At 43.3% G+C, this 57671-nt stretch carries 52 protein-coding genes (1 of these 52 running past the window's edge); 10 read left to right on the forward strand and 42 right to left on the reverse strand.

The window, feature by feature from the left end; translation table 11 throughout:
* Positions 1 to 605 precede the first annotated feature (605 nt).
* Positions 606 to 1397, forward strand: a complete 792-nt coding sequence (locus EKM76_RS02575) for a tyrosine-protein phosphatase (RefSeq protein WP_125549113.1) — start codon at positions 606 to 608, stop codon at positions 1395 to 1397.
* An 80-nt stretch (positions 1398 to 1477) separates the two neighbouring features.
* On the opposite strand, the gene lysS is transcribed toward EKM76_RS02575, so the two are convergent.
* From lysS to EKM76_RS02640, 13 genes are all read right to left on the reverse strand, one after another.
* Positions 1478 to 2971, reverse strand: a complete 1494-nt coding sequence (lysS, locus tag EKM76_RS02580) for a lysine--tRNA ligase (protein ID WP_164507566.1) — start codon at positions 2969 to 2971, stop codon at positions 1478 to 1480.
* A 158-nt stretch (positions 2972 to 3129) separates the two neighbouring features.
* Positions 3130 to 4128, reverse strand: coding sequence for a tRNA dihydrouridine synthase DusB (dusB, locus tag EKM76_RS02585; protein WP_125549114.1), 999 nt, complete (start codon positions 4126 to 4128; stop codon positions 3130 to 3132).
* A gap of 224 nt (positions 4129 to 4352) precedes the next feature.
* Positions 4353 to 5234, reverse strand: coding sequence for an Hsp33 family molecular chaperone HslO (gene hslO, locus EKM76_RS02590; RefSeq protein ID WP_125549115.1), 882 nt, complete (start codon positions 5232 to 5234; stop codon positions 4353 to 4355).
* Between the two features lie 132 nt (positions 5235 to 5366).
* Entirely contained in the window at positions 5367 to 7517 is a 2151-nt protein-coding gene (gene ftsH, locus EKM76_RS02595; RefSeq protein WP_125549116.1) for an ATP-dependent zinc metalloprotease FtsH, read from the reverse strand.
* Positions 7518 to 7616: 99 nt separating this feature from the next.
* A complete protein-coding gene (gene hpt / locus EKM76_RS02600; RefSeq protein ID WP_125549117.1) occupies positions 7617 to 8159 on the reverse strand; it encodes a hypoxanthine phosphoribosyltransferase in 543 nt (180 codons plus the stop codon).
* Between the two features lie 78 nt (positions 8160 to 8237).
* Positions 8238 to 9593 (reverse strand): tRNA lysidine(34) synthetase TilS, encoded by a 1356-nt coding sequence (tilS, locus tag EKM76_RS02605; protein WP_125549118.1) that lies wholly within the window; start codon positions 9591 to 9593, stop codon positions 8238 to 8240.
* A gap of 73 nt (positions 9594 to 9666) precedes the next feature.
* On the reverse strand, positions 9667 to 10179 hold the full coding sequence (locus tag EKM76_RS02610) for a S1 domain-containing RNA-binding protein (RefSeq protein WP_125549119.1): 513 nt from the start codon (positions 10177 to 10179) through the stop codon (positions 9667 to 9669).
* A 78-nt stretch (positions 10180 to 10257) separates the two neighbouring features.
* A complete protein-coding gene (locus EKM76_RS02615) occupies positions 10258 to 10677 on the reverse strand; it encodes an FtsB family cell division protein (RefSeq protein WP_125549120.1) in 420 nt (139 codons plus the stop codon).
* A gap of 252 nt (positions 10678 to 10929) precedes the next feature.
* Positions 10930 to 11193 (reverse strand): RNA-binding S4 domain-containing protein, encoded by a 264-nt coding sequence (locus tag EKM76_RS02620; RefSeq protein WP_125549121.1) that lies wholly within the window; start codon positions 11191 to 11193, stop codon positions 10930 to 10932.
* A 26-nt stretch (positions 11194 to 11219) separates the two neighbouring features.
* Positions 11220 to 12791, reverse strand: coding sequence for a putative polysaccharide biosynthesis protein (locus EKM76_RS02625; RefSeq protein WP_125549122.1), 1572 nt, complete (start codon positions 12789 to 12791; stop codon positions 11220 to 11222).
* A 15-nt stretch (positions 12792 to 12806) separates the two neighbouring features.
* Complete coding sequence (gene mfd / locus EKM76_RS02630; RefSeq protein WP_125549123.1) at positions 12807 to 16328, reverse strand: transcription-repair coupling factor; 3522 nt, start codon at positions 16326 to 16328, stop codon at positions 12807 to 12809.
* 2 nt (positions 16329 to 16330) lie between these two features.
* Complete coding sequence (gene pth / locus EKM76_RS02635; RefSeq protein WP_125549124.1) at positions 16331 to 16897, reverse strand: aminoacyl-tRNA hydrolase; 567 nt, start codon at positions 16895 to 16897, stop codon at positions 16331 to 16333.
* A 193-nt stretch (positions 16898 to 17090) separates the two neighbouring features.
* Positions 17091 to 17690, reverse strand: coding sequence for a TetR/AcrR family transcriptional regulator (locus EKM76_RS02640; RefSeq protein ID WP_125549125.1), 600 nt, complete (start codon positions 17688 to 17690; stop codon positions 17091 to 17093).
* Positions 17691 to 17913: 223 nt separating this feature from the next.
* On the opposite strand from EKM76_RS02640, the gene EKM76_RS02645 reads away from it, so the two are divergent.
* The 4 genes from EKM76_RS02645 (at position 17914) to EKM76_RS02660 (ending at position 21963) form a co-directional block, all read left to right on the forward strand.
* Positions 17914 to 18543: an ECF transporter S component gene (locus EKM76_RS02645; protein WP_125549126.1), complete on the forward strand. Its 630-nt coding sequence runs from the start codon at positions 17914 to 17916 to the stop codon at positions 18541 to 18543.
* A gap of 111 nt (positions 18544 to 18654) precedes the next feature.
* The gene (locus EKM76_RS02650) at positions 18655 to 19638 is read left to right on the forward strand and encodes an L-lactate dehydrogenase (RefSeq protein ID WP_125549127.1); all 984 of its coding nucleotides are present in this window, start codon (positions 18655 to 18657) and stop codon (positions 19636 to 19638) included.
* A 265-nt stretch (positions 19639 to 19903) separates the two neighbouring features.
* Entirely contained in the window at positions 19904 to 20302 is a 399-nt protein-coding gene (locus EKM76_RS02655; protein WP_125549128.1) for a PTS sugar transporter subunit IIA domain-containing protein, read from the forward strand.
* 284 nt (positions 20303 to 20586) lie between these two features.
* Complete coding sequence (locus tag EKM76_RS02660; RefSeq protein ID WP_125549129.1) at positions 20587 to 21963, forward strand: L,D-transpeptidase family protein; 1377 nt, start codon at positions 20587 to 20589, stop codon at positions 21961 to 21963.
* A 59-nt stretch (positions 21964 to 22022) separates the two neighbouring features.
* On the opposite strand, the gene EKM76_RS02665 is transcribed toward EKM76_RS02660, so the two are convergent.
* Positions 22023 to 22691: an O-methyltransferase gene (locus EKM76_RS02665; RefSeq protein ID WP_125549130.1), complete on the reverse strand. Its 669-nt coding sequence runs from the start codon at positions 22689 to 22691 to the stop codon at positions 22023 to 22025.
* 123 nt (positions 22692 to 22814) lie between these two features.
* Here EKM76_RS02665 and cbpA point away from each other — a divergent pair, with 123 nt between their 5' ends.
* A complete protein-coding gene (gene cbpA / locus EKM76_RS02670; RefSeq protein ID WP_125549131.1) occupies positions 22815 to 23453 on the forward strand; it encodes a cyclic di-AMP binding protein CbpA in 639 nt (212 codons plus the stop codon).
* A gap of 173 nt (positions 23454 to 23626) precedes the next feature.
* Here cbpA and EKM76_RS02675 read toward each other — a convergent pair whose 3' ends face one another.
* The 5 genes from EKM76_RS02675 to acpS form a co-directional block, all read right to left on the reverse strand.
* On the reverse strand, positions 23627 to 24145 hold the full coding sequence (locus EKM76_RS02675) for a DUF2798 domain-containing protein (RefSeq protein ID WP_125549132.1): 519 nt from the start codon (positions 24143 to 24145) through the stop codon (positions 23627 to 23629).
* Between the two features lie 225 nt (positions 24146 to 24370).
* Positions 24371 to 24727, reverse strand: a complete 357-nt coding sequence (locus EKM76_RS02680) for a type II toxin-antitoxin system PemK/MazF family toxin (protein WP_125549133.1) — start codon at positions 24725 to 24727, stop codon at positions 24371 to 24373.
* Positions 24728 to 24755: 28 nt separating this feature from the next.
* Positions 24756 to 25010 carry a hypothetical protein gene (locus EKM76_RS02685; protein WP_125549134.1) on the reverse strand — a complete coding sequence of 85 codons (255 nt, stop codon included), beginning with the start codon at positions 25008 to 25010 and terminating at the stop codon, positions 24756 to 24758.
* Between the two features lie 88 nt (positions 25011 to 25098).
* Positions 25099 to 26232, reverse strand: coding sequence for an alanine racemase (alr, locus tag EKM76_RS02690; protein ID WP_125549135.1), 1134 nt, complete (start codon positions 26230 to 26232; stop codon positions 25099 to 25101).
* The gene (gene acpS / locus EKM76_RS02695) at positions 26232 to 26591 is read right to left on the reverse strand and encodes a holo-ACP synthase (protein ID WP_125549136.1); all 360 of its coding nucleotides are present in this window, start codon (positions 26589 to 26591) and stop codon (positions 26232 to 26234) included. Before acpS ends, alr begins: the two co-directional genes overlap by 1 nt.
* A gap of 457 nt (positions 26592 to 27048) precedes the next feature.
* Between acpS and EKM76_RS02700 the strand changes: the two genes are divergently transcribed.
* Positions 27049 to 28092, forward strand: coding sequence for a D-alanine--D-alanine ligase family protein (locus EKM76_RS02700; protein ID WP_125549137.1), 1044 nt, complete (start codon positions 27049 to 27051; stop codon positions 28090 to 28092).
* Positions 28093 to 28269: 177 nt separating this feature from the next.
* Here EKM76_RS02700 and EKM76_RS02705 read toward each other — a convergent pair whose 3' ends face one another.
* The 5 genes from EKM76_RS02705 to EKM76_RS02725 form a co-directional block, all read right to left on the reverse strand.
* Entirely contained in the window at positions 28270 to 29853 is a 1584-nt protein-coding gene (locus tag EKM76_RS02705) for a DEAD/DEAH box helicase (RefSeq protein WP_125549138.1), read from the reverse strand.
* Between the two features lie 250 nt (positions 29854 to 30103).
* Positions 30104 to 31486 (reverse strand): UDP-N-acetylmuramoyl-tripeptide--D-alanyl-D-alanine ligase, encoded by a 1383-nt coding sequence (locus tag EKM76_RS02710; RefSeq protein ID WP_125549139.1) that lies wholly within the window; start codon positions 31484 to 31486, stop codon positions 30104 to 30106.
* Between the two features lie 92 nt (positions 31487 to 31578).
* On the reverse strand, positions 31579 to 32640 hold the full coding sequence (locus EKM76_RS02715) for a D-alanine--D-alanine ligase family protein (RefSeq protein ID WP_125549140.1): 1062 nt from the start codon (positions 32638 to 32640) through the stop codon (positions 31579 to 31581).
* A gap of 101 nt (positions 32641 to 32741) precedes the next feature.
* Positions 32742 to 33515 carry a hypothetical protein gene (locus EKM76_RS02720; RefSeq protein WP_125549141.1) on the reverse strand — a complete coding sequence of 258 codons (774 nt, stop codon included), beginning with the start codon at positions 33513 to 33515 and terminating at the stop codon, positions 32742 to 32744.
* Positions 33516 to 33672: 157 nt separating this feature from the next.
* Positions 33673 to 34233 carry a LemA family protein gene (locus EKM76_RS02725; RefSeq protein ID WP_125549142.1) on the reverse strand — a complete coding sequence of 187 codons (561 nt, stop codon included), beginning with the start codon at positions 34231 to 34233 and terminating at the stop codon, positions 33673 to 33675.
* Between the two features lie 330 nt (positions 34234 to 34563).
* Between EKM76_RS02725 and EKM76_RS02730 the strand changes: the two genes are divergently transcribed.
* Positions 34564 to 35793: a multidrug efflux MFS transporter gene (locus tag EKM76_RS02730; RefSeq protein WP_125549143.1), complete on the forward strand. Its 1230-nt coding sequence runs from the start codon at positions 34564 to 34566 to the stop codon at positions 35791 to 35793.
* Positions 35794 to 35804: 11 nt separating this feature from the next.
* On the opposite strand, the gene EKM76_RS02735 is transcribed toward EKM76_RS02730, so the two are convergent.
* The 7 genes from EKM76_RS02735 to EKM76_RS02765 all read right to left on the reverse strand — a co-directional run bounded on the left by EKM76_RS02735 (position 35805) and on the right by EKM76_RS02765 (position 43300).
* The gene (locus tag EKM76_RS02735) at positions 35805 to 36485 is read right to left on the reverse strand and encodes a hypothetical protein (RefSeq protein ID WP_125549144.1); all 681 of its coding nucleotides are present in this window, start codon (positions 36483 to 36485) and stop codon (positions 35805 to 35807) included.
* Between the two features lie 87 nt (positions 36486 to 36572).
* Positions 36573 to 36845, reverse strand: a complete 273-nt coding sequence (locus EKM76_RS02740) for a type B 50S ribosomal protein L31 (protein WP_125549145.1) — start codon at positions 36843 to 36845, stop codon at positions 36573 to 36575.
* 167 nt (positions 36846 to 37012) lie between these two features.
* Positions 37013 to 38305, reverse strand: coding sequence for a transcription termination factor Rho (gene rho / locus EKM76_RS02745; protein WP_125549146.1), 1293 nt, complete (start codon positions 38303 to 38305; stop codon positions 37013 to 37015).
* 220 nt (positions 38306 to 38525) lie between these two features.
* Complete coding sequence (locus EKM76_RS02750; RefSeq protein WP_125549147.1) at positions 38526 to 39815, reverse strand: UDP-N-acetylglucosamine 1-carboxyvinyltransferase; 1290 nt, start codon at positions 39813 to 39815, stop codon at positions 38526 to 38528.
* 362 nt (positions 39816 to 40177) lie between these two features.
* A complete protein-coding gene (locus EKM76_RS02755) occupies positions 40178 to 41779 on the reverse strand; it encodes a CTP synthase (RefSeq protein WP_125549148.1) in 1602 nt (533 codons plus the stop codon).
* 278 nt (positions 41780 to 42057) lie between these two features.
* Complete coding sequence (gene rpoE / locus EKM76_RS02760) at positions 42058 to 42687, reverse strand: DNA-directed RNA polymerase subunit delta (protein WP_318531395.1); 630 nt, start codon at positions 42685 to 42687, stop codon at positions 42058 to 42060.
* A 166-nt stretch (positions 42688 to 42853) separates the two neighbouring features.
* The gene (locus EKM76_RS02765) at positions 42854 to 43300 is read right to left on the reverse strand and encodes a DUF1934 domain-containing protein (RefSeq protein ID WP_125549150.1); all 447 of its coding nucleotides are present in this window, start codon (positions 43298 to 43300) and stop codon (positions 42854 to 42856) included.
* Between the two features lie 249 nt (positions 43301 to 43549).
* Between EKM76_RS02765 and EKM76_RS02770 the strand changes: the two genes are divergently transcribed.
* Positions 43550 to 44896, forward strand: coding sequence for an HD domain-containing protein (locus tag EKM76_RS02770; protein ID WP_125549151.1), 1347 nt, complete (start codon positions 43550 to 43552; stop codon positions 44894 to 44896).
* Here EKM76_RS02770 and EKM76_RS02775 read toward each other — a convergent pair.
* Positions 44893 to 45345: an NUDIX hydrolase gene (locus EKM76_RS02775; RefSeq protein ID WP_125549152.1), complete on the reverse strand. Its 453-nt coding sequence runs from the start codon at positions 45343 to 45345 to the stop codon at positions 44893 to 44895. The two genes, EKM76_RS02770 and EKM76_RS02775, sit on opposite strands and share 4 nt — an antisense overlap.
* Positions 45346 to 46418: 1073 nt before the next feature.
* Positions 46419 to 47432, reverse strand: a complete 1014-nt coding sequence (gene rlmN, locus EKM76_RS02780) for a 23S rRNA (adenine(2503)-C(2))-methyltransferase RlmN (RefSeq protein WP_125549153.1) — start codon at positions 47430 to 47432, stop codon at positions 46419 to 46421.
* A gap of 213 nt (positions 47433 to 47645) precedes the next feature.
* On the opposite strand from rlmN, the gene mscL reads away from it, so the two are divergent.
* Positions 47646 to 48032, forward strand: coding sequence for a large-conductance mechanosensitive channel protein MscL (mscL, locus tag EKM76_RS02785; protein WP_125549154.1), 387 nt, complete (start codon positions 47646 to 47648; stop codon positions 48030 to 48032).
* A 34-nt stretch (positions 48033 to 48066) separates the two neighbouring features.
* On the opposite strand, the gene EKM76_RS02790 is transcribed toward mscL, so the two are convergent.
* The 9 genes from EKM76_RS02790 to rnmV form a co-directional block, all read right to left on the reverse strand.
* A complete protein-coding gene (locus EKM76_RS02790; RefSeq protein WP_125549155.1) occupies positions 48067 to 48996 on the reverse strand; it encodes a YdcF family protein in 930 nt (309 codons plus the stop codon).
* A gap of 124 nt (positions 48997 to 49120) precedes the next feature.
* Positions 49121 to 50101: a ribose-phosphate diphosphokinase gene (locus tag EKM76_RS02795; RefSeq protein ID WP_125549156.1), complete on the reverse strand. Its 981-nt coding sequence runs from the start codon at positions 50099 to 50101 to the stop codon at positions 49121 to 49123.
* Positions 50102 to 50307: 206 nt separating this feature from the next.
* Positions 50308 to 51687 (reverse strand): bifunctional UDP-N-acetylglucosamine diphosphorylase/glucosamine-1-phosphate N-acetyltransferase GlmU, encoded by a 1380-nt coding sequence (gene glmU, locus EKM76_RS02800; RefSeq protein ID WP_125549157.1) that lies wholly within the window; start codon positions 51685 to 51687, stop codon positions 50308 to 50310.
* Between the two features lie 242 nt (positions 51688 to 51929).
* Positions 51930 to 52757, reverse strand: coding sequence for a pur operon repressor (gene purR, locus EKM76_RS02805; protein ID WP_125549158.1), 828 nt, complete (start codon positions 52755 to 52757; stop codon positions 51930 to 51932).
* A 112-nt stretch (positions 52758 to 52869) separates the two neighbouring features.
* Complete coding sequence (gene ispE, locus EKM76_RS02810) at positions 52870 to 53736, reverse strand: 4-(cytidine 5'-diphospho)-2-C-methyl-D-erythritol kinase (protein ID WP_125549159.1); 867 nt, start codon at positions 53734 to 53736, stop codon at positions 52870 to 52872.
* A gap of 343 nt (positions 53737 to 54079) precedes the next feature.
* Positions 54080 to 55618, reverse strand: a complete 1539-nt coding sequence (locus EKM76_RS02815; RefSeq protein WP_125549160.1) for an L-lactate permease — start codon at positions 55616 to 55618, stop codon at positions 54080 to 54082.
* Positions 55619 to 55914: 296 nt separating this feature from the next.
* Positions 55915 to 56172, reverse strand: coding sequence for a Veg family protein (locus tag EKM76_RS02820; RefSeq protein WP_125549161.1), 258 nt, complete (start codon positions 56170 to 56172; stop codon positions 55915 to 55917).
* Between the two features lie 118 nt (positions 56173 to 56290).
* Complete coding sequence (rsmA, locus tag EKM76_RS02825) at positions 56291 to 57181, reverse strand: 16S rRNA (adenine(1518)-N(6)/adenine(1519)-N(6))-dimethyltransferase RsmA (protein WP_125549162.1); 891 nt, start codon at positions 57179 to 57181, stop codon at positions 56291 to 56293.
* Positions 57174 to 57671 carry the 3' portion of a ribonuclease M5 gene (gene rnmV / locus EKM76_RS02830; protein ID WP_125549163.1) on the reverse strand. Its footprint extends 75 nt past the window's final position, so only the last 498 of its 573 coding nucleotides appear in the window; its start codon lies beyond the right edge, outside the window; it ends in the stop codon at positions 57174 to 57176. The genes rsmA and rnmV overlap by 8 nt, the downstream gene beginning before the upstream one ends.

A 57671-nucleotide genomic window follows, 5' to 3' on the forward strand; every position in this document is an offset into this window, starting at 1 on the left:
TTTTGTTGCTAGCGAGTTATAATTCAAATTGAATTGACTTCGCAAATGTTTGCTTTACTTCGACCGGTCCGAAAACCAGTAAAAAATAAAGACCCTACACATTTGATTTGTCGAAACTTTGTTCAGTTTTCAAAGATCTACGGTCGTTGCTCAACACAACTTAATTAGTTTAGCATGACGGATAAAATCTGTCAAGAACTTTTTTGAATAAATATTCAAGCCAGTTAAAAGCAATTTAGCTATGTCCTATTAAATCAGACTTCCCATCTGCATGTTTATGCAGGAAGAGATGAATAACTCAACAAGTGACAACTTTAATAGTTTATCAAGTTCAGCAAGCCGTGTCAATAAAAAGTTTTAAAAACTTTTTATTTGGCTGAATTACTTCAATTGACAACAAAGACTACTATACCAGCCTTTTTTAAGACCGTCAAGCAATTTATCGAAAAAAAGATTAAAGCTAATATTTAGTGGTCAATTACAGCTAATGTTCGGCTTAATGAGTAAATAACCACTTTCATTAGACTTGATTCCAATCTATCTTTGTGTTTTTAGACTTAAGCGTTTAGAATGAAAAGCAACAATCTATAGAAATGAGTGAAAATATGAGTGATACACGTATTTTACCACTAGAACATGGCTATAATTTTCGCGAACTTGGTGGTTATCAAACCGAAGATGGCCACCAAATCAAATGGCACAAGCTGATTCGTGCGGCGCAGCTTAATGATCTTAGCGCTAATGACTTAAATTGGCTGAACAATTATGGTCTACGCACTATTGTTGATTTCCGCTCACCAGAAGAAAAGCTAGCTGCCCCTGATCGTATTCCGCAGAATGGCCACTACCACTTCTTACCAGTTTTTGCAGTGGACGAAACTAAAAACTCGATTGCACCGCAAGCACTATTAGAAGAATTACGCCGTGATCCAGATGGTCACAAACAAATGCTGCAGGCCTACCAGAATTTAATCATTGACACTCACGCCCAGCAAACCTATCACCAGTTTTTTTCTTACTTATTAGCAAATAGTACTGACGAGCACAGTCTTCTCTTCCACTGTACTGCCGGAAAAGACCGCACCGGAATCGGTGCTGCGCTTTTATTAGGCGCACTAGGCATTCCGTTAGCACAGATCAAAACTGACTATCTTCTAACCCAGCAAGCATCAACTAAACAATTTGCATTAAATATGGCACAAGCCAAAGCTTACCCTGGAATCACACCTGAACAAATTACTGGCGTTCACGATTTGATGTCCGTTTATCCTGAATACTTGGCCATGGCCTGGACAACTATGGAAAAAATAGCCGGTTCATTATCCGGTTACTTACATGAGCAACTTCAGCTCAGTGACCGAGATCTACAAGATCTAAAACGAATCTACCTTGATTAAACCGCGTCTATCAGCCAGTAAAATTAAAAAAGATGCAGCCGTTAAGTCAGTAATCTGGCTTTTACGGCTGCATCTTATTTTTATAATTCTTCGTCGGATAATGCTTTTTCTGGACGCATGGTTGGGAACAATTGGACGTCGCGAATCGAATCAACATCGGTCAGTAACATCACTAATCGATCGATACCGATACCTAAACCGCCAGTTGGTGGCATCCCATATTCCAAAGCTTCGACATAATCTTCATCGATACCGTGAGCTTCGTCATTACCTTCTTCACGTTCATTAGCTTGTGCTTCGAACCGTTCCTTCTGATCAATTGGATCGTTCAGCTCGGTAAAGGCGTTAGCATACTCACCACCATGAATGAACAATTCAAACCGTTGCACGAAGCGTGGGTCTTTCGGATCCTTTTTCGCCAGTGGTGAGATTTCAATTGGATGACCATAAACAAAGGTTGGTTGAGTCAAGGTTTCTTCAACAAAATCTTCAAAGAAAGCATTGATGATATGCCCAACTTGCCACCATTCTTCGTATTTTACTTGATGTCCATCTGCTAATTTTTGTGCCTGTTCAACAGTCATTTCTGGCCAGAAGTCAACACCAGTCTTTTCCTTGATCAAATCGACCATATGCGCACGGGCAAATGGTTTGTCCAAATCAATTGGCTGACCTTGGTAAGTGATTTGACCGTTGCCATTGACCTTTTGGGCCGCAAAACGAACGATACCTTCAGTTTCATCCATAACGTCAGCTAGATCCCAATACGCAGCATAAGTTTCTAACATAGTAAACTCAGGGTTATGTTTGGTATCAATACCTTCATTCCGGAAAACTCGGCCAATTTCATAGACACGTTCCATTCCACCAACGATCAAGCGCTTGAGATGTAATTCTAGCGCGATTCGCAAGTACAGATCAATGTTCAACGCATTATGATGGGTTGTAAATGGACGTGCCGAAGCACCACCAGCTTGCGTATGCAAAACCGGCGTCTCAACTTCAATAAATTCATTTTTATCTAAGTATTCACGGACTGCGCTAACGATTTTACTACGTTTCATAAAGCGGTCAAAACTATCACGGTTAGCGATCAAGTCTAAATAGCGCTGGCGATACTTTTGTTCCACGTTTTGCAAACCGTGAAATTTATCTGGTAATGGCCGCAATGCCTTGGTCAAGAAAGTCACATGAGTAGCACGAACCGTTAGCTCACCAGTATCTGTTTTCATAACGTCACCGGTGATCCCCATGATGTCCCCTAAATCAGAGCGCTTGAAAATATGATAATTTTCTTCACCAACTACGTCTTTACGGACATAGACTTGGATTCGACCATCGCGATCAGCAAAATCAGCAAAACCAACTTTGCCTTTGCCCCGCTTAGTCATCATACGTCCAGCAATCGTTACAATATGTGCCTCTGACTCTAATTGTTCCTTTGATTCGTCAGCATAGCGTGCGCGAATCTGTTCACTCGTCGCATCGCGTTCAAAGCGTTGACCAAAAGGATCAATACCTTCTGTGCGCAACTCATCCATCTTTTCGCGGCGAACCCGCAATTGATCATTCATTTCAGTCGGTTTTTGACCGTTCTTAGCCACTATAATTCCTCCATTCAACGTCCTACATATCTATATTTTGCCGATTTACCACTTGAATTGCAAGTCTATTTTCTAGTGTGGATTTAAAAAGCGTTCCGATCATGGACACTTGTGTCCTGTCTCATCACTTATTTTGCTTGTTCTAACTCACGTGCTTCTGCCTGCTCAACGAATGCATCGAAGATCGTATCGACCTCAGCTTCGGTTTCTGCCTGGTTGACCGCAACTTTAGTCTTAGCCGCACGGGGGATTCCTTTAAGATAGTACGCCGAAGAAGTTCGGAATTCATGCACCCCGGTGTGCTCTCCTTTTAGTTCGATCAACCGCTGCAAATGTAGCTTCGCCGTTGCAATTTTTTGCCGTGGTGTGGGTTCAGGTAAAAGTACGCCGTCATCCAAATATTCGGCGGTTTGCTTTAGGATCCAAGGATTTCCTAATGCCGCCCGACCGATCATAACTGCAGTAGCACCGACTTCGTCAAGCATCCGTTTTGCATCTTCTGGCGTGCGAACATCGCCGTTACCCATAAATGGGATTGAAATATGATCGCGTACATCTTTCAAAATATTCCAGTCAGCATGGCCGCTATACATTTGTTTACGCGTCCGACCATGCATCGCTAATGCCGCGGCACCCGCTTTTTCAGCCGCCATTGCATTTTTGACCGCATAAATATGGTCTTCATCCCAACCCGTACGCATTTTCACTGTTACTGGCTTACTAACTGCGGCCGTAACGGCGGCAACCATTTCGTAAACCTTATCTGGATCAAGTAACCAGCGCGCACCAGCATCAGTTTTGACGACTTTGTTGACGGGGCAACCCATATTGATATCAATAATATCAGCGCTGGTATTCTGATCAACAAACTTCGCCGCCTCAACTAAGGTTTCCTTAGTGCCACCAAAAATCTGCACACTAACTGGATGCTCGGTTGGATCAACGAACAACATGCTTAAAGTTTTCGTATTATGATGTAAAATTCCGCGATCACTGATCATTTCGCAAACAACTAAGCCAGCGCCAAATTGTCGACAAATAACCCGAAAAGCGGCATTAGTGATCCCCGCCATCGGAGCAACTACGATTTGATTAGGGATCTTAACATTACCGATCTGCCATTCCATTTTAATTGACCACCTTTTATATAAGCGTGTTTAAAAGTGTTTAGATCATGTGGAATGATCTGCTTTTTTGCACATTTCTACTATTCAGTTGAAAAGCGCCTATGCACTTTTCAGAAACATCTTTTGTATCATAGCACAAATTACCGATGACGAAAACCGACTAGCTCAGTTGTTTCTGCAAAAAAAAGATACGGCCATTAATGCAGCCGCATCCCGATCTAAAGCTATGCTTGATAATTATCCTTTAATTCTTGTAACTCAGTGGCACTAAATTGATACTTCTGACCACAAAAGCGGCAAACTACTTCAGCACCATGATCTTCATCGATCATCGCCTGAATTTCACTTGGTTTTAACGCCGCGATCGATTTACCAAACCGTTCTTTGGAACAATCACACTTAAATGCCACTGGCAATTTTTCAACAATTTCTAGATCAGCACCGAAAATAGCCTGTAAAATTTGTTCCGGTGTTTGTCCTTTGCGCAATGATTCAGAGACCAGCGGAATCGTTTTTAGCTTAGCCTCCAAGTCAGCGGCAACTGCATCATCTGCGCCGGGCATCATTTCAATCAAAAAGCCACCGGCTACTTCAATTGTATTGTCTGGATTAACAAACACGGAAACGCCAACCGCCGATGGAATTTGTTCTGAAGCTGCCATGTAGTAGGTGAAGTCTTCGCCGAGTTCACCAGAAACAATTGGTGTTTGCCCAGTAAAAGGCTGCGCTAACCCGAGATCCTTGGTTACTGCGATCGTACCAGCCGAACCAACTGCCCCACGGACATCAATATGCTGCTTACCGTTTAAAGGTAAGTGGACGTGCGGATTTTGGATGTATCCTTTGACGGTACCCTGAGCATTACCATCGGCAACAATTGCGCCAGCTGGGCCGTTACCTAAGACTTTGACGGTCATTTTTTGATCGTCTTGTAGCCCGGCAGTACTCATCAGTAAGGTTGCTACTAAAGTACGGCCAAGCGCCGCTGATGAAGCACTCCATGTACCATGACGGTGCTGTGCCTCGGCAACGACATCGCTGGCGTCAACTGCATAGGCGCGAACCGTACCGTGATAGGCCATACTTTTAATTAAATAATCACTCATAATGGATTTGGCTCCTTAATTAGTTATCGTATAACGTCACTTCAATATTTAGCTAGTTTTAGTCTGAACTGGTTCCGTTCATCTAAATTTAGCCGAAACGAAAGGCTGGAACAATTGCTCCAGCCCTTGGTTTTATGCTTTATGATCTGATTCTGAATCGGCCGCGTCGGCTTGCGAGGTTGGCGTTACAGAGTCAGCAGAAGCTGCACTTGTGGCAGGTTCTGATGTTGCTGAATCCGTATCAGCTGATTCTGGAGTTGCTGCAACTGTTGAAGCAGGCTCTTGCTTGTCTTCACCTTGTTTAGCTGCATCTTGACGTTCCAATTCTTTCTTGGATTGTTCAAAAGTTGCTGCTTTTTCACTTGGGAATTCGCTAGCGCCAGTTTCATCAGGCATTTCACCAGTATTGAATAAACTGAGAATTTGTTTCTCATTCAAAGTTTCATACTGGAGTAACTTCTCAGCAATCAGTTTATGCTGTTCACGATGTGCTTGGATAATTTCGTAGACCTGTTGATGGGCCTCGTTCATGATCCGGCGAACTTCATCATCGATTGCAGTTGCGGTTGCTTCAGAATAAGGCCGTACACCATATTCTTGTTGTTGCATTGCTGGTCCTTCATACTGGATATTACCTAATTTAGCGCTCATCCCGTATTGAGTGACCATTGCTCGTGCTAACTGAGTAGCTTGCTCGAAATCATTAGAAGCACCAGTAGATTGGGTACCAAAGACAATTTCTTCAGCGGTTCGGCCACCAAGTAAACCAACGATTTGTTCAGTTAATTCTTTCTTAGTCATCAAGAATTGATCTTCTCGTGGCAACATGATCGCATAACCGCCGGCGCGACCACGAGGTACGATCGTGACCTTACGTACGATCCGTGAATCACTTAAGACTAAGCCGGCAATAGTATGACCTGCTTCATGGTAAGCCACCATGTTACGTTCTTTCGGACTAATGACCCGATCACGCTTGGCTGGACCAGCGATCACACGATCTTCAGCTTCGTCAATATCCGTCGCATCGATCTTCTTCTTATCGCGCCGCGCCGCTACTAAAGCAGCTTCGTTCAATAAGTTTTCTAGATCAGCACCGACAAAACCAGGGGTTGTTTGTGCTAATACTTTAAGATCAACATCATCAGCCAATGGCTTGTTCTTGGCGTGAACTTTTAAGATTGCTTCACGACCCTTAACATCTGGGCTACCGACCAAAATCTTACGGTCGAAACGGCCTGGACGCAGTAAGGCTGGATCAAGAACATCAGAACGGTTAGTTGCCGCAATGACAATAACCCCTTCACTACCAGTAAAGCCATCAAGTTCAACCAGTAATTGGTTCAAGGTTTGTTCACGTTCATCATGACCACCACCCATACCGCTGCCACGTTTACGGCCAACGGCATCAATTTCATCAATAAAGATGATAGCAGGTGCGCTCTTTTTAGCTTGTTCAAATAAGTCACGTACACGACTAGCACCGACACCGACGAACATTTCGACGAAGTCAGAACCAGAGATCGAGTAGAATGGTACGCCGGCTTCACCAGCGACCGCCTTGGCCAATAATGTTTTACCAGTACCAGGAGGTCCCTCTAGTAAGACACCGGCAGGAATCCGGGCGCCCAAGGAAACGAACTTCCGCGGATCCTTCAAGAATTCGACAACTTCGACTAATTCTTGCTTTTCTTCCTCGGCCCCAGCGACATCTGAGAAACGAACCTTATTCGCTTTCTTATCAGCTGGTTTGACCTTGGATTTACCGAAGTTCATCACCCGGTTATTACCACCGCCGCCTTGACCCGCCTGGCCCATCATCATATAGAAGAAGAAAATGATCATGACTAACGGTAAAGCGTACAACAGGATCTGGATCCAGAATCCACTAGACTCTTCAGCCTTAGTGTTCATCTTAATATTGTTCTTTTCAGCTAAGCGGGCTACCTGGGCAACTTGTGAATCGCTATCCAACATGATTGTTGTGAAACTCTTAACACTCGTTGTTGATTTTGAAACCAGGCCGAAGCCGCCGCTATTTGAGGAAACTTTTTGCGCTTTGCGATAGTCACCGGTGATTTTATAAACACCATTATTTGGCTGTACACTAAAGTCTTTGATCTTGTTACTCTTTAACTGGCTAACAAATTCACTGGATTGTAGTTCTTTAGACTGTGAATTTGATTGGCCGTTTGAAAAGAAGTAGATAATCCCAATCAAACTGAGAAAGATAACAATATAAAACAGACTATTGCGAAAAAGTCCATTCCGCTTATTATTCATACGTGACCTCCGTTTCCGAATTGTTATCGGGTTCTAAAAATGATACCTTGTCATATCATTTCAGTTATTGATGATAGCATATTTGACTTTCATTGACTATTATTTCGTTTGATAAATTGCAGATTTAAGAATACCAATATACGGCAGATTACGGTACTGTTCAGCATAATCCAGACCATAGCCGACTAAAAAGGCATTAGGAACGGTGAAGCCAACGTAATCAGCTTTCACCGGCACAACCCGGGTTTCTGGCTTGTTTAATAGTGTACAGATCTTCACTGATTTTGCTTGCCGATACTTAAATAAATCAACTAAATAATTTAAAGTCCGTCCTGTATCCACGATATCTTCAACGATCAAAACTTCACGATCTTTCAGTGGCGTATCCAGATCCTTAATGATCTTAACCTCACCGGTGGATTGAATACCACCTTGATAACTGGAAACATCCAAGAAATCCATTTCTAAATGAGTATCGATCTGCCGAACTAGGTCAGCCATAAACAACATGGCCCCCTTTAAAACACAGATCACCAACGGATTTTTCCCAGCGTAATCTGTAGTGATCTGTGCTCCTAACTGCTCTGTGACCTTAGCAATGGCTGCTTGGTCATACAGAATACTTTCGATATCCTGATGCATTAATAGACTCCTCTCCAACTTACATTAATAAACAACAAAATTGCAAGTTTTACGCCGCCGCTATAAAGTTGGTCAGCTTTATTTTTTTATGGTTATTCTGTAATGTATTTTATCAGTTTGTTGCGGGTTAAACAATTGCGATTTTTTAACGCCTAACAGCCATAATACTGTATTTTGCTGCGTTGTAATTAACCATAATCGTTCGCGCTGTTGTTGGGGAATTTTTTTATCACTTAAAATACGCTTGATTTTTTGGTGGCCGTGGCGCAGTGGTAAGCGATCACCGGGCTGGCGATGCCGAATTTGAAGTGGCAATTCGTTAGCCGCCAGCCAAACCTCTAAGCTGTCCACACCCGTGCCACCCGTTACACTTGCGGGCTGCAACGTGATCTGCCATTGTTCCACCTGGCAAGTTGCACCGGGCATTAAATCAACCGTTGCGGCCACGATCGGCGCCGGTGCCGGTGCAATTGTGAAATAGTGATAGCTTTTAGTTAGCTGCCAGCCGGCCGCCAGATCAAGCCCGGCTTGCGCGCGCGGTCCCTGCAATAACTGTCGAATCTCACCCTTTTGCGCTTGGCTCACTTCAATTCCCTGCGTGACCATTAAACGTGTCATTAATTGATCTAACGCTAAATGTTGTAAATCGCTACTTAGTGACTGCCACTTTCCCAATTCACCACGATAACCCGTCGCCATAAATTGACCATTTTCAATTAAAACTTGATCCATTTGTTGCTGGTTAACTCGCAACAAGCGCTGCAACTGAGCGGCATAATTAGCAGCGTGTTCGGCCGCTAACGGCTGGATTTGCTTTAATACCGGTACGATCTGCTGGCGAATCTGGTTACGGGTAAATTGTGTGTCTTGATTAGTCACGTCATCAAAATAGGTGAGTTGGCGCTGGGTCACATACGCCCGTAATTGCTGGCGCGTAAATGGTAGCAACGGACGGACTAGCTTAGCTTGGTGAAAGGAACGTTCAGTTGCAATAGCTGCCAACTGTTGCACATCACCGCCACGGGCCAAACGCATCAATAGTGTTTCCAACTGATCGTCAGCGTGATGGGCCGTCAACAGCAACGGAATCTGCTGCTGGCGTAAAACCTGAGCAAAATAATCATAGCGAAATTGGCGCGCTGCAGCTTCCGTACCATGCGCCGGATGGGCCGTCAACGGCCACTTGGTCTGATATAATGGCCAGCCGTGGGCTGCGCAATAATCGGTCAAAAAAATGGCTTCATTAGTGCTCGCTGCCCGTAACTGATGATTGACGTGGACGACGTTGATTTTAGGCCGTAAATTTGCTGGTAAATGCGCTAAAAGGTCGAGCAATGCCATCGAATCAGCCCCTGTCGAAACAGCCACCAAAACAGCAGTTTCTGCAGTCCACAATTGTAATTTTTTAATTTGTGCCGTGAATTCTGTCCGCAAAAAAAGCGCCTCCTTACATTTTACCAACTAAAAAAACGAGTTCAGGCTAGCCCGAACTCGTTGACTTTGTTTATTAACTACGGCGACCGCCGCGGCCACCACGCTTACCTTCAGTATTTCGTTTTAAGTCAGTTAAACGTGATTCACTGTCTTTAAGAAAATCGGATAAGAGATCGTCAAAGTCTTCTTTCTTGGTTTCTTGAAAATGGCGTCGACCATTGCCGCCGCCAGCTCGTCCTTGTGCATGTGAACTATTGCTGTCATGACTAGGACGACTTTGCCGCGGATTAGAATTATTTGACCGATGTGGTGCGTGTTGATTTGAATGTTCATGCTCTTCAGAAGCTGGTTTATCGACCGCTTTACGAATCGATAAGCCGATCTTGCCATCATCACCAACTGACATAACCTTAACTGTGACTTCATCGCCAACAGAGAGGACATCATGAATATCTTTAACATAACTATCCGAAATTTCACTAATATGAACTAGGCCTGTCTTACGATCACCTAAATCGATAAACGCACCAAAATTCGTGATTCCAGAAACCTTACCAGAAACTTTAGCTCCGACTTCAATTGACATAAAAAAGTTTTTCCTCCTTCGATCTTGTACTCATAAGTATAGCACAGGAAAGGGCGGTTGCAAGCATTGCACACGGGTTTATTTTGTTGAAATCGTTGGTGCTTTATCTTGTGGCAAGCTATAAATAGTCTCGTTGTTTTTAGAATAATAGTATTTCTGGCGAATGACTTGTTGTAAATAATCGTCATTCTGCAATTGTTCTGTTTGTAGCTTCAATTGACGTTGTTCGGCCTTGGTCTTTTTAAGCTCCGTTTGCTTTGTTGTAACTTGTGCGGTCGTCGTGACCAGCGAACGGTGTGCCTGATAAATTTGAAAACCACTGACTAGAAAGACGCCGACCAATAAAGCAACTATCAACATGATGCGGCGCTTGTGTACTCGTTGCACATAATGCACTCGCTTTTGCTTTTGTTGCCGCGCCTGCGCGATTTGGGCGTACGGATCAATTGCTGACTGCTTATTAGTATTAGTTTTAGCTTTCTTCTTAGTAAGCAACATAACCGTATCCCTCTTTCATTAGATCTTGCCAATCAGTAAATTGATTTCAACCAAATGTTTTCGCCTTAAATCAGCGGCTAAAATCTGCACCTAATTCTAACCAAAGTATAGCAAGCTTTCCTAAAAGTGTCTACGCGAAGCCGCCTAATAATTTCATAAAAATAGATTATTATTAGTTATATATGCGAATAAACCCAGTTGCACAGAGATAACACCTGCAGGCCAGTTATTCTGGTCACGAAAATTGGTACGCTAGAACTTTTCAGCGAAGGTTTCTGACACGATCTCATACATTTCTTCAGCAGCATCTTTTTTGGTGGTTTCAAATAACGCGCTGACCTTAACTGTCAGCGTTTTATTACCAAATTTAATGGTCACTGTGTCGCCCACCGCAACGTTTGTTGAAGATTTAGCAACCTTATCATTGATCAAGATACGCCCTTTATCAGCGATTTCTTTAGCAACTGTCCGGCGCTTAATGATCCGGGAAACTTTTAAGAATTTATCTAAACGCATAATATTGACCTACTTTCCATTTTGTTCTATTTAAATCGTTGTAAGAATTTTTTGCCTAGCGGTAACGCCAGCCACTCACGAACCGTCAGTAGCCGCAAACTGCGGGCCAAGAAAAGAAATAAACTGCCACCTAGTATGACACAGATGAAAACAAGCCCGCCGGTGGCCAAGCGACTCGGCTGTAGCCATTGAACTAGTAACGCATACGCTCCGCTCACAACCAAGGTCATGCTGCCAGCGCAGATCATTAATTTAAGCAAGAAATGTTGGCGAAACAATGCGTGCCGCAGGTAACTTTTAGAACGCCACCAAATCAGTAGAAACATCACCACCAACGCTAAAATCGTCACTGCACTAGCGCCATTAATTTGCCAACGGCGCACCGCCCAGCCATTGAAAACCAGCTTAACCGCTAGCCCTACTAACAGCGCTACAGTCGGCAATCGGTACTCGCCTAAGCTTTGAAATACGCTACTGTAACTTGAGATCAGCGCCACAAAAACAATACTTAGCATATATAATGCTAAGGCTAAATTACCTTGTGTGTTACCGAATAGTAGCCGGTTAACGCCAGGCATCAACGCGATCAAACCACCAGCGGCAGCAACAGAGAAGGTAAAACTTAGCCGGATCATCATCACTGCTTGGCGATAAAATGCATTTAATCGTTGTCGTTGTAGTGCCCTGGTCAAACTAGGTAACAATGATGTCGATAAGGCCGTGGCTAAAACTAGACCTAACTGAACTAAGGGCTGGCCACGATCATAAACCCCTTTTAAACTTTTAGCGGCTGCTTGACCAAGTCCAGCCACTACTAAATTATTTTTGACTGAAAATGAATCTAATAGTTGTAGTAAAACGATCAGCGATGCGTAAAGGCATAACGAACCGCCTTCAGCTAAGAAACGACGCAATAGATCATGATAACGTGGCACCCCCAGTGAAGTCGCTACTTTCGCATGACTGACTGAATGTTGCCAATAATAGGCTAATACGATGCTAGCCGCAAGGGCACCAAACACAGCGCCGCTCATCGCCCAAGTGCCCATTTTATAAACTGACCAATTTGCGCGCACCGCCCAGATCGCCGCGATCAAAATCACCGCGACCCGCACAACTTGCTCCGCCACCTGTGATAAAGCCGTTGGCACCATCATAAAACGACCTTGAAAAAAGCCGCGGCTTAGCGCTAGCCAAGGCATGAACAGAAACATCCAAGCCACCGCGTCAATTAACGGCGCTAACTGGTGATCGCCCATGGCCTGCGCAATCGCTGAATCACCTAACTGTAAGCCAACAAAAATCAGTCCGGATAAAGCTGCCAGTAATAAAGCGCTACGCCGTAAAGTTTCTCGCTGCCAGCCAGGATCCGTTTGCTCGGCCACTAATTTAGAAATAAATACTGGCAATCCTGAGAGCGCAAAGGTCATCCCAATGCCATATAGCGGATAAATCTGTTGATAAACGTAGAAGCCCGTATTACCGACTAAATTTTGAAACGGTACTCGGTAAACGGCGCTTAGTATTTTAGCGATCAAGGAAGCTAACGATAAAATAAAGGCACCGTGGACTACGTGTTTCATCTGCTTATTTTGCATAATTTAGTCCTCGCATCAAGCTGGAGTGGCTGCTTGAACAATTTCTGCCAAGCCATTTAAAAATTGGGTCAACTCTTCCAGCCAATCTGCCTGCCGCATTTTTGGCTGAATGACTAAGCTAATGATCATTTTATCGCCGTCCATTTTGACCGTAGCCTTCAGTTTAGTTTTACTTAAAGCCTTAAAGACGTCTTCCGGCGCGATTTGCCGCGTCCCCTTAGCCGATAACTTCACCTGCAGCTGTTGGTCAAGATGGCGCACCCGTTCAACTAATGCTTGATCAGCATAAACTTTTAGCAACCCGATTGCCAATAGGTGAGCCACCGTATCAGGATAATCGCCAAAACGATCAAACAGATCAGCTTGTAACTCTTCTAGATCGGCTGGGCTGGCTAACTCGCGGATCCGCTTATATAACTCAATTTTTTGCCGTGAATCCGTAATGTACTCACTAGGCAAGTAAGCCTCGATCCCCAAATCAATTTCAGCATCGCTTTTAACTTGGGCGACCTTACCCTGCTTTTGTGCCACTGCATCAGCTAACATTTGTGAATACAAGTCATAGCCGACTGAATCAATAAAGCCATGTTGCTGCTTACCTAGCAGATTACCAGCGCCACGAATCGATAGATCACGCATGGCAATTTTGAAGCCGGAACCTAATTCGGTAAAGTCGCGAATTGCTGCCAAGCGTTTTTCACTGATCTCAGTTAGAACTTTGTTTTGCCGATACATAAAGTAAGCATACCCGACACGGCTACTACGACCGACACGACCCCGCAACTGGTAAAGCTGCGCCAGGCCCATATGGTCAGCGTCTTCCACAAATAGCGTATTAACGTTCGGCATGTTGACCCCATTTTCAATGATCGTCGTGGTGACGATCACGTCATAGTGGCCATGGACAAACTCATACAGCGTGTTATCTAGCTGGGCTTCGGTCATTTGACCGTGGGCATAAGTGACGGTAGCTTCTGGCACCAATGCTTCAATATTAGCCACCGTTCGCTCGATATCTTCCACTCGATTGTGCAAATAAAAAACTTGGCCGCCCCGCGCTAATTCACGTTCAATTCCGGCGCGTAATGCACCAACATTTTGTTCCATCACATAAGTTTGGACCGGGTAACGGTTGGCTGGCGGCGTCTCGATCACCGATAGGTCACGGACGCCGACCATCGACATGTTCAACGTCCGCGGAATTGGTGTAGCGGTCATTGTCAGCACATCCACGTTGGCACGCACTGATTTCAGCCGCTCTTTAGATTTAACGCCGAAACGCTGCTCTTCATCGACGACTAACAAACCAAGATCACGGAACACCACATCTTTCGATAAGATACGGTGAGTACCGATCACAACATCGGCTTGACCACTTTTAATGGCCGCCAGTGAGGCGTTGATCTGCTTTGTCGTCCGAAAACGCGACAATAATTCGACTTGAACAGGAAAATCAGCAAAACGCTGCAACATCGTATCAAAATGCTGCTGTGCCAGAATAGTTGTTGGCACCAAAAACGCAGCCTGCTTACCATCTTGAATTGCTTTGAAAACTGCCCGCAAGGCAACTTCTGTTTTACCGAAGCCAACATCGCCGACCAACAGTCGATCCATCGGCTTAGGCCGTTCCATGTCGTGTTTGATCTCGGCCACACTACGCAATTGATCATCAGTTTCCGTATAAGGAAAGGCATCCTCAAACTCGCGCTGATATTCATTATCCGGTGCAAAGGCAAACCCTTTTTCCGCCTCACGTTGAGCATACAACTCGATCAAATCATCGGCGATATCTTCGATTTTAGAGCTAACTTTACGCTTGGTTTTAGCCCACTCACTACCACCTAGTTTATTAACCCGCGGCGATTTACCTTCTGAAGCCACATATTTCTGAACTAAATTTAACTGGGTCACCGGGATGAATAACTTGGCATTATCCTGATACAGAATCGTAATGTAGTCTTGGTGCTTACCGTCAACTTCCAGCGTTTGCATCCCAACGTATTTACCGATCCCATGATTGACGTGGACCACATAGTCACCCGGATTTAGTTCGTTATAACTCTTGATCCGTTCAGCATTAGCTAAGGTCTGCCGGCGAATACGCTTTTTAACTGGCTGATTAAACAGTTCTTTTTCTGTGACCACGACTAAATTAGCGTCTGGGAGTTCAAAACCATTCTGCAACGTGGCCGCAACGATCTGGACTTGGTGTGGTTGTAAGGTGGTTGGCTTAGCCAAGGTTGCTTTAATATTAAAGTCACGCAAGGTTCGCCCAACGCGTTCACGGCGATCATCATCATTTACCATGACTAGCACGGTTTGTTGTTGCGCTTGCCAACGATCAATTTCCGCTTTAAACAGCGGCATCTGACCAAAAAACTGCTGCATATCCCGATTTTGCAGATCAAGGATTTGATCTAAACGTAAATTACCCATTCCTTTTTGGAACAAGCTTAAATAGAAATGAGTATGCTTATTCTTACGTAGCAACGTTTTCAATTCATGACTGACGGTCTGTTTATGCAGCATATGGTGGTTACTTAGTTCTTCAGCTAACCACTGGGTCGCGTCGGCAGCTAATTCCGTTTCACTTTCCTGCATCCGAGGGTAATCATCCAACACGACAATCCCATCAGCCGCTAGATAATCAGTTAGGTTGGCCGCCGGTGCGTAGATCATATCGCGGTAACGAACTAACTCAGGGACGACTTCACCTTTTTCCAGTGCTGCGATGATCGGCGATAAATTATTGGTCAACGCGGTTCGCTCACTGGCTTCCTTTAGCGCTGCTGACTCAGTCTGGTACGCTTTTTTGACTCGCGGTGCCGCCTGTCGTAATAGTTCTGGCGTCACTAAAAAATCAGTGGCTGGTAACAGCGTGAACTCAGTTAAATTCTCAATACTACGCTGGCTACTGGCCTCAAAATAACGTAGCGAATCGACTTCGGTATCAAACAAATCGATTCGCACTGGATTAGCTGCATTTAATGGGTAAATATCAATAATGTCGCCGCGCATCGCAAACTCGCCGGGACGGCCGACTAGTTGCTCGCGAGTGTAGCCCATACCGACTAATTGCTGGCGTAATTGCAGCGGATCTAGTTCACCGCCAAGCTTGATCGTTAGGGCACTCGCCCGCCATAAATCAGGTGCCGGTAACAACTGGCGCATCCCGGCCAACGAAGCTACCACGATCCCCGACTGTTGTTGCGCCAAAAAAGTCAGCGCCTGCACCCGTTCACTGCGGTACTCCGGTGAACTGGCTGCCACTTGTGCCGCCATCACTTCATCGACTGGGAAAAGCTTAACTTGTGTTTCTGGTAATAAATTAGTCAAATCATCTGCTAATTGACTGGCATTAAATAAACTATTTGTCACCACCAACATCGGCTGCTTTTTAGCCCGTAATACCGCACTTAATAGTAATGAGCGCGCTGAATCTTGCAAGCCGGTGATCAACTGACGACTCTGTGGTGTCACTTGGCTTAACCAATCTTTAATTTTAGGTGCTTTTAAAAGCAGTTCTGTTAGATCCATAGTTATCCTTTCCGATTATACTGATTCATCACCTGCATAAAATCAGCGCCCTTTGCCCAATCATCTAACGCATCAATAGCTGTATCGATGCTTTGCTCAACTAACGGTTGGGCGTCTTTACTAAATGGCGTTAGCACCCAATCAACTACACTTTGACGTTCTGGATGCCCAGTACCGATCCGCACCCGATTAAAATCAGACGTTTGCAGAAAGCTGATCAAGCTTTTGATCCCGTTATGGCCGCCAGCAGAACCGTGTTCGCGTAGCCGCAACCGTCCGGGCACTAGATCCATATCATCGTACACGACCATTAATTCATCCATTTGAATCTGATAGTAGGTCATCAACGGTTTAACTGCCCGCCCAGAATCATTCATAAATGTCTGTGGCTTGACTAAAAAAACCTTTTCGCCATTTTCAAAATAAGTGGCGTAGTTAGCCTCAAATTGATTATTACTAAATGTGACTTGATGCGCCGCTGCCATACGATCCATGGTCATAAAGCCGACATTATGTTTGGTCTTTACATATTTTTGTCCAGGGTTACCTAGACCAACGATCATTTTCATTTGTAAATCGCGCCACCTTATCTAATTTTTTCATGTCTTCATTGGGAATACTAAAAATTACTGACACGAAAACGACCGGCAAAATTAAATTGCCGGTTACAACAGAATTATTATTGGCTATTATAACATAACCACTCATGCTTTTCCGTTCTGCGATCGTACACATCACTGCGGCCGATCATAATGATAATAGCTATTTTCGGGGCAACATTGATTGCATCATCTTAACTTGGTTATCGATACGCTTTTCGGTGATAGCGCCGGTGATGGCTAATACACTTAATCCTTCAATGATCAGCATGAACGTTTCGGCAAGTTCAGCCAAGCGTTGATCTAATAAAATGTTTTGCGTAACACCTAATTGCAAAATAGCATAGATCGTCTGTTGACTAGAGCTGATCTGGGCTTGCTGGAAAGCATGGTCTTTTTCGGAACCATGGGTGTAATAATATTCGTAGGTAGCACGTAGCAAACTATTACCGACATGATTTAGCAGGCGATCTTTATGTTCAGCAAAATATTGAGTCAGTAAGTCTTCAAATGGACTATTTGCCTGGATATCAGCACGAATACCATCAAACTTGCGGCTACTTCGTTGGCCAATGACAGCAATAAAAATAGCATCGACCGAATCGAAATATAGATAGATCCCACCACGACTAATGCCGCATTCATCAACGATATCCTGCATCGTGACATTAAGTAACCCTTTGCGGCTAAATACGCTGCGCGCCCCTTCTAAGATAGCTTCACGTTTGATTTGTTTCCGTTCTTCATTAGTTTTGCTTGTCATTAAAAAACCTCTTTAATAAATAGTTAATGACATCGGTGTCATTTTGAAGTATAATCGCTCTAATGACACTAGTGTCATTAAAATATAGAGCGCTTCCTTTACTGTAGTCGATTAGTTTTACTTAAATAAAACTGATTTCAGCTTCATTCATTATACATGAATTCATTTATTTAAGTTATACGTAACCGCATGGGTAGTCGTTGAAAAATTGGAGTGAATCGCTATGACAAACGATCTGCGCACTAAAAAGCTAGTCTACACTGCTATACTATTGGCACTTTTATTTTTATTGTATCTTACCCCATTGGGATTCTTGCAGCTAGGACCATTTGCGATCACCACCTTGCATATTCCAGTTATTGTCGGCTCGATCATACTTGGTTATAAACGCGGCGCTTTTCTAGGCTTAGTTTTCGGCTTACTCAGTTTATATCGTTCCACGGTCATCATGACACCCACTAGCTTTGTTTTTTCGCCATTTGTCCCCGTTCCCGGAACCGGCCACGGTAATGTGTTGGCCATTGTCGTTTCAATTCTGCCCCGCGTATTAGTCGGTATTACCCCAGCATTAGTGTTCGCTTTGTTACGCAAAAAAAATATCAACCGCAGCTTCAGCTATGGTTTAGCTGGCTTGGTCGGATCATTAACTAACACGGTTTTAGTCCTAGGCCTGATGGGGTTAATTTTTGGTCAGCAATTAGGTTACCATTCCTTGAGTGCCATTTTAGTGCTTATCGGGGGTGTCATTGTATCTAATGGCTTCGTTGAAATGATCGTAGCCACATTGGTGACCGTTTCGCTGGCTAGCGCATTCGACATAGTTGAAAAACGCCTATTAAAGCCAACTAAATGAGTTTTAAGCTAAATCTTTTGATTTCTATTAGATTTATTACATTTTCTTAGATAAATCAAGCCAGATATGCTATGATAATACTTCAAAAAATAACAGCTCCAACATGAAGGGATGAAAGCTATCTTGGCAACTGAAAAACATCAAAAAGTACTTTTAGTCGGTGATGGTGCAGTCGGCTCTAGTTATGCCTTTGCACTTGTCTTACAAGGTATTGCCCAAGAAATTACGATCGTTGATATTGCGAAGGACAAAACAGAAGGCGATGCAATGGATCTTTCCCATGCATTAGCTTGGAATTCACCAAAAACGATTCACGCTGGCACTTACGCGGATGCAAAAGACGCTGATGTCGTTGTGATCACAGCTGGTGCGCCCCAAAAACCAGGTGAAACACGGCTCGATCTAGTTAGCAAGAACTTGAAGATCCTCAAATCAATCGTTGATCCAATCGTTGAATCAGGCTTTGATGGTATTTTCTTAGTTGCGGCAAATCCGGTTGATATTCTAACTTACGCAACTTGGAAATTATCTGGCTTCCCTAAAGAGCGCGTGATCGGCTCTGGGACTTCTTTGGATACTGCCCGTTTGCGCCAAGCGGTTGCCGAACTTGTCGGCGTGGCGGCTCGTTCCGTTCACGGCTACATTATGGGTGAACACGGCGATTCTGAATTCTCCGTTTGGTCACATTTAACTTTTGGTGGCGAACGAATGAGCGAATTCATGGCACACCATCCAGAAGTCACACAAGCTGACCTAGATAAAATTTTTATCGGCGTACGCGATGCTGCTTACGATATTATTGAAAAGAAAGGCGCGACTTTCTATGGCATCGCCGCAGCTTTGGCTCGTATTACCAAAGCAATTTTCGATGATGAAAATGCGATCATCACCCTTTCAGCCTATATGGAAGGTCAATACGGTTTAAACGATATTTATATTGGTACGCCAGCAGTGATCAATCGCGCAGGGCTTAAGCACGTGATCGAATTACCCCTAAATGAGTCCGAACAGGCTGCAATGACCAAGTCCGGTAAAGAGCTTAAAGAATTAGCTGATCAAGCTTTTAAAGAAAATGGCATTGAAACTCGCCAATAAAATTCATGAAAATAATTAGTTAAATTTAATATTATCTGTTGGTCGCCTGCGGGGTGCCAATAGGTAATATTTTTTATTTAGCGACGCAAACCTTGTTGCATTAGCTTAAATCGTGGTTACATTTTAATAAAATTTACTTTTGCCGCTATTGTAAGCGTTGACATTTTGCTATGAACGTGTTTTCATAAGAGTATAGGAATCACAAGCCGGTTTTTAAAACTAAAAACTGACTCCTATAGGCTAAAGTAAACTGGAGGAATGCATTATGGCACAATATACAACAATCATCACTGGTCACGGCGGTTTCGCCGATGGCATCAAAAACACCTTGAACCTACTTTCGATCATTCCCGATAACTATAAATTCATTAACTTTGAAAACGGTATGACTGAAGAAGCTTATAAGAAAGAACTCACTGCAGCAGTTAAGCCCGGTGAAGCAACTGTATTATTTACAGATATTTTTGGCGGGACACCATTCAAGGTCTGTGCAGAGATCGCTTATCATAATGACAAAGTGCAAGTTGTTACCGGCTGTAACATCGGTTCATTGATGGAAGCAACTTATAACAGCTATCGTTCATTGCGTGACTACGCTGATGATCTCGTCTTTATTTCTAAAAACTTCACTCAACGTTTAGGTGCTGAAAAGGTAAATAACTGATCATTAGAAATTCTAAATGATTTTTACTAGAGTTTGGGCTGACCGCTCAAACTCTTTTTATTTGGCGGATAAATAGATTTAAAATTAACACCTGCCGCCCTATTTTTCGGACTGCTTATTTTAATAATTAAGTTTTGAAATTAGCCAATATTTATTGTAATATTAGTAACGTTTTCATAGTGAGTATAATAATTTTTAGCTAAATTAAAGGTTTATCCGCTATCATTTTTCACTAGGAAATGCTACACTCAGCTAAAGAATAATTTATAGGAGGACCGTAACCAATGAAAAAACGCAGTCGAATGGTGATTGCCATCAGTGTGATACTCATTGCGGTTTTCGGACTTTATATTTTCCAAAGCCAGCGTTACCGCAACACTTATCTACCCCGTACCGATGTTGCTGGTGTAGATGTTGGCGGTAAAACTGAAGCCCAAGCCAATCAGCTATTACAAACCCATTTTAAGCAACAAAAGTTTACCTTGGTCGAAGGCGATAAGAAATTATTGAGCTTCACCGGTGAAACTGCTGGGGTCAACCCTGACTTTAGCCAGAAACTGACCAGCTTGAAGCAACAGCAGAATCCATGGTCATGGCCGCTTCACTTATTAACAGGCACCAGTACTGCGCAAGCTAGTAAAAGTTTAAAGGTCGATCAAACAACATTTGACCAATTCGTTAAACAAACAGCAACACAGCTTAATAAAGGCCGTAGCGCTAGCAAAAATGCAACTGTAACTAAACAAAATAATAATTTCGTCATTAGTAAAGCTGTTACTGGGAATCATTTAAATACAGAACAGCTGGAAGCAACGATTCGTACTGGTTTAGCTGCTAGTGATGGTCAAATTGCAGTTAAAACTGCTTACGCCAAGCCAACAGTAACTGCTGATAGCGCGCGTTTAAAACAAGCGGTCACCAAGCTTGAAAAAATCCATAACGAAAATATTACTTATACGATCAATGGTAATAAGGTGACCGTTCCTAAAGCGACTATTTATGGTTGGGAAACCTTCACTAATGGTAAAGTTAGTCTGGATGAGGTCAAGGTCAAGGCCTATGTCGCCAGCTTAAGTAAGCAATATTCAACCATTAATAAAGATCGTCAATTTAAAAGCACTAAGAGTGGCACTGTAACCGTTCCGGCTGGTACTTATGGTTGGAGTATCGATACTGCCAGCGAAACCACTACCTTAATGGCTAAAGTTCTAGAAGGTAAAGATTTCACACGTACCCCGGTTATCCAAGGTGTTGGTTATACAACTGATAAATCCGATATTGGCACTACTTATATCGAAGTTGATAAGACTAACCAACATATGTGGTATTACAAGGACGGTGAGTTAGTTCTGGATACCGATGTTGTAACTGGTAAGCCTGGTCAAGATACACCATCTGGCGTTGATTTCATTTGGAATAAACAACAAGATTCAACCTTGAAAGGTACCAACGATGACGGCTCAGCTTATGCGTCACCCGTTGATTACTGGATGCCCGTTGATTACACTGGTGTTGGGATCCATGATGCTTCTTGGCAACCAACATTCGGTGGTGACTGGTATAAGACACACGGTTCACACGGCTGTGTTAATACACCACCAACCACAATGGCTAAGTTATATTCGTTAGTCAGCACTGGGACACCAGTAATTATTTTCTAACTAAAGTTAAGGACCCACGACGATTCGTCGTGAGTCCTTTTTTGTCGCTATAACAATGTTTAAAGCTTTTTAGTGATCATCAAAACGCCATCACCTAGTGGTAAAAGCGTTGCAACCAATTTTGAATCACTAAAAACGCGGTCTAACAGCTGGTTTAATTTACGATAGATTGCTTTATTCCGATGAGGAATCGTATCTGGCGCATCGAAAATCGTACCACCCTGCAAAACATCATCGATCAATAGCACGCCGTTAGCCGTTAATAAACGCAAACAATCATCAAGAAAATCTAAATATTTAGCCTTAGCGCTGTCCATGAAAATAACATCATAGCCATCAGTCAACGTCGGCAATATATCAGCTGCATCCCCAGCCATTAACTTGATCTGTTGATTTAAGCCTAGATGATCAATATTTTCACGTGCGTGTTCCAGCATCAACGGATAGCGGTCGATCGAAGTGACTCGCCCGTCAGGCCCCATACAAGTCGCAAACAAACTAGCAGAGAAACCAATTGCTGTCCCGACTTCCAACACATTTCGCGGTTGCTTCAGATTAAACAGCGTCTGCATAAAAGTGACCGTTTCATGCGGAATCACGGGTACCCCTTTTTCGTGTGCTTGTTGTTCCAACTCACCTAAGGGACCGGATAACTGGGTCGTTTGTTGGCGTAAAAAGTTAAGCACTGCTGGTTTGATCACTGGCCGCCGCATCATTTCGTTCTGCATTTATATTGCCTACTTTCATTAAAATCCTCTAATTTATTAAACTGGGTGGTGGTCTATTACTCGATTATATATTATGATATGGTATAAACAAAATGAGAATTATTTAATCTGGAGGCAAAACGCATGTTATTAAAATCAATGGTGCAAACTAAGGAACAAGTCACCAGCATCAAAGAAACGGCAACCTTGGCCGAGGCCCTAGCTATTTTGGAAGATACTGGCTATCGCTGCGTACCAATCCTTGATGCATCCGGCCAGATTTTTCGTGGTAACATTTATAAAATGCATATCTATCGCCATAAATCCCGTGGTGGCGCAATGGACCTACCTGTTACTTACTTACTTAAAAACGCGACTAAATATATTCCCGTTGATGCACCCTTTTTCAAAGTTTTCTTCACGATCAAAGATTTACCATATGTCGCTGTGTTAGATCAACAAAACTACTTTTATGGTATTTTAACTCATAATCATTTAATGACCATGTTATCACAGTCTTGGAACGTGAACGTTGGCAGCTACGTATTGACCGTCGCTTCAACTGGCGAACGTGGCGACTTAACCGACATGTCGCGGATCATTTCGCGCTATGTGTCGATCGTCAATTGCATCACCCTTGATTCTCAATCAAGCGGAGCAATCCGGCGTACGTTATTCACACTACCTGCTGATACTTCAGAAGCTACCTTGCATAAAATTATCGATCACCTCCAACGCAAAGAATTTACGGTACCTGAAGTTGAAGATCTGCGCGCTGAATAGGTAGTAACTCACTATAGGCCCTAAATCATAGGCTGTTTACTTTCTGTACACTACGGAAAATAAACAGCCTATTTTGTTGTCTAACTACTCTGGGTTAGCTTTTAGATCGGCATCCAGCTTATTTATTGCACAAAAAAACCACTATCAGTGAGATAGTGGCATGACCGTTTAGCTTAGTCGATTTTTTCAGTTGTTGTTTTATGTTCAGCGCTCACTTGGCTTACCTTATCTGCAGATGCTTGCATTTTACCTAAAACAAAGCGAGCGATCGGGCCGACAATAAGCAGTTGTAGCGGTAACGCAACGATTAGGTTAAAAATCCATGTATGACCATAGGTAGCCAAAATATTACCACCTAAGCTATGCGACATGATCATTCCAAACAATGACATACATGAAACCATACCAAGTACCATCATTACTGAAATCGTGATTCCGATCAGAACCACATTCTTTTTCATATAATCGTTAATGATGTACTTAAATGCTAAACCTTTTGCGATTGGACCAACAATTAGTAGATCCAACACAATAGCGACAAGTAAGCCGCCAGGATATTCTTTAAGCGAATTTAATAAAAATCCTTTAGTAAAGCCTTGAACTAACACAACATTATAACAGACCATAACGAACACCATCAGTCCAGCCATAATGGCAGTAAATACAATTTCTTCTTTCCAATTACGTGGCATATTATTTCTCCTGTTCCTATTCCTGTTTTTAAGCAACATTGGTCAGTATACACAAAATTAAAGCTTCGTGTAAGTTACATTTACATTACAATTACATTTCTATTACGTTACGTCGCGAGCATAAAAAAAGCCCACTTAGCAGCCTCCTGCCTTGTGGACGTTCAAACTAAGTAAGTTAATTTCTAAAGGTGTTACGAAATGAATCCAATCACAACGTACTAAGTATTAAAGATTTTTTAGAGCGACACTAACTGACAATGCTTCATCAACATGAGCCATCACATCATCATCCAAATGGGTCACCTTATCGCGTAAGCGCTGTTTGTCGATCGTGCGAATTTGCTCTAATAGAATTACAGAATCTTTTTCGATCCCAGTTTGCCGTGCCTTTATCCCGACATGTGTCGGCATTTTTGGTTTCTGAATTTTGGCGGTGATCGCCGCTACGATCACAGTTGGACTGTAATGATTGCCAATATTATTTTGTATCACTAAAACAGGGCGCATTCCGCCCTGTTCTGAACCTACCACTGGTGAAAGATCCGCAAAAAATATGTCACCGCGCTTAACAACTAGCTCCAATCAGCACCCCCTAACCGATACCGTCACACTAACGGATACGCAGAGCGGCCTCTTCTTCACAACTACAGAATTCCGCACATATTTCTGTGTTCAGAGATGCCATCTCGGCGTAACCCTGCGCGAGGGAATCTAATTTTGCTTGATGCGCTTTAAAAAAAGTGCGCCCATTTTCATTTTTCAAGTCAATTTCGGTCATCCCATAATAATCACAAAATAAATCGACTTGTTGCAACATTGCCTGACTATTAGCCCCCGACAACGGTTGTTTTACTTTTAATTCCATGTTCATGACCTCCAAAAAAGCCCATCAATGTAAGACATTGTCCACATCATAGTACCACGCTTACTCACGAAATAAAAGACAATTTCGCTTACATTGATTTTTCAGGCAAATAAACCCGCGGAACCCGTGGACTTAGATTACAAGTAATTTCGTAATGAATCGTTTTTGCATAAGTCGCTACATCCTGCAACGTAATCGTTCGACTACCATCGACACCCACTAAGGTAACTTTGGTCCCAACCGGCAATTTATTGGGCAAGCGAACCATCAATTGATCCATGCATACATGCCCAATGATTTCACAATATTGGCCATCGACTAAGACGTGGAAGCCTTGTAGTCGCCGTTGCCAGCCATCGGCATAACCAACTGGTACTGTGCCGATCCACTCAGCCTGCTGCGCATGATATGTAGCCCCATAACTGACAGCTGCTCCAGCTTGAATCTGCTTAACAAAAACCAATTCAGTCGTAAAACTTAATGCTGGCTGTAACGGATACGGCGGCTGCAGAACAGCTCCTGAAGGATTAAGCCCGTATAAAGCCACACCAAAACGCACCATATTACCATTGCATGCATCATGCCACAAACTAGTCGCAGAATTAGAAACATGGACATAGCGTGGCTCGCTGGCTAGCGCTTGACGCATTTGCTGAAACGCTGCCACCTGCTGTTCAAAATAAGCCGTATCTTGCTCATCTGCAGTCGCAAAATGCGTGAAAAGTCCTTCTAAATTAAATTCCTGATGTTGCTGCAAATAGGCATCAGCCTGCTGCAATGCTGCCGACTCACGAAAGCCAATTCGGCCCATACCACTATCTACCGCAAAATGAATGGCTAAGCTGGCTGTAACATTATCTGACTGTAATACTGGCAATGCAGCTGCCAACCAATCCTGCGTGCCAACAGAGAGCGAAATATGTGCGTTAGCCGCTAATTTAGCATACTCGGGACTAGTAATACCTAAAACTAAAATTGGTTCCGTAAATCCAGCCTGACGCAACCCCAGCGCCTCATCCAAAATGGCCACACAAAAACCTGTAGCCCCAGCATGCTTAGCTGTGGTTGCAACAGCCACCATACCATGGCCATAACCATCCGCCTTGACCACTGCCCATAGTTCAGTTGTTTGCGGTAATCGTTGTATTTCCTGTTGAATATTCGCCTTGATCGCTTGCCGATCGATCACTAATTTTGTTGGTCGATGTAATCCACTGATCATTAGTCGGTCCCTCTTTCCAAAATAACTTCCGACATCACTAAAGTATCGGTATGTGAAATTGAAACCAGTGCTTGGCCTGCGAATGGATTCTTCGTGACCACTGGCTTACCAAGCGGATCGTCGAGCACTTCAATATCAAGAAAACTAACACTACCGATACCCGTACCCAGCGCTTTACCGAATGCTTCCTTAACCGAGAAACGCCCAGTTAGATATTCTGCTTGCCGCTTAGGTGCCAGTGTATCATAGATTGCCAGTTCAGCAATGGTCAATACGCGCGTTTTAAATTGACTATTCTTAGCCTGAGCGGCTTGAATTCGCGCAATATCAGTTATATCAACACCTATTCCAAAAATCAACACACTCAGCTCCTCTACTTCACTAGGTTGTTTATTGACCCAATCCGTCAATAAACTTTGATGTTTCGGGCGATGTCCATTCTTGTGGCAAAAACCGTGCCGCAAGAAACATGGCTCTACTTCACTAGGTTGTTTATTGACCCAATTCGTCAATAAACTTTGATGTTTCGGGCGATGTCCATTTTGACGGCCGCAACCTCGCTCGTCAAAAACATGGCTCTACTTCACTAGGTTGTTTATTGACTAAAAATAATTTGAAGTACAAACAACACTATGTATATACTTGTACATTTTAGCAAATTTCTTAGACCTTTGCAGAAACTAGCGATTTAAATAACAATTTATTTCAGAAAAAAGTCCTTTTAAAAATTTTAATTAGATTTAAAACGCTGCCAACTACCGTTTAACGCGATTTTATGGTAAACTTTAGGTTCAATATAATACGGAGGCTTAACTTATGAAGATTGTTGTACTTGCGGGTGGACACAGCCCAGAACGTAATGTTTCCCTATCATCTGGCGCCAAAATCACTAACGCATTGCGCCAAAAGGGGCATGCGGCCGTTTTAATTGACCTGTTTTTAGGCGACGATTTAAGCGACGTCAAAACAGTCACTGATGTTTTTCAGCGGAATGACACGACGACAAACTATGCGATCAGCGATGAAATTTTAACTAACGAAGCCATTGACGCCTTACGGACTGATGGCACCAAAGGTTTGTTTGGTAAAAACGTGCTTGAAATTTGTAGCGCGGCTGACATAGTTTTCCTCGCTTTACATGGCGAAGACGGTGAAAACGGTAAGGTACAAGCTACTTTTGACCTGTTCGGTATTCGCTATACTGGTAGCGGCTCGTTGGCATCTGGTGTCACAATGGATAAGAAGATCTCTAAGGAACTATTATTGCATAATCACATTAAGACCGCTGGCTACGTGGCAGTTAAAAAAGGTCAGCCGGCTCCAAAAATCGACTTTGGTTTTCCGGTTGTGGTTAAACCATCAAATGGTGGTTCTAGTATTGGTATGAAAATTGCCAAAGATCAAACTGAATTAACTGCTGCTTTACCGGAAGCTTTCCGCTTCGATGATGAGGTCGTGATCGAAGAATTCATTAAGGGTCGTGAATTCTCAATGGGCGTTGTCAATGGCGTCGCAATGCCAGCAATTGAGATTATCGTCAATGATGGTTGGTATGATTTTGAACATAAATTCCAAGAAAATCAGACCACTTTCCAAACACCACCAGACATTCCTAGTGCTGTGCACGATGAAATGCAGGCTATCGCTGTTCAAACAATGAATGTCTTAGGTCTAACTAACTATGGCCGGATCGACTTTCTCTGGAATGAATCAGGCATTTATGTCATCGAAGGCAACTCATTGCCTGGTATGACGCCACTTTCACTTTTACCACAGGAAGCGGCTGCAGCTGGTATCAGTTACCCTGATTTGTGTGAACAAATCGTAGAAGGTAAATTAGCCCTATATGAAGCAAAATAATTCAAAGCTCATTTTGATGTAAAATAATACTGAATCAGTAAAATAGCACTGCCGACAAAATTAATTGTCAGGCAGTGCTATTTTTATAAATAGAATTTCCTAAAAATTATGTCAAAAAAAGGAGTTACAACATAATTAAATTATGTTGTAACTCCAATCTATATGCTAAATTCATATTTAAGCGTGTGTTTGAACCGTGTAGTTACGCTTGCCGCCATCTTTCTTGTCGAAGCGCTTCTTGCGATCATAACGATTATCACGTGATTTACTGCTGCTATGGCCGCCGGCACTATGTCCGCCACCATTGCTGCCGCTACCACTGTGACTGCCGCCATTGCTGCTACCGCCACGACGATCACGATCATTACGACGACCGCCACGATAGCCACCGCCACTACGACGACCGTTGCTGCCGCCATGACCGCCGCCAGCACTGCGCCGTGGTAATGGGCGTTCTGGAGTGATCTTAACCGGCACTTCGGTTGCGTCATCTTTACTGACGTTTTTCAGTAAAGCAGCAGCCAATTGCAATGGTGTATATTGATCAAGTAATTTTTCACCTTGGGCTTCATAATTACTCAAATCTTTATCATCGATCATTGCATGAACTGATTCGATTGCTGAAGACAACTGGCCTTGGAGCGCTTCCTTAGCTGTTGGTGCCTTCAATGGTTGCATCTTCAGACGAGTTAACTTTTCAATCGTCCGCAAGTAGCCCATTTCGTTAGGCGTTACGAAAGTGATCGAAGTCCCCTTGTGCCCCGCACGTGCAGTACGGCCAACACGATGAACATAACTATCTGGATCTTGCGGTACATCATAGTTGTAAACGTGGGTAACACCGGAAATATCCAAACCACGAGCCGCAACGTCAGTAGCTACCAAGATGTCTAAACGACCAGCTTTGAATGAACGTAAAACGCTCATCCGTTTTTGCTGTGATAAGTCACCATGGATACCTTCAGCATTATAACCGCGAGCACGTAAACCTTTAGATAATTCGTCGACCCGGCGCTTTGTCCGACCAAAGACGATCGTTAATTCAGGCTTTTGAACGTCGAATAAACGCGTCATAACGTCAAACTTTTCAAATTCTTTAGTTTGTACGTAGAATTGTGCCAATAAATCAGCAGTTAATTCTTTCGCCTTAATTTGTACCATTTTGGGATCATGCATGAAACGATCTGCAATTTTACGGATCGCTGCTGGCATCGTTGCTGAGAATAACAACGTTTGCCGTTCTTCAGGCACTTGCTTGATAATTTTTTCAATATCTTCTAAGAAGCCCATGTCGAGCATTTCGTCTGCTTCATCAAGTACTAATGTTTGGACATGATCTAAACGAATCGTCCGGCGATTAATATGATCTTGTAAGCGGCCTGGTGTGCCGACAATGATTTGTGGATGTTCTTTTAATGAACGAATCTGGCGACCGATATCAGCGCCACCGTATACTACTTGGACCTTGGCTTTTTTGTCTTGGCCTAAGCGATAAAGTTCTTCTTGTGTTTGTACGGCTAATTCACGCGTTGGTGAAATGATCAATGCTTGAACATTGGGATTTTCACGATCAATTTTTTGTAAAATAGATAAGCCGAAAGCTGCCGTTTTACCAGTACCAGTTTGGGCCTGGCCGATAACGTCAACACCGCTTAGTACCAATGGAATTGTTTCTGCCTGGATAGGAGTTGCTTCCTCGTAGCCTTGGCGTTGGACTGCTTTTAATAACTCTGGATCTAAACCTAATTCTGTGAATTTCAAATAGTTTCCTCCTCGGGTCTGTTAAACAATTTGCAAAACAGTTCCCGATCCCATTCGCGTCTGCCTTGCAAAAAATATTTAATGCTTTCTGATTTGCATCTTTACTATGTTAGCACGAATAACAAGTAAAAACAAATCTTTCCAACAATTTATTTTCATGAAACCGTTATGATAATCATTACTGCCACTTGCCCGGCCTATACTGGCAACAAATAAAAGCCAAATAATAATTACCGCGATCTCAGATCAATTAATCTCTGTTCTGCAAAGCACGCATTACTTCGTCAAGATGAATACCGTTGCTCGCTTTAAGCAATACGGCATCATCAGCCGTGAGCGTTGCTAAAAGGTCAGCGGTCAATCTTGCTTTTTGATTCAGCGGATAATAATGAACACGACCATTGAAGGCCGAATTTTCAGCTAATTCATCAGCTAATGCCTGTATTTGTGGACCTAATAAATAAACTTGATCGATCGTGGCCGGATCTAAAGCCTGCGCTACTCCGGCGTGTAGTGCTGGTGCTTGTTCGCCCAGCTCCAGCATATCGCCGAGCACTGCAATATGCTGGCCCTTCACTGGCACAGCCACAAATGCGCGTAGTACTGCCATCATTGCTGTTGGATTAGCGTTATAAACATCGCTGAGGATTTGTTCGCCTTGCGCACCGGTTAACCATTGCGTTCGATTTTTGGTCAATTTAAAGTTAGCTAAAGCCGTCTGCATTTGCTGCGGTTGAATCTGGAATAATCCACCCACCGTGATCGCAGCCATCGCATTATTCACATTGTAAGTTCCCAATAAGGGCAAATGGAAATCAGTATCTGGATACTGATTCACAGTAAAATCAAGTTGCTTACTATCAGCTGTAACCGATGTTGGATATAAATCATTAGTTGGTTGCTGACCAAAAGTTTTAGTCCGCTGCGCTAAGGTTGCCGCTCGGTCACGCAATAAAGGCTCATCCCCATCATAAATCAAAATGCCGTCTTCTTTTAGGCCGTGGGTGATCTCCATTTTGGCGTCAGCAATTTTATCACGGGTACCAAAAAATTCAATATGTGCCTCGCCGATCATGGTGATGATGGCAATATCCGGGGCGACTAAGCGACTAAGAAAGTCTAACTGTCCTGGCCGATCCATTCCCATTTCAATGACCAAGGTTTCAGTATTCGTACTCATATTCAAAATCGTCACTGGTACGCCGATTTCATTATTAAAATTGCCTTGTGTTCTAACCAAATTAGTATGTGGTGCCAAAATCGCGGCCGTCATATCTTTGGTCGTTGTTTTGCCATCACTACCGGTGATCGCAATGACACGTGGATCCAACTTATTCAAGTAATACTTGGCTAATTGTTGCAAGGCCTGAAGCGGATCGCGCACCTCTAAAATAGGAAAATCAGTTGGTTTTCCCGGATGACCTAATTGCCAAAAAGCTGCAATTGCACCGTTTTGCTGGGCATTGCCAATGTAATCATGACCATCATTTGCGGCGATCAAAGGTACAAAGAGTGCGCCAGTTGTCAATTGCCGTGAATCGAAAGCAACACTGTTAATTTCTAAATCCTGCCAGCGTGAATAATCATTTTCTGCGGCCACTGCCTGGGCAATTTCTGCAAGTTGCATTTTCATAGATTAAAAACTCCTACTTATAGTTAAAGTGAATTCTCGCTAATAATTTATCTCACTATCAGCATTCTTCCCAAAATATAGCCATCAGCCATTTAAAAGTTCTGTTGCGCTTGTTGCCGTTTAAATCGATGACTAGCCAGCTGAATTAATTCTTCGATCAAGTCACCACTGCTAAGACCCATTTTTTGCCATAATTGCGGGTACATTGCGTCTTGATCGAACATTGGCATCGTATTGATCTCGTTCAATAAAACGTCACCGTTAGCCGTTAAGAAGAAGTCGCAACGCGCCAGACCTGAACCATCCATAATTGCATAAGCCCGTTGTGCGTACTGCTTCATTTTGGCCAAGATCTCCGGATCAATGCTAGCCGGTATCTCCAACTGTTCGCGCAATTGCCGAACACCATCAGACGACTTAACGACTTCGCCTGGAATACTAAATCGCAACTCGGCATCACCCAATAAACCTAACTCGATTTCCCGAGCGACGATACCCTGTTCAACTAGCACCCGCGAGGCAAAATTAAAAGCTTCTTCAATCGCCGCGATCAAGGCGGTCCGATCCGCTACACGACTGACACCTAAGCTTGAACCTAGATTCGCCGGTTTAACATACATTGGATACAGTAAGGAGCCTTCACAACGTGCTAAAATTTTTTCTGTTTCCGTCTGCCATTGGGCTTTCAGCAGTGGTACGTAGGGTGCTTGGGGAATACCAGCTTGCTGAAAAAGCATTTTACTGACAATTTTATCCATCCCGACAGCACTGGCCAACACGCCATCACCGACATAAGGAACTCCCAATGACTGCAATAAGCCTTGAATTGTGCCATCTTCAGCATTTTGACCATGCATCATCGGGAAAACTACTGCATCTTTAACCACTAATTCACCAGGCCGAATATCGATACCAGTGGACTGGCTAACGGTGCCACCAAACTGAGCCGTAGCGCCAGCAACCAACCGTAACTCGCCCACATCAGTCAGCGGTTCGTGTAAGGTTGCACCACGTAGCCATTCGCCGGTTTTGGTAATATAGATCGGACAAACTGAATAGTATTTAAAATAGATTGCGCGAATGACCGCAAAGGCTGAAGCAATCGACGAATCATGCTCTGCATTTTGACCGCCATAAAGTAGATAGATCTGCATACGCGCCCTGCTTTCTAAAATGTAGAAAAACATTACGTCTGGCCTAGTCCATTAAATTTAGGTCATTGATCTACAATTTTTAATTTTAATTTATTAATTTTCTAAAGTAATCCTTGGTTAGCAAAAGCCGCTTCGTTGATCACATTTAAACGCCATTTTTTTATACCATGATCATAGATCAGCTCGGCTACCCGCTCCTGATCTGCGCTATGCCAATCATCGTTGACCAACTTAAATCGACTATTCAAGTACAGAATCGGAATGTGGATCTCCTTTTGCCGGATATCAATATCTTCAAACGAGAATAACGCCCCATCAATGAATAAGGGCTGTAATTGTTGTAAAATCACCGGATCGATGTCCTGCACCTGTGACCGCCGCCGAAATAAGAAGCGTAGGTCGGGATATTTTTCTTGTAAATGGCGGCGTAGACTACGATTGAGTACCGTATAAAATTGTGGCAAATGCCGGTAATACGTTTTAACGGTGCCATCAGGTAAGTCCAGGTATACATAGTCATTTTGTAATTTATAGTAAAATGGCGATTCTAAATGTGTATAGGCGTGCCCCAAATAAAGCAGCTGTGCCACTTCGTTGGGCGTCACCTGCTCCAAATATAACTCGTGCGCAAAATCGATCCACTTATGCGTTAATAAATGTGGATCGGTCAGGTATGAGGCAATTGTTGGCGCACCAGAAATAACGTTGAACCCTGTGTGCGGATCAACCTCATCATCTAGGTCCGCTGGCGTTAGCAACAACAAATGGTGCGGCACCCGTGGCAACGCACCCGCAAAGTCTTGCAAACTGATACCATAAGACAATATTAAGTTAGAAACCGTCTCTAAATGGACGTATACAACATCCACACTCATAATCCCCACTCCACATCACATTTGACCAATACTTATTTCATTGTACTACGAAAAGATTGGAAAGGCATCGTATTCAGCCAATTGAAATATCCTGGTAAAATTTGTAATAAAGACAAAAAAACTGCGACAAAATTTTTGCCACAGTTTGACTGCTTTATTAAAACGAAACTTTAGGCGCCGTTTTTTCGGTTTCCGGCGTTGCTAGATAATCAATTTTTTGGAAATTATGCGCTGGTGCCAGTACATTACCTGGAAAAGTTTGAATTTTATTATTATAATTAACTGCGCTTGAATTATATAATTGCCGCGCATACGCAATTTTGTTTTCTGTATTCGTTAATTCATCCATTAACTGCCCAAATTGTTGATTGGCTTTTAAATCGGGATAACTTTCTGATAACGCAAAAATATCCTTTAAGCCAGCCGAAAGCTGATTGGAGACTGCCATGGTTTGTTCGTGATCATCACTAGGTACCTGTGCTAATTGGTTACGTTTGGCGATCACATTTTCTAAGGTTGCTTGTTCATGCTTCGCATAACCCTTAACTGTTTCAACTAAATTAGGAATTAAATCATTCCGGCGCTTCAGTTGGACGTCGATCTGACTCCAAGCCTCAGCTGTCCAATTACGGCTTCGAACTAGGCCGTTATAAAATCCGATATAACCAATAACGACGACCGCGGCTAACACGATCGCAACTAAAATAATCCACAACATCGCAAACCCTCTTTTCTTTATTTACTTGAAAGTACAAAAATTCATTAGCTAGAACGATCGGCGCTAAAAATACTTAACCAATATCCGCCCCGTTCTATTTGCATTAATTGTCACAGATACGCTGTCACTTGTCAATTAAGGTCATCGTTAAATTATGGTGTCTAAATGACACTGAAATCTCACTGTATTTCTTGAATGGTCTAAGTCGGTTAGATTCGATAACGACGCTTACAAATCGCTTTACCACTAACTGTGGAATAGTAGCACTTTTATTTTCCCTTAATCGTGCTAACATATAATTATCTTGTTTTTCAGAAAGAAGGTGAGCGCTTGAACTCGGTTCAGCGCAAACGCCCGCAATGGCAACAAAACCTTTACGTCCTTTGGTTCGGTTGTTTCATGGCGGGAATGGGATTTAGCTTAGTGCTGCCGTTCATGTCGCTATACATTGATACACTAGGTCACTTCTCCCATATGCAACTTAATTTTTGGAGCGGTTTAACATACGCCGCCACCTACTTAGTCACCGCCGTCGTTTCGCCGTTATGGGGTCGCCTAGCTGACCGCAAAGGCCGCAAACTCATGTTGCTTCGCGCTTCCGCCGGCATGGCGATCGTCATGGGTGCAATGGCCTTTGTTACCAACGTTTATCAGTTAGTCGCCTTACGTGCCTTGCAAGGTGTATTTTCTGGCTTCATTAGTAACGCCAACGCTTTGATCGCCACCTCCGCGCCACGAGAAAAAAGCGGTCAAGCCCTAGGCACGTTATCCACCGGCAGCGTTACTGGTCAAATGATCGGGCCCTTACTCGGTGGCACCATTGCCGGATTTTTTGGCTATCGCGTTACTTTTTTGATCACTGCTTGCTTACTGGCTGCTGGCTTTATTTTATGCCTCTTTTTTGTTCATGAATCTTTTGAGCCTGTGGAAAAAGGACAGCAACTCCCGGCTAAAGAAATTATGCACCAGCTACCGCATCCCCAGTTGATTATCGGTATGTTCGTTACCACTATGTTCATTATGGCGGCCAATAATTCGATCAGTCCAATTATCAGTTTGTTTGTACGCGAATTGTTGCATAATCACGGTAATGTCCCACTAATTAGCGGAATCGTGGCGGCACTACCAGGGATCGCCACCTTGATCGCCGCCCCGCAATTTGGTCGGCTCGGTGATCGCATTGGCACCCAGCGAATCTTGCTGCTGGGCCTGATCTTTGCCACCTTGATTTATTTGCCGCAAGGTTTTGTGACTAATATTTGGCAACTAGCAATTTTACGTATTTTTGTTGGGATCTCAGATGCTGCATTACTGCCGGCCGTCCAAACGATTTTAGCCAAATACTCACCACACACTGTTGCCGGTCGAATATTCAGTTATAATCAGTCCTTCCAATCAGTCGGCCAAGTTTCTGGTCCATTGATCGGTTCTGGTATTTCCGGATTTCTCGGCTACAACGGTGTTTTCTTCACCACCGCCGCCCTAGAATTCGTCAATTTTGTTTGGGTCTGGCACAGCACCAAGCCACTACGAATTAAAAAAAATAATCGTCCGACTTAAACAGTCAACGATTATTTTTTTGGCGCGATTTTATGAAACATGAATTTATCTAGCCAATGAACATCACGGTGAATTCCCATATACCCTAGTAGCGCGACCGCAAAAGTTCCCAGCGCATCGGCAAATAGATCACCCATCGTATCGATCAAAGCCGCCCGACCACGCAATAACACACCATGAGCCATGAAACGCTGCATATTCAGTCCTAGCAGACCATCAAAAGCGAACTCGTAGAACTCCCAAAAAACACCAATCGATAGTCCAAAAGTAAAGGCAAAAATCGCCATAAATACCGGCGACAATTGGGTCAATTGCTTACCGCGAACAAAAATACCGATCAGCGCATAGCCTAGGCAGCCTAGCAACATTGCGCTACCGACATGCAATATTTTATCCCAGTGCGGTACGCGACTATAAAACTGATAAACCGTCCCTAAATATACCGAGCCATAAATAAACAACAGAAATAAAATATACAGAATTTCTGGCAATTTAAAGTGACCTAGCCTAGCAACTAATTGTGGCAACAACAAAATGCCGATGCCCAACACGATTTCCAGTAATAGAAATAATTGCTTACTGCGGCCGGTAACTGGCACTGTCGATACAGCAACCACCGTAAACGACAGTGATAACACCATTGAAATGATAATAAAAGCCAATAAATAATTATAAAAACGCCATTTTTTCAATCAAATCACCTTTGACTTAGAGTTATTTTGTAAAAAAATAAGACCTCTGACAAAACAAAAGTTTTATCAGACGTCCATTGCAATTGCTTAGTCTTTGCCTGGTGCTGCATTGGTATCGGCAAAACCATATTTTTTGTTGAAACGATCGACTGCACCGTCGGCTTGCGTAAACTTCTGCTTGCCGGTGTAGAAAGGATGTGAGTCAGAACTGATTTCAACTAAAACTAATGGGTAACTGTTACCGTCTTCCCATTCAACCGTTTGGGCTGATGTTTTCGTTGAGCCGGACAAGAATTGGAAACCTGTCTGGGAGTCACGGAAAACAACGGGATGGTAATCTGGATGGATTCCTTTTTTCATTACTATTCGCTCCTTTGCCCTGAATCATACTAACATTAGCGTTTATAACAACTTTAGTTAGCCGGAAACAGCCTAACTAGTTTTAATAAACCTAAGCCAGCCTGCGAAACAGAGATGATTTTGTTACACAACCAATAAACTATACCATGCGCCGTTTAATTTTGCAATTAGTGATGATAATTTCTCGGTCGTTGATTTTTAAAGCTTAATTTATCCAAATTTTCGAAGAACGTTTTATTATCTGACGTACGCTGCATGAAGCGTAACAGTTGCTCCGTATACTCTAACGCATCGCCGGTCATTGAGCGTCGAATCTTCCACAATGCGTCTAATTTTGCTTTATCTAATAATAATTCTTCCTTGCGCGTACCTGATTGTTTGATATCTAGGGCTGGGAAAATACGCCGCTCGGCCAATTCACGCGATAGATGCAATTCTAAGTTACCGGTACCCTTGAACTCTTCGTAGATCATATCATCCATGCGACTACCCGTATCGACTAAGGCTGTCGCTAAAATCGTTAAACTGCCACCTTCTTCAATGTTACGCGCCGCACCGAAAAAGCGTTTTGGTCGATAAAATGCCGCAGGATCAAGCCCACCAGATAACGTTCGTCCACTAGACGGCGTCGTTAAATTATACGCTCGCGTTAGGCGCGTGATCGAATCTAACAAAATGATCACGTCTTGCTTATCTTCAACTAAACGTTCTGCCCGTTCCAACACTAATTCAGCTACGCGGGTATGGTTAGCGGGCTGCTGATCAAAAGTCGAGTACACCACGTCGCCTTTTACCGAACGCTCAATATCAGTCACTTCTTCCGGCCGCTCATCGATCAACAACACGATCAAGTAAGCGTCAGGATAATTTTGTGCGATACCGGCAGCAACTGCCTTTAACAAACTCGTTTTCCCAGCTTTCGGTGGTGCAACGATCAGACCCCGTTGACCGAATCCAATTGGCGCAAAAACGTCGATCAAACGAGTCGATAATTGCTGTTCAGTGGTTTCTAAATGAATCTGTCTTTCTGGGTATAACGCCGTCAACGCCGGAAAATGCGACCGCTGCTTGGCCTCTTCTGGGTCTTTTCCATTAACTGTATCGACATGCATCAAACCATAGTAGCGCTCGCTAGGCTTAGGTGGCCGTGCGCGTCCCACTACTTTGTCCCCCGTGCGCAAGCCAAACCGGCGAATCTGCGAAGCGGAAATATAGATATCTTCCTGCGATGGGCCATAATTAATTGGCCGTAAAAAACCAAAACCCTCGCTACTAACAATTTCCAAAATACCTTCCATCGAGACAAAACCCTGTTTTTTGGCTTGTGCTCGTAAAACAGCCAATGACAATTCTTTCTTATTCATTTGACTGTAATAGGCAATTTTAAAATCCTGCGCGTATTTATAAATTTCTTTCAGGGTTTTATTTTCCAACTCACCCATGGTTAAAAAGTCACTCATTAAGTTACCCCGTTCATTCAAATTAAGCGCGTGTAAAAAAGGCGCTAAGATTATGGCGTATCTCCTGGCCCGTTGATAAGCGACATAAAGTGGCTCATTTGACTGGTGTATACGCAATAATCTACCTTTTTGGTACGTTTCCAGCTACAAAAAAACGGACCAAAAAGCGCTGCTTCAGCCGAGTTAGTGAAGCTAGCCGCTCTTCGTCCCGTAATCTCAGTTAGCGTGCTGCAATCGAAATTTGTTCTACATCATCAATGATCTCGACTTGCGCGCCAAGCTGATGTAATTTATCAACCACGCGATCGTAGCCGCGCAAAATATTCTCAACGTTACTAATAACCGTCTCGCCTTGCGCCATCAATCCGGCAGTCATCAAACAAGCGCCAGCACGAATCTCATCTGCGGAAACTTCAGCACCCGATAATCGATCAGCGTGATGCAAAATAATCACGTCATTTTCAATCGTGATCGCGGCACCCATTCGAATCAATTCCGGAACATGCTTGACGCGCTTTGGATAGATCGTATCAACGATCAAGCCTTCACCGCGCGCCTTTAACAATAACGGCGTGATCGGCTGCTGTAGATCAGTTGCAAAGCCAGGATAAGGCGCTGTTTTGATCTGCACCATTTTCAGATGATCGGACGGATTAACGTAGATACTATCATCATGGTAATCCAGCTGCACACCCATTTCTTCCATCTTCGCTAAGAAAGCATCCAAATGTTCTGGAATAATATTCTTGACCAAAACACCATTACCCACCGCTGCGGCCATCGCTAAATAAGTGCCCGCTTCAATGCGATCAGGAATAATCGTATGTGAATTATGCGCTTCTAGTCGATCCACGCCGTCAATCCGAATAATATCGGTCCCAACGCCACGAATCTGCGCACCCATGTTATTTAAAAAAGTTGCTAAATCAATAATTTCTGGTTCCTTGGCTGCATTTTCAATGATCGTCCGACCATTAGCACGAACCGCCGCCAATAAAATATTGATCGTCGCCCCAACCGAAACCATATCTAAAAAGATGCGCGCACCATGTAATCCTTCAGCTGGCGCTTTAATATACATTGCACCATGTTCATTAGTCACTTGCGCGCCTAATGCCTCAAAGCCCTTAATGTGTTGATCGATCGGCCGTGGCCCAATATCATCGCCGCCAGGTAGTCCAACGATGGCTTCACCAAATTTACCGAGTAGTGCACCCATAAAATAATATGAGGCACGCAAACTCTTGATCCGCCCATTAGGTAGCGGCGTCGGTACGATCTGCGTGGGATCGATTTTGAGGATATCCGCAGTGAACGTTGAGGTCACATGCATCGATTCCAAGATCGACATTAAATTATGTACATCCCGAATATCAGGTACCCCGTCCAGTGTTACCGGCGTATCAGCTAGGATCGATGCGGGGATCAGCGCAACGGTACTATTCTTCGCGCCCCCGATCGTCACCGTACCGGATAGCGGTTTGCCACCTTGGATCCTCATTTTCTTCATACGCTACTTTCCTCACTTCAATTATAATCATTTCAATGATAAAGAATGTAACCTAAAAATACAATAGCTTAACCCAATTGGTTAGTAAATTCTAACAATCTCTTTACAGCAACTAGCCCTAGCCCGACTAGCTATCGCAAAAAAATTCGTTAAAAATAGCTTTGTGATTTTATGAATTCTTAATAATTGTCATCTTTTGTAATCTGCTATTTTAATCTAGTTTTATTTAAACGCTTGTCACCACATAGTTATTTACTGGCCGTAACTGTACAAAAATAGAGAGCCATGACCAACAAGGTTCACAACTCCCTCTATTTTATAACATTTAGTACTAAATATGCTACCACTAAGCACTTATACGCTTAGTTATGACTTGCAGTTTTGATAAATGCTTTGTACAAACCTTCTGGCCGGCTTGGACGGGATAAGAATTCTGGGTGGTATTGTGCCGCCACGAAGAAATCATTTTGTGGTAATTCGACCACTTCGACCAAACGCTTGTCTGGTGAAAGTCCAGAGAAGACTAAGCCATTTTCTGCTAATAGATCACGATACTTGTTATTAAATTCATAACGATGACGATGACGTTCTTGAATCTCAGGTACATTATCGTAAGCTGCCGCCGCAACGGAACCTTCTTTAAGCACACATGGATACAAGCCCAAACGCAAAGTGCCACCTAAGTTTTCCTTTGCATTTTGATCAGCCATTAAATCAATTACTGGATCAGCAATATCTGGTTGTGTTTCTGAAGAACCAGCGTCCTTCAAGCCAACTACATTGCGCGCAAATTCAACGCAGACCATTTGCATCCCTAAGCAAATACCGAGGAACGGTACATTGTTTTCGCGGGCATACTTGATGGCGGTAATTTTACCTTCAAGACCACGATCACCAAAGCCACCGGGAACTAAAATACCATCCGCGTCGCCTAATAATTCGGCCGCGTTAGCTTCATTAACATTTTCCGCGTTAAATTTAGCAATTTCAACATCAACATCATAATGGTAACCCGCATGTTTCAAGGCTTCCGTTACGGAAATATAAGCATCCTGTAATTCAACGTATTTACCAACTAAGGCAATCTTCGTCTTACCTTTCAAGTTGCGAACTTTCTGTAGCAAGCCGTTCCATTCAGTCATATCAGCAGCTGGTACGTTGTTCATTTTAAAATGTTCCAGCACGATATCATCCATATTTTGTTCTTGTAAATTAACTGGAATTTGATACAGTGTATCGACATCTAAGGATTCGATAACCGCTTCCGGTGTCACATCACAGAATAAAGCAATTTTATTACGCATGTCCTGCGTAATCGGTTTTTCTGAGCGAACTACCAAAATATCGGGTTGGATCCCCATACCACGTAATTCCTTAACTGAATGCTGCGTTGGTTTAGTTTTCATTTCACCAGCCGCACGTAAATATGGAATCAACGTTGCATGGATATATAAAACATTATCCCGGCCAACATCAGCCTTCATCTGCCGAATTGCTTCGACGAACGGTAATGATTCAATATCACCGACCGTGCCACCAATTTCCGTGATAATAATATCGGAATCGGTTGTTTTAGCAGCACGCATGATTTTTGCTTTCAATGCATCAGTAATATGCGGAATTACTTGGACTGTAGCGCCTAAATAATCGCCATTTCGTTCTTTTTGCAAAACTTCACTATAAATTTTACCCGTCGTAACGTTGGAGTATTGGTTTAAATCTTCATCAATAAAACGTTCGTAGTGACCAAGATCAAGATCGGTTTCCGCACCATCATCAGTAACGAAAACTTCGCCATGCTGATAAGGGTTCATCGTACCAGGATCGATATTGATATAAGGATCAAATTTCTGAATCGTTACTTTTAAACCTCTGTTTTTCAGTAGCCGTCCCAATGATGCCGCAATAATTCCTTTGCCTAGTGATGAAACAACGCCGCCTGTTACAAAGATATACTTGGTCATATCAAAACTCCTTCAATATTATTCGGGGAACAAAGCTGAGCGCATTTTGCGAGGTACTTAAGCCTGACAAAATACATTTACGTTGGCCCTACATCAACCAACGCAAACGTGCAACCCGCAACGGTCGCACGCCCAAAAATAAAAATAAGCTCCCCATTCCTTAGAATAGGGAGCTTATCATAACCGTTCATTGGCTTTACAAATACTTGTAAAGCGCCCAAGCAATATAATACATGGAAATCACTTAAGCGTCAAGCATTCAATTTCAATCAGCCAAATTACTCGTTGTCGTCATCATCATCTGCATCATCGTCACCGACAAAATCATCGTCGTCATCGATATCATCATCATCGAATTCGGCTAATTCACCTTCGATACCGTCAGGCAGGTTTTCATCAGGTGCATCATCACTATTATCGTCAGCATCGGCTAAAAGCCCTTGTTCACTGTGATCACTAACAACGCCTTCGTCATCGACGTAATCGGCTTCATCATCTAGATCATCGTCATTGTCTTCTGGGTCGTCATCATTATAATCGATCACATCATCGTCATCACTGACATCCGCCAAGAAAGCATTGACTTTCTTACGGCGTTTACGTTGTGGTTGATCTTCTTCATCTTCTGGATGGTTGACCTCTTCATCGACTGAATCGAATGGGTACCACGAACGTAGACCCCAAACGTTTTCGCCCAATGAAATAAAGCTACCATCAACGTTTAGATCTGTATAAAATTGTGACAACCGATTGCGGACTTCTTCATCACTTTCACCCAAAAACTTTTGGATGGCATTAACTAAGTCAGCAAATGGTAACACGTCACCCTTTTGCTCTAAAATCGCATGTGCCACTTCGATCATTGATAATTCGTTTTTTTTCTGTCCTTTGAAAGCGTCGAGTTCCAACAGGTACACGTCCTTTCTACTTCACCATTAATGTAGATATATTAGCCAGTATGCCAATAAGCTTTTATGTTTCAGGCGATAGCCATTCTTATGCAAAAAGTACCACAAAAAATATGGCTTCGCAGTCTATTCTACATCATACTATGCAAAATTCTAAAAAGCAATATCAAGCGGTAAAAACAAGGCGCAATTGATAATCACCAAGATGATCATTTCCGGCAAACAATTGATACTCAATATAAATCTCACCAGAAACTGGCTGTTCTTTGATCCGTATATCTAATCGTGGTGTCAGCGTCTCGATCGGGATCACACCATAAGGAGTTTGGTAGCGCGCAATCACACGTGTGTTGCGGCTAAAATGCAATTGCAGCCGTTGGTTGCCGTTTTGTGCCCCGCGTGTGAGTTTAACATCGCCATCCGCCTCAAGCTTCATGGTCACTGGGATCGGCGTGCCATCGTCTTCGGAAGTTTCCTGATAACGAATATAAAGTGCTCGGCCAACTTGTACCAATTGACCTGGCTCGTCAAAAATATGCTGGGTAGAATCCCCATCCTGCCGTACTACTGTTTCTAAATGAATCATGATCGGTAAGTTTGTTGAAAGATCCATAATTTATTGCCACCTTTTTCTCAATCTATACAGTCATGTCTATGCTGCGTCATGAATAACTTTACAGCTGATCTCGTCGTGCTCTGTTTACATTATATCAGTCTCAGCCACTTCTGCGCACGTAGAGAGCTTCTTTAAGTCGCAGTCGTTTGCTGAAAAAGGTATAATCAGTAGCAAAGAATAAAAATAGTCTAACAATTAATATAATTCAAGCATAGTAGCATAATTTTATTATCAAAGGAAGTTATCATGGATTACGGTAAACAACTCTTACCACGGGAAAAAGTATTGCGCGATCCCGTGCACAATTATATTCACGTTCAACATCAAGTTATTTTAGACTTGATCGACACCAAAGAATTTCAACGCCTGCGCCGAATCAAACAGCTGGGCACCGCTTCATTTACTTTTCACGGCGCTGAACATAGTCGTTTCAGTCACTCATTAGGTGTCTACGAAATTGCGCGCCAAATTTGTGATAATTTTGAACGGAATTTCTCGACAAAAGTTCCTGGTGACGGCTTATGGGATGACAACGAGCGGTTGGTCGTCTTGTGCGCGGCCTTACTGCACGATATCGGCCATGGTCCCTATTCACATACCTTTGAACATATTTTTGCCACCAATCACGAGCAAGTCACCGTGGCCATTTTAACGGCACCAGAAACCGAGGTCAACGCAGTACTACGTCGCGTTAGCCCTGATTTTCCTGAACAAGTCGCCAGCGTGATCACCCACGACTATCCTAATCCCCAAGTTGTCCAAATGATCTCCAGTCAAATCGACGCCGATCGAATGGATTATTTATTGCGTGATGCCTACAACACTGGCACCGAATACGGTAAATTTGATTTAACTCGGATTTTACGCGTTATGCAGCCATATAAAGACGGCATCGCCTTTTCAATGGATGGCATGCACGCTGTCGAAGATTATATTTTAAGTCGCTTCCAGATGTACTTGCAAGTGTATTTCCATCCAGTTTCACGCGCAATGGAAGTTATTTTACAGCACTTACTTCAACGAATGAAAACTCTTTATGATGAAAATGAGTTACCAGACGAGGCGGTGCCTTATTTACTATTACCATTTTTAGAAAATAACTTCACGTTGGCTGACTATCTGAAATTGGATGACGGTGTGTTGACCACTTATTTCATCACTTGGCAGGACTTCGATGATCCAATCATCAGTGATTTGGCTGGCCGTTTCTTAAATCGGCGCCCACTAAAATCAGTTAGCGTCACCACAGCTACACAAAAGCTGTTACCAAAAATGCGCCAATTAATTGCGGCAGTCGGCTACGACATCACTTATTACACAGCGATCAATAATAGTTATGACTTGCCTTACGATGCGTATGATCCCAATTCAGCCAGCCCCAAAACGCAGATCGAAATCAGTCAACCAGATGGCAGCTTAATTGAATTATCAACATTAAGTGATATCGTTGCGGCGATCAGCGGCAAAATGACCGGTGACGAGCGCTTCTTTTTCCCGAAAGAAATGTTGACACGGGACATAACTGAAAATTTATTTGCAGCGACTTATCAAGAATTTCAAAGTCACATTTTAAATGGCACCCTGATTCCTTAACCGCCTTGTTTTTCGCGCCACTGTGCCAAGGCCCAACGGTGCGTTGGCCGTTTTAACGCTTGTGCTGCGTCATCAAGCGCTAGCCATTTAATTTGATTGAAGTCACCTTCCAGCGGTGCTTGGGTTTTGATCAAGCCAGTCCCCGCGTAAAAATGTGCCGGATGATAATAGGCTTGCTTGCGCCAAGTCGAGTAGAAATATTCGCTGGCCTTGCCTAAGTAATCCGTGATCTGCAGGGTACCACCAACTTCTTCGATCAACTCGCGGGCAATAGTTTCAACGTCGGATTCGCCGGGTTCAATGCCGCCACCAGGTAATAGGAAAGTACGATTCGGCGGTTCGACCACTAAGATTTGCTGGTTGGTTGCGTCAGGTATCACCACATAAGCGCCGATCCTAGTTTTATAGGTCAATTTAGGGTCACGTTTACCAAAAACGATCTCGTCCATGATAATTCCTCCTCTACTTCATATTAAGCGGATAATTATCTATATTGTAGCCGACCTACTGCCCAGTGACTAGCGCAAAGGTGAATTTAAACTTAAAATTTTATGAAAGCAAGCGTTAGCGCACCACTTATTTATAAGTGACCAAAAAAGGACCAACTGAGTTGATACGGTTCTTCTGAAGCTTATTTAAAAGTTGAGCTGATTAACTTCCATTCCACCGCCAGTGGACGGAACGCGTGCGACTTAAACTTGGCGGTCTTTGCCATAGTTCAATCGACAACGGGAAGCAAACACTGCTTGGCGAATAAGTGTTAGTTTCTGATACTTGTCGAACTTAGTTGTTAAGAATGAGCAACAGTGGTCCAATGGCGACTCCGTTCCAGCAGGTAATGGGTGAACGTTCAAACGTTGATTATTTAAGCAGCAAAACTAGTGACAATCAGAACTAAAATGCCGATAAAACAGTTGAAAGACTGTTTTATCGGCATTTTTATGCGCATATAACTTAACTTTAAAACTGCGAATCGCTAACAATTTGCGATTAAACTAACTAATCAAATAGTGTTCTAAAACTGCCAAGGTGAAATGGAGGCACTGGCGTATCACTGTCGCTCGTTCTTACCCACACTGCTTAGCAAGTATCTCAATTAGTACTTATTTGCTAAACAGAACGCTCTTCCCGTTGTCGATTGGACTATTGCCGAAGTACGGCAAGTCCAAGTCGCAGCTGTGTCGATGGTACTTGGTGACTGAATTGTGGTCGCCTAGTACCATGCGCGATTGACAAGATCCATTTTCTTTTCCGATTGGGCTTAATTGGAAAGAAAATTAGCTTGCCAACGCACCACTGTCACTCGTTTCTAACAACTAAATTAACAAGTATCAGAACTAGCACTTAACCGCTAAGCAGAACTTGCTTCCCGTTGTCGATTGAACTATGCGGAAACCGCCAAGTTCAAGTCGCACGCGTTCCATACGCCAGCGCCGGAATGGAACCAAACCAACGCTGCTTACGAGTTAGCATAACAGCTAAACTTTAGAAAGAATCCTTGCTACTCAGTTGGTCCTTTAAATTATGCTTTAGTGGCAGCTTCGGTACCCACTTCACGGCGAATTTTTGCATTGATACCGTGTTGCGTTAAAGTCTCGTAAAAGACGGTCATCCGCTTTTTAGTACTACGTGAATATTGATCTTTTTCAGTGACTGGGCTGTACGGAATCAAACTAACGTATGCCAGGTGCCGAATATCTTTTAACAATTCAGCTAATTGCATAGCTTCCTCGTTGTGATCATTGACCCCATTTAACATGGTATATTCAAACGTGATCCGACGATTGGTTTTTTCTAAATAATAGCGAATCGCCGCAAACAGCTTACCAAAATTCCAGTTCTGATCGATCTGCATAATTTTGCTACGTAAGTCATCATTAGGTGCATCCAACGAAATTGCCAGATTAACTTGCGTATCGTAGTCAGCAAATTCGCGGATCTTGTCAGCTAGCCCGTTAGTAGAAACCGTCATATGGCGTGCACCGATTTCTAAGCCCTTTGCATCATTCATGATCTCCAAGAATTTCATGACGTTGTCAAAGTTATCAAACGTCTCGCCAACACCTTTAACCAAAATATGGCTGACGCGCTCATCATGGCCTTGCCCATCTAAATAATGTTGCACTTGCATGACTTGAGCGACAATTTCGCCAACGGTTAAATTACGTCGATTTTCGACCAACCCAGTAGCTTTATTGCTACCTGCTTGGGCGCTGACACTAACTGATAAACCATATTCATGCCGTACCAATATCGTTCTGATCATTAATTGATCTTCTAACTCGAATAAATACTTGGCCGTTACACCATCTTTAGCTTCCTGTACTTCAACGGGCTTCAGTTGATCGAAACTAAAATCTGCCGCTAACAAAGCAATTGTGGCTTTGGATAAGTTAGTCATTGCTTCAAAGCTAGTTACTCGCTTGATATATAACCAATCCCAAGCCTGGGTTGCGCGAAATTTCTTATCATTATGTTTAATAAACCAAGTAATTAAATCCTGTTTGTTCAATCCATAAATGGACGTTTTTACCATTTTATACTGCCTCCGTTTTTATGCGTTCATATTACGCTTATGTTAGCCTAACTCGGCGCACCACGCAAGCTAATTCAATTTTAAGCGCAAAAGATTTCGTTTTAATTGGGTTTCTGTCAGTTTTTAGCTATAATTAATTTTAAATACAAATACCATAATATTGGGGATCAGCAAAATTTCGTCCTCTATTGTGGAGTAAGGAAGGTTTCGTCCATGCTAAAAGAATTTCGTGATTTTTTGTTACGCGGTAATGTGATGGATTTGGCCGTTGCCGTGATCGTTGGTGGCGCCTTTACCACGATCGTTAAATCATTGACCACTAATCTGATCAATCCATTACTGGCCTTGTTCGTCGGTAAAGTCGATCTTTCCGGCATCGTGTTAAAACTAGGCTCAGCACAATTCAAAGTTGGTTCTTTTTTGAATGACGTGATCAACTTTGTCATCATTGCGTTCGTCATTTTCCTATTGCTTAAAGGTATCACTAAGCTGCGCGGTCTGGCTGCGCATGAGGTCGTAGAAGAAGCGCCACTACCGACTAAGGAAGAAGAATATTTAAAAGAAATTCGCGACTTATTAGTTCAGCAACAACGTAAATAAGTCGACTCAGATCTACGCCAAAAGCGTGGATTTTTTATAGCCAGATCTCCAACAACATTAATAATAACCACCCCGCCAATTGCCGCCAACGAGTCATGACCAGTAATGCTAAATAATCACGGAGTGCGCCAATCGGCAAATAACGCCATGGCGTATATGCCGCATAATAGGTCAACTGACGGTCCAAACGGTTCGCATATAAAGCAGCCCGCAATATATGGAAATTGCTGGTCAGCACCCCAGCAACAGCCGTTACCGGCACCATAGCCAGTGACAGTTGCAAATTCTCTAAGGTCGAAGTTGAGCGATCTTCTAAAATCAGTGCACTGGCAGGCACCCCCATTTTGATTAGTACTGCGGCCATGGCTTCCGCCTCGCTACAAGGTTCATCGCTACCCTGGCCGCCAGATACAATAATGTGGCCGCCAAGCCGCCGGTAAAGTTGCGCTGCCCGTCGCACACGCCAATACAGCGTGCTGGTTAACTGACCATCTGGCCGCAAGCCGGAACCGAGCACGATCACATACTGCGGCTGTGCGGGCTTAGGATAGCTAAGTAACAATAATGTTCCTACAGCGTAGGCCAGCAAACCAACTGCAAAATAACCAACGCTCAACCAGAGCAGCGCAACTAATCGTGAGCGCCACCATAAAGTGAGTACTGGCAGTAACACTAAAATTAACGCAACGAGTTGCAAACTGCGATAAGCCAGCCGTTCACCGCGCCGACGTAACAATTGCCTAGCAAAGTACCAAAACAGATACCCGACTATGACCAGCAAGCCACTAACGACACCATAGCCCCACGGCAATACACGCTGGATCAAATTTAGCCCACCACCAGCAGTTAGCAAATACCAACCTAAAATGCCACCACCAAACACAGCGCCATAACCAGCCAGCCAAAAAAGCCGGCGCCAGTATGCTACCAGCACTAGGATGCTCAGACCAACTAGCCACCACATTGATTTCACCTCTATTTCAATTCCGAATATGACCATTTAACTACATCCACAAAAACGGACGCATTAAAATAAAAAGGTGTGTTGAACTAGCGACTATACCGCTGATTCAGCACACCTTTTGACCTTATTTAGTTTCTTTATGGAATTTATTTTCAAACAAGGGACTAACTGGTTTATTTTCGTGGATTCGTTTGATCGCATCACCGATCAATGGACCAACTGAGATCTGAACGACTTTATCAATTAATTTTTCTTGTGGCAATTGAATTGAATCAGTCACGATCAATTGCTTGATCGGTGAGTTAGCGATCCGTTCGATTGCTGGGCCAGATAAAACAGCATGGGTGGCACTGGCATAAACTTCAGTTGCGCCGGCATCCATCAATGCTTGCGCACCTAATGTGATCGTCCCAGCAGTATCGATCATGTCATCAATTAGAATACATTTTTTGCCTTTAACGTCACCAATAATATTCATTACTTCGGCAACGTTGGCTTTAGGCCGTCGCTTATCAATAATCGCTAATGGTGCTTTTAAGAATTCGGCTAATTTACGCGCCCGCGTAACGCCACCATGATCTGGTGAAACAACCACGGTATCTTCGCTAACGCCGTGAGTCAAGAAATAATCAGCGATCAATGGTGCACCCATTAAATGATCAACTGGAATATCGAAGAAACCTTGGATTTGTGCGGCATGTAGATCTAATGCCAAAATTCGTGTTGCGCCAACCATTGCTAACATATTAGCCACTAATTTAGCCGTAATTGGTTCCCGTGAACGCGCCTTACGATCTTGGCGTGCGTAACCGTAATAAGGGATCACCAGGTTAATTGATGCTGCAGAAGCCCGCCGTAATGCGTCGATCATGATCATCAATTCCATCAAATTATCATTGACTGGCGCAGAAGTTGATTGAATGACATAGACGTTATCGCCACGAATACTTTCTTCAATATTGATCCGAATTTCACCATCACTAAAGCGATCCACCGTAGTCTTACCGAGTTCAACTCCGACTTCATCGGCGATTTTTTGCGCTAACGGCTTGTTTGAATTCAAAGCAAATATTTTCAGCTTTGGATCAAAATAATGTTCTGACATGAGAGCCTCCATTTTAATTTAATGTCGTCTGTTATAAAACGTGTCGCAAAACTATTTTGATTGATCTTTCCAAGTGATCTACAAGAAGTGGCACAAAAGTAAAGTATCTTTTTTGCCGCCTTTAATAAACCCACATTTAAATAATAGGTAATTTCCGCGCACAAATCAAGCTTGACTGCGAAAACTTACGGTATTTTCATGAAAGCCTAATTTTCAGGTTCGTGTGGTAATTTAGCCCAATAGTCTGCTTTATTGACTTGCCGGCCGCGGGCGATCGCCATTTCATGGAAATCAACATCAGCTGTGATCGTTGACCCTGCAGCCACAAAAGCATGATCAGCCACTTTAACCGGCGCCACAATATTAGCGTTACTGCCAATAAAGGACCAATCGCCAACAGTCGAATGATGCTTATTCAGCCCATCATAGTTAACGAAGACAACGCCGCAGCCGATATTGATATGTTCACCTAAAGTCGCATCGCCGACATAGGATAAGTGGCCCATTTTAGTGTGCGCGCCTAACTGTGCCTTTTTGACTTCACAGAAATTACCAATATGAACGTATTCACCGATCTCTGATTGTGGTCGTAAATGACTCATCGGCCCAATATTGCTATGATCAGCCATACTGGATTCTTCGATAGTCGAGCTGGTGATTCGTACATCGTTACCAATTGTCGCATCAGTTAAGGCAGAACCAGTGCTGATGTAGCAATCATTACCGATCACGGTTTTACCTTTAAGCGTGACGCCAGCTTCAATCGTTGTATCTGCCCCAATTTTTACATCAATGTCAATGTGCGTCGCTGCTGGATCGACTAAAGTTACGCCGTTAGTCATGTGGTCATCATTGATTCGTTGCTGCATAATTTTCGTTGCTTGAGCTAATGCGGCTCGAGTATTAACACCTAATGATTCAGTGAAATCCTTCATCCGATAAGCAGAAACAATTTCACCCTTGTTTTTCAAAATACCGATCACATCGGTTAAATAATATTCACCCTGTGCATTTTCATTACCAACTTCATGTAACGCAGCAAATAATGCTTGATTATCAAAACAGTAAACACCGGTATTGATCTCCGTAATGGCTGCTTCTTCACGACTCGCATCTTTCTGCTCGACGATTTTTTCAACAACACCTAATTCATTCCGTACGATTCGACCATAACCCGTTGGATCAGCGGCAGTCGCCGTTAGTACAGTTGCTTTAGCCCCTTTTTCTTTATGATATTCAAATAATTGCTCAAATGTTTTTGCGGTCAATAATGGTGTGTCACCACTCACGACCATCGTCATCCCTTCAGCGGCGCCTAGTTGATCCTCAGTCCGTAAAACGGCATCGCCAGACCCATTCTGTTCAGTTTGTACGGCATAGTCAGTCCGTTGCCCTAAAGCCGTTTTAACGGCAGCAGCGCCATGACCGATCACCGTCACGATTTTATCCGGATGCAATTTTTCTGCTTGTGTTAGTACATGATCGACCATTGGCCGGCCACAAACAGGATGCAACACTTTGGCCAATTTTGATTTCATGCGGGTACCCTGACCCGCTGCTAAAATTACAGTATATTTTGCTATCAAGTTTTTTCCTCTATTCCACGATTATGTTACTAAGTAGTCATTTTATTGACTAGACCAATTTAACTGATTTAGCCACATTCACCTAACTATCATAGCTTAGTCACAAATTACTGACAAGTGCCGCCGCTGGAAAAATAAAAACGCCACGAAAATTAATTCGCGACGTCAATTTGATTCTTATTTCTTGCGCCTACCTAGTGGTCACCGTGCAGGTAATTAGGTATAAATAAGTGCCCCTAGACTTACTTAAATGTCCGGCTAAGGTAATTACCTGGTGCGACATGGATTGTTTTATCACGACTGTCGACTTTATCAACGGATAATAACGCTGTATAATCAGCAATCGCGCGTTCACCAGCAAAAGCTGATTCAGCAAAAACGGTCACACCAACTAATTCAGCTTCGAACTCTTCAATCAAGCTCTTCATCCCGTTGACTGTGCCGCCACCCTTCATAAAGTCATCGACAACTAAGACCCGTGAGCCTCGTTTCAGGCTGCGCTTCGATAGCTCCATTTTCTCCACACGCTCGGATGAGCCAGACACATAGTTCACACTGACCGTCGAGCCTTCAGTGATTTTCGAGTCCCGGCGCACGATAACGAATGGTACATTTAAAAACATCGATACGCTTTGGGCGATCGGTACCCCTTTTGTCGCAACGGTCATCACTGCATCGACTTGTTGCGTCACGTATTGTGTCGCAATCAAACGGCCGACCGTCCGTAAAACATCAGGCTGTCCTAGCAAATCAGACAAATAGACGTAGCCGCCAGGTAATAAACGACTTTGTTCGGACAATTCGGTTGTCATGGCATCAATAAATTCAGTTGCTTCATCCTGACTAATGGTTGGGATGAAACGGACACCACCAGCCGCACCAGGAATAGTTTCTAATATTCCTGTCCCACGGCTAGTAAAAGTACGCCGGACGATACCAAGATCTTCACTGATCGAAGATTTCGCCGATTCAAATCGTTTAGCAAAATAGGTTAGCGGGACCAACGTATGTGGTCGCTCCAATAAGTACCGGGTCATATCGATCAAACGTTCACTGCGCCTTATTTTCAATTAATCCACCTCATTTTAAGACATTCGTTTGTCTATTATATAGACTTTGTCTTAAAAAAACTAGCATTTATCGCTTTTTGTTTAAAATAGTTCGTTTTTTCTTATTTAAGCGCTAGTTCAAGCCATTTAATAGTGGCCGTACCAGATAAACTTCATGACAAAAACCTTTCATACTATTAAAAACGTGTTGTGCCCGCGAGTATTTGGCGCATAAACCAAATACAGTCGGTCCGCTACCACTCATTTGTGCTGCATCCGCACCAAAGCGCAACATTTGCTGCTGTAACTGCTTAATTTGCGGGTAACGCTGGCTAGTGATTTCTGCCAGTGTATTACCCATGCTGGCCAAGATCTGCTCGTAATTATTATTGTGGATCGCCGCTACCATTTGCTCGATCGGCGGATGATATAACTGCGCATCATATGAGATCGAACGCAGAATACTCGGCGTTGAAACACTAGCGCTAGGCTTAGCTATCACTACCCAAAACGGTGGTAACTTAGGTAGCAAAGTCACCTGATCACCGCGGCCAGTGACCAAGGCGGTTTGTGAATACACACAATATGGGACATCGGAATCAATTGCCAAGCCTAAATGTGCTAAATCAGCTAATGACCAATTTAATTGCCATAATCGATTAAGCCCACGTAACACCGCTGCTGCATCCGAGCTGCCCCCACCTAAGCCGGCGGCCACTGGAATCTGTTTACGAATATGAATTCGCGCACCGCTGGTTACACCAGCTTTTTGCTGTAAAAGTTGTGCCGCTTGGAACGCCAAATTACGCTGATCGACTGGTAAAAAACCGCTATCCGTAGTCACCGTGATTTGCCGCGTCGCCGTTCGTGCCAGATCAACATAATCGGCGAGGTCAACTGAGGTCATCACCATTTTCCACTCGTGCTCGCCATCAGCATGCTGAAAAAGGGCGTCTAAACTTAAATTAATTTTTGCCGGTGCCTTTTCCGTGATTTCCATGCTCATTCCACCCGACTACTTGATTTGTTTACAATTATACTAACTTTTCGTCCAACTTAAAAGTCACGATAATCATGAATTAGCAAGACGACAAAAAGAGAGTGTAACATAAGACGGTCAGCTCCTGAGCATTAGCCTACTACTCCACAATAGTGGATGATTTTCATACCGAAAATCTTTGATGTTACGGACGTTGACCATTTAACTAAGGCGAAGACCGCCAAGTTAAACCATGGCAAGCGGAGGGAGCTATCTTATGTCACACGTTTAATCTATAATATTCGGCAATAAAAAAGAGCCTGTGACATAATATTGCTTATGTCACAGCCTCTTTTAGCGTTTTTTAAATATGCAGCGCGTGAATAAATAATCCTGATAAGAAAATCCACGCACAGATGATCACCAAGTAGCCTAAGAAAAATTTCAGACTTTGCTTAAGAATTTCGCCTTCTTGACCTTGCAAATTAGTTGCCGCCGACGCCACGGCAATGCTTTGTGGCGAAATCATTTTACCAGCAGTGGCACCCACCGCGTTGGCAGCAACCACCCAATACGTACTATCATGTAAGGCCACTGCCGCCTGTCGTTGCAGATTACCGAACAGAACGTTGGCCGATGTATCTGAGCCAGTTACAAAAGTGCCTAGCGCACCGATCAGCGGCGCAACGATGGGATAATAAACGCCGAGTAAACCAACTAAAGTCGCCGCAATTGTTGCGATCATGCCACTATAGCCCATTACTTTGGCTAATGCGACGATGGCACAAACCGTGATCAAGGTCTGAACCATCTGAACCGCGGTTTTACCCAAAATCTTAAAGATCTGTCCTAACTTCATCTTTTGTATCAGCCCACCGATGATCGTTGCCAAAATAATCAACGTTCCCGGTGTTGATACCCAATTGAAAATATATGGTTTAGCACCGGCGCCGGTGTAGATCGTAACCGCCGACTTAATGCTAGTCAAAAAGTGATTCAGTGGTGGCACTAATGGTGAAGCCAGCATAACAAAAACAAATACAAGGATAAATGGCATCGCCGCCAAGGCAAACTCACTCATTCGCGGCGTCTCAACATCAGCTTTTTGTTCGCTGGGATGCTTACTTTCATAGCGGCGCGCAAACCAAACAGTCACAATAATACAAATGATCGATCCAATAATTGCAGGTAATTCAGCCCCAAGAAAACGGGCAACAAAAATTTGCGGAATCCCAAAAGCTAGGCCAGCCGCTAGTGTTGGCACCCAAACACCGCGGATCGCCTTTACCCCGCCACCGATCAACGCCACCATCACAAACGGAATGATCACGATCAACGGTAATAGTTGCAATGAAACTAAGTAAGATAAGTGCTGTACATTTAAACCACTTATTTGTGCCAATGTAGTCACCGGCAACCCAATTGCCCCAAAAGCAGTTGGCGTTGTATTAGCGATCAAACAAATCGTCGCCGACAAAATCGGATTAACGCCAAAGGCAATTAGTATACCTGCTGGAATCGCAACTGCTGTACCAAAACCAGCGATTGCTTCCAAAAAGCCGCCAAAGCCCCAAGCGATGATCAATACCAATAAACGTTTGTCGCTAGTAATGCTTGATAAGCCATGCCGAATCGTTGCCATACTACCGCTAGCAGTAGTCAAATTATAGGTAAATACGGCGGCAATAATAATATAAACGATCGGCCAAATCCCCATCACCGCGCCCTCTAAAGCTGCAGTTAAACTATTAAGAATAGGCATTTTAAAAACAAATATTGCAAGTAACAATGTTAAAATAAGTCCAATTGTACACGCCTTACTACCAGCCATTTTAAGTACGCCTAACGAAAAAATTAACCAAATGATCGGCAGTAACGCAGCTAAGAATAATCCCCAATGCATAAGTAACGCCTCCTTCTACTTCCAAAATAAAAATCAAAAAATATAATTCATTAAAAACTATTACTAGTATAACTAGTTCAATTGTAACCGATTTCATTTTAAATGTAAGCTACTTTTACTCGCATAAATTGAATTAGTGATTTCCCTTATTTGCGATTTTTAGCACAAAGGCAAGAATGCTGACTTGAATCCATCGTTTAACTGCTATTCAATAACTGCACAAATCATCACATAGTACGCTAAAAAAACAACAAAAAAACTCAGAGCCATTCAGCTCTGAGTTAAAATAATTATTTTTAGGATATAGCAATTTGTGGTTCTCCATCAAATTCAATTTTAATGGTCTTCGTTAATAGATCAGCATAGCTATAAGAAACCCGCTCGAAAGCATTTTCTTCTTGATCTAAGTCAACAACGAAAACAGAAGGATAGGTTTCGTGCAAAATCCCCTTACGCTTGGTAACTTTCTTTCGCCCAGCTTGCGCGACGACCATCATTTTCTTTCCGACTTTACTATCGAGATTTGCTTTAATGCTCGCTAGTGTAATTGGCATCTGCTTCACCTCTTCTTAAGATAAAGTCTAGTATATCACGGATCAGCGGAATTTGCAATTATACCACAAGCTTTTATTCAGTGCAACCAAAACCATAGTGAAAAATATTAAAATTCGGCTAAAGTTGTTCGTTGGCGCTAATCGCATTGGCTAAGCGAACGAAATCGGTTACGCTAAGTCGTTCCCCGCGAATACCAGGGTCAATTTCGGTTGCTGCCAGAACTTCAGTTATTGCTGTCTTAGTTGTCTCATCTTTGCCATAAAGCGCCGTTAAATTGTTCCACAAGCTTTTACGCCGTTGGGCAAAACTACCTCTGACTAAACGCGCAAAAACTTTATCATCAGTTGCGACTGCTGGTGGTGTCACATAACGTGTTAACGCCACAATTGCCGAGTCAACGTTAGGCTGCGGTACAAAAACAGTTTTCGGCACAATAAAAGCAAGTTTGACCGTCATTTGATACTGTACGGCTACTGATAAAGAGCCATAAGCTTTACTGCCAGGATCAGCCGCTAAGCGTTCAGCCACTTCCTTTTGCATCATGACTACGATCTGATCAAACGCGATGCCGCTTTCCAATAAGCGTAACAAAATTGGTGTTGTGATGTAATAAGGCAAATTAGCGACCACTTTCACCTTATGTTGACCATCAAAATGGTCGCGGATCAGCGTCGCCAGATCACTTTTCAATACATCCTGATTCAGTACGGTCACATTGTCATATGGCGCCAAGGTGTCAGCCAAAATCGGTAATAGGCGTTGATCGATTTCCAACGCCAACACTTGATGGGCATTTTGCGCCAATTGTTCGGTTAAACTACCGATTCCGGGGCCAATTTCCAGCACATCATCGGCAGCAGTCAACTCAGCTGCACTGGCAATTTGACGTAAAATTGTTGGTTCAGTTAGAAAATTTTGACCCAAACTTTTCTTAAAAGTTAAGCCATAATCAGCTAAGATCGCCCGGGTCCGTTCGCGACTACCGATTGGTTGTTGTTCTTCAGTCATTAAGTTGTTCCTCTCTATCTAGTTGCGCTACCGCTGTAGTAAAATCAGCAGGAGTGATTTGAAACAATTGTAGCCGTTTATAAAGTTGTTTGCTATTGGTGTAGCCGATCCGTAAAATATCGCCTAGTCGTTGCCGCCGTGCGCGGGCATTGACCCCCGCAGTCAAACCCGCTTGCTGCAATTGTTGCCTTGAAATAACGGCTGGTGCGTCAGGCATTGACGTGTAGAGATGACCTAACGCCGCTAAAATCGCTTTATTACTGGCGTGTTCAACCCCTAAACTGCTGTGGTGATCAGCTGGTTGCGCTTGACCTGACCGTAAAAAAGCATGTTTAACGCCTGGTACCGTGCGGGTAATAATTTTCCGAATTTGCTCGCCAGGAAAATCAGGATCAGTTAAAACGATCACTCCGCGCTTTTCTTGGGCTAAAGCAATTTCGGTTAGCGTCTCAGCACTGATTTCCGAGCCATTAGTTTCGATCGTATCGGC

Source organism: Loigolactobacillus zhaoyuanensis (assembly GCF_003946385.1).
GTDB lineage: Bacteria > Bacillota > Bacilli > Lactobacillales > Lactobacillaceae > Loigolactobacillus > Loigolactobacillus zhaoyuanensis.

Coding starts and splice junctions, on each gene's coding strand:
- EKM76_RS02790 (WP_125549155.1), bottom strand. CDS start 48,996: ATGTGGTGGCTAGTTGGTCTGAGCATCCTAGTGCTGGTAGCATACTGG.
- dusB (WP_125549114.1), bottom strand. CDS start 4,128: ATGGAATGGCAGATCGGTAATGTTAAGATCCCTAATCAAATCGTAGTT.
- EKM76_RS02665 (WP_125549130.1), bottom strand. CDS start 22,691: ATGCAGAACGAAATGATGCGGCGGCCAGTGATCAAACCAGCAGTGCTT.
- EKM76_RS02650 (WP_125549127.1), top strand. CDS start 18,655: ATGAAAGCTATCTTGGCAACTGAAAAACATCAAAAAGTACTTTTAGTC.
- cbpA (WP_125549131.1), top strand. CDS start 22,815: ATGTTATTAAAATCAATGGTGCAAACTAAGGAACAAGTCACCAGCATC.
- EKM76_RS02740 (WP_125549145.1), bottom strand. CDS start 36,845: ATGAAAAAAGGAATCCATCCAGATTACCATCCCGTTGTTTTCCGTGAC.
- EKM76_RS02655 (WP_125549128.1), top strand. CDS start 19,904: ATGGCACAATATACAACAATCATCACTGGTCACGGCGGTTTCGCCGAT.
- EKM76_RS02765 (WP_125549150.1), bottom strand. CDS start 43,300: ATGGATCTTTCAACAAACTTACCGATCATGATTCATTTAGAAACAGTA.
- lysS (WP_164507566.1), bottom strand. CDS start 2,971: ATGAATGATCAATTGCGGGTTCGCCGCGAAAAGATGGATGAGTTGCGC.
- alr (WP_125549135.1), bottom strand. CDS start 26,232: ATGATCAGTGGATTACATCGACCAACAAAATTAGTGATCGATCGGCAA.
- EKM76_RS02620 (WP_125549121.1), bottom strand. CDS start 11,193: ATGCGTTTAGATAAATTCTTAAAAGTTTCCCGGATCATTAAGCGCCGG.
- EKM76_RS02775 (WP_125549152.1), bottom strand. CDS start 45,345: ATGGACGAGATCGTTTTTGGTAAACGTGACCCTAAATTGACCTATAAA.
- EKM76_RS02640 (WP_125549125.1), bottom strand. CDS start 17,690: ATGACAAGCAAAACTAATGAAGAACGGAAACAAATCAAACGTGAAGCT.
- rlmN (WP_125549153.1), bottom strand. CDS start 47,432: ATGGTAAAAACGTCCATTTATGGATTGAACAAACAGGATTTAATTACT.
- EKM76_RS02645 (WP_125549126.1), top strand. CDS start 17,914: ATGACAAACGATCTGCGCACTAAAAAGCTAGTCTACACTGCTATACTA.
- hslO (WP_125549115.1), bottom strand. CDS start 5,234: ATGAGTGATTATTTAATTAAAAGTATGGCCTATCACGGTACGGTTCGC.
- EKM76_RS02770 (WP_125549151.1), top strand. CDS start 43,550: ATGGATTACGGTAAACAACTCTTACCACGGGAAAAAGTATTGCGCGAT.
- EKM76_RS02685 (WP_125549134.1), bottom strand. CDS start 25,010: ATGGAATTAAAAGTAAAACAACCGTTGTCGGGGGCTAATAGTCAGGCA.
- EKM76_RS02795 (WP_125549156.1), bottom strand. CDS start 50,101: ATGTCAGAACATTATTTTGATCCAAAGCTGAAAATATTTGCTTTGAAT.
- EKM76_RS02660 (WP_125549129.1), top strand. CDS start 20,587: ATGAAAAAACGCAGTCGAATGGTGATTGCCATCAGTGTGATACTCATT.
- hpt (WP_125549117.1), bottom strand. CDS start 8,159: ATGCATCAGGATATCGAAAGTATTCTGTATGACCAAGCAGCCATTGCT.
- EKM76_RS02710 (WP_125549139.1), bottom strand. CDS start 31,486: ATGAAAATGCAACTTGCAGAAATTGCCCAGGCAGTGGCCGCAGAAAAT.
- EKM76_RS02700 (WP_125549137.1), top strand. CDS start 27,049: ATGAAGATTGTTGTACTTGCGGGTGGACACAGCCCAGAACGTAATGTT.
- ftsH (WP_125549116.1), bottom strand. CDS start 7,517: ATGAATAATAAGCGGAATGGACTTTTTCGCAATAGTCTGTTTTATATT.
- EKM76_RS02625 (WP_125549122.1), bottom strand. CDS start 12,791: ATGCAAAATAAGCAGATGAAACACGTAGTCCACGGTGCCTTTATTTTA.
- EKM76_RS02820 (WP_125549161.1), bottom strand. CDS start 56,172: ATGCCAATTACACTAGCGAGCATTAAAGCAAATCTCGATAGTAAAGTC.
- mfd (WP_125549123.1), bottom strand. CDS start 16,328: ATGGATCTAACAGAACTGCTTTTAAAAGCACCTAAAATTAAAGATTGG.
- EKM76_RS02715 (WP_125549140.1), bottom strand. CDS start 32,640: ATGCAGATCTATCTACTTTATGGCGGTCAAAATGCAGAGCATGATTCG.
- mscL (WP_125549154.1), top strand. CDS start 47,646: ATGCTAAAAGAATTTCGTGATTTTTTGTTACGCGGTAATGTGATGGAT.
- rsmA (WP_125549162.1), bottom strand. CDS start 57,181: ATGACTGAAGAACAACAACCAATCGGTAGTCGCGAACGGACCCGGGCG.
- pth (WP_125549124.1), bottom strand. CDS start 16,897: ATGAAAATGATCGTTGGTCTAGGTAACCCTGGACAAAAATATGTAAAG.
- EKM76_RS02725 (WP_125549142.1), bottom strand. CDS start 34,233: ATGTTGTGGATTATTTTAGTTGCGATCGTGTTAGCCGCGGTCGTCGTT.
- EKM76_RS02575 (WP_125549113.1), top strand. CDS start 606: ATGAGTGATACACGTATTTTACCACTAGAACATGGCTATAATTTTCGC.
- EKM76_RS02750 (WP_125549147.1), bottom strand. CDS start 39,815: ATGAAGAAAATGAGGATCCAAGGTGGCAAACCGCTATCCGGTACGGTG.
- ispE (WP_125549159.1), bottom strand. CDS start 53,736: ATGGAAATCACGGAAAAGGCACCGGCAAAAATTAATTTAAGTTTAGAC.
- EKM76_RS02720 (WP_125549141.1), bottom strand. CDS start 33,515: ATGAGTGTGGATGTTGTATACGTCCATTTAGAGACGGTTTCTAACTTA.
- EKM76_RS02675 (WP_125549132.1), bottom strand. CDS start 24,145: ATGCCACGTAATTGGAAAGAAGAAATTGTATTTACTGCCATTATGGCT.
- EKM76_RS02615 (WP_125549120.1), bottom strand. CDS start 10,677: ATGTTGCTTACTAAGAAGAAAGCTAAAACTAATACTAATAAGCAGTCA.
- rho (WP_125549146.1), bottom strand. CDS start 38,305: ATGAGTGACTTTTTAACCATGGGTGAGTTGGAAAATAAAACCCTGAAA.
- EKM76_RS02755 (WP_125549148.1), bottom strand. CDS start 41,779: ATGACCAAGTATATCTTTGTAACAGGCGGCGTTGTTTCATCACTAGGC.
- EKM76_RS02610 (WP_125549119.1), bottom strand. CDS start 10,179: ATGTCAATTGAAGTCGGAGCTAAAGTTTCTGGTAAGGTTTCTGGAATC.
- EKM76_RS02815 (WP_125549160.1), bottom strand. CDS start 55,618: ATGCATTGGGGATTATTCTTAGCTGCGTTACTGCCGATCATTTGGTTA.